Genomic DNA, 57,671 nt, shown 5'->3' with positions numbered 1-57,671 from the left:
CTGACCGCTATTTGGGAAGAACTCGGAAGATTGGGTGCTCCCACTTACGTTCTTTACCAGCTTCCAGGTATTGCTACTGTACTGAGACACGGTAACCAAGCTCAGATCGATAAGATCATGGCATTTCGTGGCACCGGTAAGCAGATGTGGAACTCGGCGATTACTGAGCCTAGTGCCGGTTCTGACGTGGGTAGCTTGCTTACCACTTATAAAAGAAAGGATGGCAAAATTTATCTGACTGGTAGTAAGTGCTTTATCACGAGTGCGGCAGGTACGCCTTACATCGTGGTGATGGCTAAAGATGCCGATTCAGAAAAGCCAATCTTCACCGAGTGGTTTGTCGATATGTCAAAACCTGGGATCAAGCTAGGCAAACTGCCAAAGCTTGGGCTAAAAATGGACAGCTGCTGTGAGTTGCAGTTTGACGAACTTGAACTCGAAGAGTCAGATATGTTTGGTGAGGAAGGCAATGGCTTCCTTCGTGTTAAGGAGGAGTTCGATTCTGAACGTTTCCTCGTTGCACTGACCAACTATGGTGCAGCGTACTGTGCATTCGAAGATGCGGCTAAATATGCCAATCAACGTGTGCAATTCGGTGAGGCTATTGGTCGATACCAGCTGATCCAAGAGAAGTTTGCTCATATGGCTATCAAGCTTAACAGCATGAAAAACATGGTTTATGAAGCAGCTTGGAAATGTGATAACGGCGTCATGACTTCGGGTGACTCGGCAATGTGCAAATTCTACTGCGCAAATGCGGGCTTTGAAGTCATCGATTCTGCCATGCAGGTTCTGGGTGGTTACGCTATTGCCGGTGAGCATCGTATCAGCCGTATGTGGCGTGACATTCGTGTCGACAGAGTGTCTGGCGGTTCAGATGAGATGCAAATTCTGACCTTAGGTCGTTCTGTGTTGAAGCAATATAAGTAACTGTCGCTGGGTTTAATCCGTACGGCAAGGCCTCCACAAACCATTGTGGAGGCCATTTAAATACTTGCCTAGTTCCTGAAAACGCGCATTTATCGTCATCACGTTTTCAAGGTTCAGTACGCCTTATCTTCAAATCCGTTTGAGTCTTTATTAGAGATTGCCGACGTATCGTCGTGCAGAGTCTTTGTTTGAATATAAAAGAGAAGGGTAATATGTCAAAGAAATTAACCACTCCTACGTTCGGCCCGCTAGCAGGGGTTCGAGTTGTATTTTCCGGTATTGAAATCGCAGGGCCTTTTGCAGGCCAGATGCTTGCCGAGTGGGGCGCTGAAGTCATTTGGATTGAGAATGTGGCTTATGCAGACACCATACGTGTACAGCCTAACTATCCAGAGCTGTCTCGTCGTAATCTACATGCCTTGTCTCTGAACATCTTTAAAGATGAAGGTCGGGATGCGTTTCTAAAATTGATGGAAACGACTGATATCTTCATTGAAGCGAGTAAAGGACCCGCCTTCGCTCGTCGCGGTATCACTGACGAAGTTTTGTGGCAGCATAACAAGAAATTGGTTGTTGCTCATCTGTCAGGTTTCGGCCAGTACGGCACCGATGAGTATACTAATCTTCCTGCTTACAACACGATTGCTCAGGCGTTCAGTGGCTACCTTATCCAGAACGGGGACAAGGACCAGCCTATGCCGGCTTTCCCTTATACGGCTGACTACTTCTCAGGCATGACTGCGACCACTTCAGCCTTGGCGGCCTTATACCGTGTTCGTGAAACCGGTGTCGGCGAAAGTATCGACATCGCCATGTATGAAGTGATGTTGCGTATGGGTCAGTACTTCATGATGGATCACTTCAACGGTGGTGAGATGTGCCCGCGTATGACCAAAGGTAAAGATCCTTATTATGCCGGTTGTGGTCTGTACACCTGTAAGGACGGCTACATCGTTATGGAGCTGGTCGGTGCAATGCAGATTGAAGAGATGTTCAAGGATATGAATATTTCTCATCTATTTGGCACAGAGGAGATCCCTGCAGGAACTCAGCTGATCCATCGCGTTGAATGTCCTTTCGGTCAGCAGGTTGAAGATAGTCTGGATGCCTATCTCGCGACTCGCACTATTGAAGAGGCGTTAGCAAGATTTGCCGAGCTGAAAGTCGCCAGCGCTAAAGTGTTGACGGTTCCTGAGCTCGAGACTAACCCACAGTATGTGGCGCGTGAGTCTATTACCGAGTGGCAAAACATTGATGGCAAGACCTGCAAAGGGCCAAACGTGATGCCTAAATTCAAGAATAATCCTGGTCAGATATGGCGCGGAATGCCGAAACACGGTATGGATACTGCGAATATCTTGAGTGATATTGGTTATTCGGATGAAGAAATTCAAAATTTAAGTGAAAAAGGCTTGGCCAAAGTCTCTGGTAGTAAGTGAGGCATTGATAATGGATATCGTTGGTAGCAAAACAATCAGATGCATGTGGGAAGAGCGTGCGCGTAAATATAGTGATAACACAGCATTAGTTTTTGAGGATGCTGCTGGCGATGTCCGAGAGTTTACTTATAGTGCACTGAATGACGAAATTAACAAGGCAGCAAACTTATTCCTTCAGTTAGGTATTAATAAGGGGGATAAAGTCGCTGTACAGTTATATAACAGCCCTCAATTTATATTCTGTTGGTTTGGGTTAGCAAAAATTGGCGCTGTTATCGTTCCTCTTAATACGCAATATGTATATGGAGAGTGTAATTACATCATTAATAAATGTGATGTAAAAGCGGTGGTTATTGAAGAGGAGTTTCTGCCTACTTTTAAAAGAATAGCGCAGGATGACGATAATTTAGTCACTAATATCTTAGTGGCAAGGTCGATAAGTACAGATATTTCGAATGCGATTAATTTCGATAAGCTTATGAGCCAACAATCTAGTCAGTTAGACAAGATGGTGCCATTAAGCAGTGATGATGTGGTCGAAATTTTATGTACCTCTGGCACAACCTCCAGGCCTAAGGGAGTGGAGATCACTCACTGTAATCTTCTGTTCGCGGGTTATTACACAGCCTGGCAAACAAACTTGAGATCTGATGACATCTATTTAACTATGATGCCCAGCTTTCATATCGACTTTCAGTGCAATGCGGCTATGGCTGCGTTTACTGTTGGTGCGCGTTTAGTCATGCTTGAGAAGTACAGTGCACGTAAGTTTTGGAAGCAGGTTTGCGATTATAAGGCCACTATCACCCACAGTATGCCGATGATAGTTCGGACTTTAATGTTGCAGCCGGTCATGCCCCATGAACGCGAGCATTGTCTTCGTGACATGTTGTTTTTTATGCATATTTCAGATCAGGAAAAGTCAGATTTCGAAAAACGATTCAAGATTGAGTTGTTTAATTCCTATGGTATGACTGAGACCTTAGTCGGTTTAATCGGTGACACGCCAGGTGAAGAACGTCACTGGCCGTCCATCGGCAGACCGGGTCTCTCCTATGACGCTAAGATCACCGATGCTAATGGCGATGAAGTTGCGCCAAATGTTGTTGGCGATCTGCGAGTCAAAGGGGTTCCCGGGAGAACCATACTCAAGGGGTACTATAAGGATCCAGAAGCGACAGCACAGGTCTTGACTGCTGACGGTTGGCTCTACACCGGAGATAAAGGATATGTCGATGAAAGGGGATTATTTTATTTTGTCGATAGAAAGACAAATATGATTAAACGCTCTGGAGAGAATATTTCAAGTAGTGAAATTGAAAAAGTTCTGATGTCTCATCCCTATATTCTCGATGCTGCGGTTATCGGTGTTCCGGATCATATCCGTGATGAAGCAGTAAAAGCCTTCGTTATTTTTAATGAGGGCGAGTCATTGAGTGTCGATAATATACTCAATTATTGTTCTGAAAATATGGCTAAGTTTAAAGTTCCATCTATTGTTGAAATAAGAAAGTTCTTCCCAAGAACGTGTACTTGTAAAGTAGACAAGAAACTTCTTGCATGACTTTGTTTTAATAATTCCAGCTAAATAAAGTGAATTATATCGAATTAATTAAACCCAATTAATTAAATCCAATAACTGAATTAATCTTTTAATGAGAGTCATCTTTGATGACTCCTAATGGAGTATTAGTATGAGCGAATCATTACACATCGTCCGAAATGGCAGTATTTTAGAAATTACCTTGGACAGACCCAAGGCGAATGCCATTGACGCCAAAACCAGTTTTGAGATGGGAGAAGCCTTCCTGGCATTTCGTGAAGACCCAGAACTGCGCGTCGCCATTATTACCGGTGCCGGTGCACGTTTCTTCTCTGCTGGTTGGGATCTGAAAGCCGCGGCCGAAGGTGAAGCACCAGATGCTGATTTTGGCCCAGGTGGATTTGCGGGTTTAACCGAGATTTTTGATCTAGACAAGCCTGTCATCGCAGCGGTAAATGGCTATGCATTCGGTGGTGGTTTTGAACTTGCGCTTGCGGCAGACATGATTGTTTGTTCTGAGAATGCCAGTTTTGCTTTGCCTGAAGCCAAACTCGGTATTGTGCCTGACAGCGGCGGAATGCTACGTCTGCCTAAATTGTTACCGCCTGCAATTGTCAATGAGTTGATGATGACTGGCCGTGGTATGGGCGCCGAAGAAGCACTTCGTTGGGGCGTCGTTAACCGCGTGGTTGAAAGCGATAAACTGATGGAGACCGCGCGTGAATTGGCTCTGCAAATAGCTCAGGGCGCACCTTTGGCCATTGCCGCAATTAAAGAAATATATCGCGAAACGGCTGAGCTATCAGTTGAAGAAGGCTATCGTCATATCCGCACCGCAACCTTGAAAAATTATCCGTCAGTATTGCGTTCAGAAGATGCGTCAGAGGGACCTCTCGCTTTTTCTGAGAAGCGTGACCCTGTTTGGAAAGGCCGATAATCTTTCGATTAATAGCCTTAAATAAATCGGTGGGATCAGGTGATCCCGATCCCACTGTTATTAGTTCAAATAGCCCGTCAGGCGTTGTGTTTCTTGGTTTGTAAAAGGAGTTTCGAATGGCGTTAAAATTAGAGATGCAGGGACAAATATACGGCCCCTTCATCAATGAATATACACAAAAAGATGTCATGTTGTTTGCACTGGGTTGTGGTGCTGGAAGTGACGGTAAAACAGATTTAGATTATGTGTATGAAAAGAATTTAAAAGTATTACCTATGTTTGCGGCAATACAAATTGTCGACGCCGAGGTGACAAAGACTATAGATTATGGTTTCCAGTGGGGTGGATCTCTGCATTGGGGATTTGATCTCCATATTCATCAGCCATTACCCACCTGTCCGGGGAAATTGAGCACTACAGTGTTGCTAAAAGGCCTGTTTGATCGAGGTGAAGGCCGTGGCTGCCTCGCTCAACATATCGGCGAAACCTTCGATGAAGCTGGTACAAAACTCTTTACTAACGAGAGCTGGGATTGTGCCCTCTATGACGGTGGCTTCGGTGGACCTAAGGCGCCCAGAGATATCGTTGAGATGCCTGAACGAGCACCTGATTTTGAAATTGAACAAGCAATTCCACTTAACCAGGCGCTTATTTACCGACTATCTGGTGACGATCATCCCCAACATGTCGACTGGGAGTATGCTCAGGAATTTGGTCACCCTAAGCCAAACCTGCATGGAGTGAGCACAGCTGGTGTTGCCTGTTGTCACATTATTCAGGCCATGTTTCCCGGCAAACCTGAACGTCTGACGCGTTTTAAAACCCGTCTCACCAAATCATTGTATCCGGGCAGCACAGTGAAAACCCAAATCTGGAGATGGGACGATAACTGTATTCACTTCAAAATGGTGGATGCCAACGATCCTGAGATGGTCTATCTGAACTTTGGCCTCGTAGAGTGGCAATAGTCGAGATAGAGCTACCGAGCGGAAAGTCGCTCGGTTCATGTTTTTCGGTGAGCGCAATGCTCCCAAGAATATCGATGGCACCTTTATATTCAGTGCTCACCACACTGTTATCGGGTCGGTATTAGAGACATTATCCGTTAATTTTTTGGGTCTATTGAGGCAGAGAGTTAACCGCTAATTTCTTACACAATGTAAGAGAGTCACTTGTATGGCCTGTTATGTTCTTGAAAGGCTTAAGTTGCTGATAAAATGGATAGTAAATAGAGCGAGTAATTGTAATGCCCTGTTATGAATTTGAAGGCTTAGTGCCAGTGGTAGATCCCAGTGCCTATGTCCACCCGACTGCAGTATTAATCGGTGATGTAATCGTCGGTGCAGATGTCTATATTGGGCCAACTGCATCGTTGCGTGGTGATTATGGTCGGCTGATTTTAGAGCAAGGTTCCAATCTGCAAGATGGCTGCATCATGCACGGTTATGCTGGTATGGATACCGTGGTTGAGCAGGACGGTCATATCGGTCATGGCGCCATTTTGCATGGTTGTGTGATTAAGCGAAATGCCCTCGTCGGCATGAACGCGGTGGTGATGGATGGTGCCGTGATTGGGTGTGACAGTATTGTTGGTGCAATGAGCTTTGTAAAAGGAAGTTTTCAAGGCGAACCGCGGCAACTGCTGGTTGGCTCGCCAGCTAAGGTCATTCGGCAGGTATCTGAGCAAGATTTGCATTGGAAAGGGCTCAATACCTTAGAGTATCAGCTATTAGCGGGTCGCTCGTCGAGATCGATGCAGGAGGTCGAGCCGTTGACTCAGGTTGAGGCTAATCGTCCACGTTTAATAGGATCTACCGAGGTACAGCCGAAAAGTTAGTGTCAATTTGGCTGGTTTTAACTCTGGCTTATTTGAGCAAGGTTATACGCTTATCGAAGCGTCACATTTTTTATGCTGCCTGAGGAGTGTTCTATTTCAACAGAGTCAGTTGATGATTTTCAATCCCCACATTGTTTGATTCTGTAGCTGTTAGTGATGGCCAGGCGGCATACCTTTTTATTGTTTAGGTAAGAATCTAGGCGACATGTAAATGTTACCAATGCGCGGACATGTCATTTGAATAAGATACTAATTTCAATTGAATACATTAGAGATAAGGAGAGGATTATGCCGCTCGACCCAAAAGTTGAACAGTTTTTGCAAAAGGTGCGTGACTCGGGTGCTCCAGCTTATGAGGATATGACGCCGGCACAGTCCAGACGTGACGATCTAACCGCATTAGCCACGGCAACACCAAGCCGTAAACCAGAAAGCGTTTCTGCGGTTGAACATCGCTTTATTCCGGGGCCAACGGCCGACCTACCCATTCGTATCTATCGTCCTGAAGGCGTTGAAGACACGGGAGAGTTGCAGCCTGGGCTTATCTTTATTCATGGCAGTGGTTGGGTTGTATCTAACATCGAAACCAATGATTCATTTAGTCGAGCGTTGGCTAATCGCACTGGGGCTGTTGTCATTGCCATTAATTACCAGAAGGCACCGGAGCACAAGTTTCCTATCCCTATGGATGATTGTTATGCCTCGACACAATGGGTTTTTGAGTATGCATCTCAACTTGGCTTGGATGCGAATAGAATTGGTATTTTAGGTGACAGTGCGGGCGGTAATCTTGCTGCTGCTGTGTGTTTACGTCTGCGTGATGAAAATGGACCTAAGCTGGCATATCAGGTATTGGTTTACCCAGCAGTGCAGTACGGGTGGCATACGCCTTCGGCTGTCGCCAATGCCGAAGGTTATTTGCTCCAGCAAGCCAGTATGAAATATTACTGGAATCACTATGTACGCAGCGAAACCGATGCCAAAAATCCCTATTGCTCGCCCCTCGATGCTGCCGACCACAGTGGGTTACCACCGACATTGATCTATACCGCCGAGTATGATCCCTTATGCGATGATGGCTGTCATTATGCACAAAAACTTCAGGCATGCGGTGTGCTGGTAAAACATAAGATGTATGGCGGCGTCATTCACGGTTTCATAAAAATGTTGGGTGTGTTTGATCAAGCCGATGAATTTCTCGATGAAGTCAGCCAAGATCTCAGTGTTATATTGGGATAGTCTAATTACCAGTATATTAGACTTTGTCTAATCTTCTCGAACAAGTGTATTTGATTAATGCCCTGTTTAATTCTACGGGGTATTTTCACGAACGATTGTTAACCAAATGAAAAATTTAAATATTGATGAATGTTTTATTTTAATAAAAACACCCAAGATGTATGCGTTATTTTGACAATAGTTGATGGTAAATATTTTGTTCAAGGTTAAGCTTTTGATTTATAGTGGCTTTATTCTTATTGTTTGATTTTTATTATCATTGTCGTTATATTTTAAAATTGCACTGAAATTTATTTTTATATTTAGTGTTCACGTTATAGGTAGTGTTTGTGATCCCAGTCTTATTATTAAAAAAACCCGTTCCATTTAACTATGGAGTAACACTTTATTGTGCGCGTCATTACATTTTTTAAGTAAAATCTTATGATAACCTCCTGTAAGGTTTTCGATATTTAGTTAATTATGAATAATAATATTCCGTTAAGAGCACTTCAGATTTTTGAGTCCTGCGCAAGATTAGAAAGTTGCTCTCTTGCTGCTAATGAATTGAGTATTACTCAAAGTGCTGTATCGCAGCAGATTAAACAGCTGGAAGACTACTTCTTAGAAAAGCTATTTTATCGGAATTCAGGAAAAATCAACTTAACTGAAGCAGGCCTTGAACTGAGGCAGAGACTGTCTCCGGTTTTCTATGACTTGAATAGTGTCTGTGCCAGTCTGGTTCCAACGATGTCTGGTGAGGTCAGGGTGCACTCCTATACTTCTCTCGCGGCCAGATGGCTGGTTCCAAATATGGAGAAGTTGAGAAGGGAATATCCTGAGTTGAATATTAACGTCGGCATGTTTCAAAATGACATCGAAATGAGCGATATGATTGCCGATATATTTATCGTAACTCGAGAGTCGCAAGATGGTTATGTGTTTAAGCCGCTTATTAAAGAGACGCTTATTGCATTTTGTAGTCCTGAATATCTTGAAAAGTCGAAAAAAATTACGTCGCAAAATTTACATGATCACTGTTTGTTATTTTCCAAACATAAAGATTATGGTCTGGACTGGGATAGCTGGTTCAGGGATAACGGTATCGAAATGAGTTCCGTTCAGAAGAAGTTAGTGTTTAATCATAATATGCTAGCGGTTCAAGCTGCGATATATGGAGAAGGTGTTGTACTGGGGGTTGAACAAACCTTGAAGGTTGAAATCGATTCGGGCAACCTGGTTAAATTAGATCTTCCTTCATGTTATTCAGGTTTTAATTATTCGATAGCCTATAAAGCATCGAAGCAGCGCGATGCAAGGATCATGAAAATCGTTGATTGGATCTGTGACAAATATCCTCGTGTGGGTAGTAGTAAGTAATACCGCGAAGCTTTGTTTTATACCAAACACTGTCCATCACTTGGACAGTGATAAATCTCGTACCTTTTTCTTCCACGCACCTGAAGAGCATCAATTTCTGTCACACCAGAAAGTCTCCATTAGCTATGTTTATGTTCCATAGCCGTTCTCAGCCTTATATCAAAGGTACTTTTGCCAATTTACCTCAATCATTTTGTGCATTCTCAATGTAGAAATATTACTTTTCTAATGCTAAAACGAGATAGGCCAAAACCCTTTGTAAAAGAAATACGGCTGCCGTGGAGTCATTTAGCGACTGTTATTTATTGTTTTTTTATGGCAATTGCTGCATTTATAAATATTACGTGTTGTCAGTTGATATCAATAGCTACAATTACTCGTAGGATAAATAAAACGATCAGGCCATATCATTTTCTTTAAATGATTTAGGCTATCAATGTCAGAGAAAAATGGGCGTTGCCGTTCAATAAATGTGTTCGAGACATCCCATCTAAATCTTCACTCCTCGTCGTGATTTATACAGCAAGTGTAGGCTGGGAATTTACTCATATGCATAGGCATTTTTTTGTTTGATTAATTACATTTTAGGCTAATATAGAGTATTCCAATCAGCTATCTTCCTGATACTATTGGCCAGCATGCCAAGATAAACGTTGTTTAGGCATTGGCACTCACGATTACACATTTCGATTGAGCATTACCAAGGGTTGTAAATGAAACCGACTGATCCGGCTCCTCAGCTAAAGTCACAGATACAAAAAAATTATAGTAGGGCAGTTTTTTACACTTACATCGGTGTAATTATCATGGCCTTGGTGACTGCTTGGTTCTTTTTTGAAAGACAAAAAACACAAGTGATGGAGCAACGTGAAGAGCTTGTTGAGCGTCATGTGCTACAAATCGATCTGTTGCTTGAATCGAGTATTAGAGCGGTAAAGAGTTTGCGTAATGTCGCCATTGACCATTTAAGGTTGGGTGAACTGGTGCGTAAAGACCGCTTACCCCAGTATGAAAAATTTAACGAAAGTGGTCAGTTTTTTACACTGGAACCGAGTTATGCCCACAGTGGTGAACCGTTTACCAGCATGGGGCGGATAACCGGTGCGGGTTCTCTTAACGGCCGCAGCGATAAGTTCTATCAAGAACTGGAAATGCTGTTTGAGTTATCGCTGTCATTCCCTGTTGCGACGCAAGCCGCGCCCAAAGCCTCATCCATCTATTACATCTCTAAACGTCGAATAATGTCCTATTATCCTTGGCCATCGGATGATCAACGTTTTCGCGATGAACTGCTCAATAAAAAACAGTTCCAGTTAGTCACCCCAGCGATGAATCCGCAGCGCAGTATTGCATGGAGTCCGGCCTATGTTGAGCCTGCTGAAAAGGGCTTGCTAACCACTCTAGGCGTGCCTATTTATCTCGAAGATGAGTTTATCGGATCAATCAACTTAGATATGACCTTATCTTCATTAGCCAAGCAGATCCGTCTCTATTTTAAAATGCCTGGTACAGTAATTTTACTGGATCAGGACAATAATATTTTGTCCCATAGCGATATCGATACCTCGGACTTTAGTCGGGTTTACCATATCAGCCAAAAGATCCCTTCTGAATTGCACTCCATCCCAGAGTCTGAACTGTTTGATGCCCATGAAGGTATTATCCGTAATGGCTATTACATTCACTCTGTAGCGTTAAATAATGCGCCTTGGCGACTACTGTATCTGCAAGATGTGGATGATCTGTTTAAAGATTCATGGGAAAAACTTGAACTGTCATTTGTGTTGGTGGTGATGGCGTTATCCATTTTGGTTACGATTGTGCATTGGCAGACACGTCGCTCGTTCGTTAACCCTGCCACTCGGCTACTCACACACTTAGAAGAGTGCTCGGCGGAGCCGATAAAGCCACCGGAGAAGATCACCGAAGGCTGGGCCCCCTGGTTCCAGCTCGTGAGTCGGATTTTTGAAGAAAACAAACAATATACCCGACATCTAGCAGAACAAAACCGGCGACTCGACAAGCAAGTTGCACAGCGTACAGAGCGACTCAAAGAGACCACTGAACGACGTGAGCAAGAGTATGCGTTATTGCGTTCCTTACTGGACTCGATCCCCGAAGCTATTGTGTTTAAAGATAAAGAGGGTCGTTATTTAGGTTGTAATAAATCTGCAGAGCGCATGCTTGGTTACACCGAAAATGAGATCATAGGCCAGTATGCTGATGCACTCATCCCGAGCGAGCAAGCGGTGCGTATTCGCGCCGAAGATAAACGCGTCCTCGCCAATCGCGTGCCACTGCGTTACCAAGAAAAAGTGGATCTGGCAGGTAAACCCGTACTGCTTGATACGTTAAAAATTCCCTTCTATAACCGCCGGGATGAGCTGTTAGGTTTGATTGCAGTATGGCGTGATGTTACCCGCGAGTATGAATCAGCTGAGCAGTTACGTTTGTCTGAAGAGCGTTATCATCTTGCGATGGACGCAGTAGAGGATGGCCTCTGGGATTGGTATCTAGATTCAGAGCAAATTATTTGTAATCCAGCGTATTACTCAATGCTCGGTTATAAGAGTAATGAATTTCCTGCGTTAGTCTCTACAATCGATGAACTTATTCACCCTGATGACCGTTTACGGGTAGAAGAACATCGTAATGAGTACCTGAGCAATCCCGTGGGCACTTATGATGTTGAATTTAGAATGCTCGGTAAAAATGGTGAGTACCATTGGCTGCTATCGCGTGGTCGAGTGGTCGAGTTTACTGCGACCAATCAACCCAAGCGTATGGTCGGAACCCATAAAGATATTACCCGCCATAAGCGCAATGAAGGCGCCATGCTTGAAGCTAAGCAAGACGCTGAAATGGCAAACCTTTATAAGAGTGAATTCTTGGCCAACATGAGCCACGAGATCCGTACACCGATGAATGCGATTATTGGTATGTTGCAGTTGGCGCAGCGCACATCGCTAACGGCTCAGCAGAAAGATTACCTCGAAAAAGCCGGTTTCTCAGCCCATTCATTGCTGCGGATCATCAACGACATTCTCGATTTTTCTAAGATTGAAGCCGGTAAGCTTGAACTAGAGCGGGTCGCATTCCCACTCGATAAGGTGCTCGACCATGCGTTGGATCTTAACGCGCTAAAAGCGCAAGAGAAGGGTGTCGAGCTACTGTTATATGCGCCGGTCACCGCGGGGTTAATTCTTGAGGGCGATCCACTGCGTCTGGGGCAAGTGTTGATTAACATGCTGTCTAACGCCGTTAAGTTCACCCAGTCAGGTGAAATTGAGCTTGGCTGTGAAGATGTCGGTGAGCGAGATCATCGCATTACGCTTAAATTCTGGGTACGTGATACCGGTATCGGGATTAGTAAAGAGCAGCAAGCCATTTTGTTTGACGCCTTTGCCCAAGCTGATGGTTCAACCACCCGTAAGTACGGGGGGACCGGACTAGGCTTATCTATTAGTAAGCACTTAGTGTCAATGATGGGTGGCACCATGCAAGTTGAAAGTGAGATGGGGGTAGGCAGTACCTTTAGTTTCACCATCAGCTTTGAGATTGCCGAAGAAGCGGAAGTGTTGCCATTTGTGGTGCCTGCAACCGTAGGCAGCTTGAAGACCTTAGTTATTGACGATAACCCGACAGCGTTGCAGATCTATTCAAGCGTGATGCGAGATTTTCACTTCTCTGTTGATACTGCCGCCAGTGGCCCTGAAGGGTTATATAAATTAAGCAAGAATCCGGTCGATTTACTGCTGCTTGATTGGATGATGCCCGAGATGGATGGTATTGAGGTGATTAAAGAGATCGACGCCATGGTGGCTGAAGGCAAGTTGGCTAAGCGACCTGTGATCATCATGATGACAGCCTATACGGCGGAGCCGATGCATAAGGATATTGAAGGTGCTAATGTGTTTGCATTGCTGCAAAAACCCTTTAAAGCGTCATCTTTGTTTGACGAAATAATCTCGGCATTCTCCGACGAACCAAGCCTAAATCCGCTACCAGAGGCGAGTGAAGAAGAATCAGACAAAGATGCTGGTTATATATTGTTAGTTGAAGATAACTTTATTAATCAGCAGGTTGCGACTGAACTACTCAAGAGTGCAGGTTATACGGTAGATGTGGCTGAAAATGGCCAAATCGCCTTAGAGATGATTGATGCGGCAAGCTACGATGCTGTTCTGATGGATATACAGATGCCAGTGATGGATGGTTTAACCGCCACCAAAGAACTGCGTAAACGTTATCCTGCATCAGAGCTGCCCGTTATCGCGATGACGGCCCACGCTATGTCTGGTGATAGAGAAAAGAGTTTATCAGCAGGGATGAATGCACATATCACTAAACCTATTGTGCTCAACGAGTTATTTGAAACCATCAGTTATTGGATTAATGAATGTGGTCGAAAATCATGATTAGCTTGATAATTTTTCATATAGGCTTGCTATAGTACAAGCCTATTTATTAAGCTAACAAATAATAAAGATTATTGTATTGATACAATAGCGAATAATAAGGCTCAAGGAGAGACCATGAAACCTTACAAACTTGCACTGGCAATCGCCCTAGCGACAATGCCACTGACCAGTGTGAATGCTGCTACTAATACCAACACGATCATTAAGAAAAGCCAAGCAGCCACAGGTTTCATTAATCTGTTTTATGAGAAAGCATCTGGCGATCTCTACATGGAAGCCAACAAACTCAACCAACCTTTTTTATTGCTCACCAGTTTACCGCATGGGGTTGGCTCCAATGATATCGGTCTTGATAGAGGGCAGTTAGGGCGTACCCGAATGGTACAGTTTGAACGCCATGGCCCTTACCTTATTCTTAAACAACTCAATACCGCTTACCGAGCTGACACTGATAATGCTGCCGAGCAACGTGCAGTAAAAGAGGCATTTGCTGAATCTGTTTTATGGCGCGGAAAATTGGTCACAGGTAAGCGTAATTTAGTCTCTATAAATGACTTAGTCGTTAACGATCTACATGGTATTAGCGATGTCTTAGAGCAGACTAAACAGGGTAGCTACCAATTAGACAAAACGAAGTCTTTGATTTTACCTGAAGGGGTTAAGTCATTTGAGCGTAATAGTGATGTGGATGTATTACTGACTTTTAACAGTGCCAAAGAGGGTAACTATGTTGCGCAGGTAACCCCTGATGCAAAACATATGTCAGTGCGTTTACGTTACTCGTTTATCGCTTTGCCTGAAGAGCAATATCAGGCGCGTTCTTATCACCCCATGAGCGGTTACTTATCTGATGATTATCTCGATTACGGCAGCCGTGTCGATCAAGATATTCGTCAACGTTTTCTGCTGCGCCACCGACTAGAGAAAGTAACCCCTGGTGCTGCGCCAAGTCAGGTTGTTAAACCTATTACTTATTACCTCGATCCTGGTGTGCCAGAGCCTATTCGCTCAGCACTCCTTGAGGGCGCAAGCTGGTGGGAAGATGCCTTTACTGAAGCTGGTTTTATCAATGGCTTTAAAGTTGAGTTATTGCCAGAAGATGCCGACCCACAAGATGTACGTTATAACGTTATTCAATGGGTGCATCGCGCTACGCGTGGCTGGTCTTACGGTTCAGCCGTGACCGACCCTCGCTCGGGTGAAATCATTAAAGGGCATGTCACACTGGGTAGCCAACGAGTACGACAAGACCATCTTATTGCACGAGGTCTTACTGCGGGCTGGGAAGATAGAGCCGCGGCTGATGATGCCGCCATGGCGTTGTCACTTGCAAGAATAAGACAGCTTGCGGCGCATGAAGTTGGCCACACGTTAGGGTTAGATCATAACTTTGCCGCATCGAGCAATAACAATGCCTCAGTGATGGATTATCCACATCCTATGGTCACGATTAACGGTGACAAGATTGATATTACTAAGCCTTATGATGAAGGTATTGGTGCTTGGGATAAATATACCGTTGCTTATGGTTACGCTGAATACTCAGATCCAGCGCAAGAGAAAGCAGCACTCAAGGATATGCGCGCAGAAGTTGAGCGCCAAGGGCTTAGATATATTGGTGAAGCCGATTCAAGAGGGGCGGGGGCCAGTAACGCTTACGCCAGCCTGTGGGACAACGGCAACGACCCAGTGGCTGAATTGACACGTTTAAGTGCTGTACGCGCTAAAGCGATACAAGACTTCTCTGCCACTGCACTATTAGCGGAGCAGCCAAAAGGTGAGCTTAGTGATGCTTTTGTGCCGATCTACCTATTAACGCGATTCCAAATCACAGCCGCCGCTAAGTTTATCGGGGGCACAGATTACACTTATGGTGACGGAGTGGACGGTAAATCATGGCACTACCTTGCCCCAGCACTGCAGCAGCAAGCATTGCAGGCCATTTTAGCGACCTTAGCGCCGAGTGAGTTAGCCATTTCTGAGTCTCTGCAGGAGATGCTAGTCCCTAAAGCGGGCAACTATAACAATACTCGAGAAAGCTTCCATTCGGGACTCGGTGTGGTCGCGGATCCTTTAGGAATGGCTGAAGTCTTAAGTCGGCATGCACTATCACAAATTTTTGTGCCAGAGCGAATCAATCGTATAAACCAAGCTTATCTTAACGATAAAGAGCAATGGTCGGTGTCAAAAGTGACCGATAAAGTGCTCGCTAAAACGGTTTTTGCCGATATGCCAACAGGCCCTGAATTAGGTGTGTGGATGCGAGTCAATGCGGTGACTGTTGATGTGTTATTAGCGGCATACCATGACGATAAAACACGACCTGAAGTGAAGGCTCAATTAGCCGAACGTTTAGGCTATATGGTTAAGCAGCTTAAACGCAAAGTAAAACGTGTCAGTGCCTACGAAGCTGCGCACTTTGCTTGGTTGCAACAAGGCATTGAAAAGGGCTTGAACGATCCTAAGCTTAAGCTTATTGCTCATCCTTTACCTATGCCACCAGGTTCACCTATTTAAGCGTAATAGCCTTGAAAATCATCAAAGCGCTTAGTGAATAACTAAGCGCTTTTTTATTGGGCGCGGGAGGCCTGATTGTCAGTCTTTAATAAAAATATAAATGGAAACTATTGGGCGGATCATCTGTCTACTACTGTGCATTCACGGATCTTAACGATTGAATTTCTAGCAAGGGTAAATGATTAAATGATTAAATGATTAAAGGGTTAACACATTGGGTATTACTCATCTCATTGGTTGGGCAGTTTCTGCTGAGCCCTGCGATGGCGTTGCCTGATATACTACATACCCTAGATAAAAGCGATATACAGATCCAACAACGTCTTGCTGATACTGGTAAAACATCTTTACTGATAAACTTTTCAAACATCGCTTCGTCGATTGAAACGCAATATGGTGAACATGGATTTTTGTCTGACAGTCGTTATATCTATGGTGCTAATTGCGACGATGTGTGCCAAGTTTTAGCGTCGGGTCATTGCACTACTCACGCACATTGTCCGATCGGTTTACATTTGTTTACTGATTTGTTTCCCATACAAGACAAGCTCGAAGGAAAGATTTCTGAGAGTCCTTGGCCGATAAAAACAGTTACTCTTCATATAGTTAATCCTCCTCCAATAACATAGTTGTCTAACATAGTTTTAATTTTTTGTATGTTATATGTATCAAATTGCAAAACTTGTCCTTTTTTTGTTCTCTAAAACAGGTAAATAACTTAGACTGTTTGTTAACGAAATAGGCAAATTAGATTGGAGTTGTATATGAAAATGTTAACCAGCGTAGCCTTATCTGTAATTGTTACTTTATTTTCTGCATCAGCAATGGCAGAACGACCAGATTTTTCTAAAACATCAGCTGCACGTGCTGATTACGATTTTTCTAAAAATATTGCCGCAGCAGCGCAACCCAATAATATTCAGCGTGGCTCGACTCGGCATGATTTTTCAAAGACGTTAGCGGCGACTAACGCTTATGATTTTTCGAAAAATGCAAAGTCAAAAATTATTCAGCATACTCAGCCGACAACGCAACATGATTTCTCTAAAACGAATGCCGCTAAAGAGTCATGCATGTAATCGCGACCGCGATTCTGCTTTGTTGAAATCAGCATTGTTAATAAAAAAGGGTTACTCAATGAGTAACCCTTTTTTGTTGGCAAATTTGGCTATATCGAACAGCTAGTCACTATCTTGGCGGCGGCCTAAACGGTAAGCATCTGCAATACCAATAATCCAAGTCACTATAAAACCAGCGGTAGCAAGGTTAATCCAAATCGCTTCATTGCCGACAGGCGCTTGAGTTACTGCGCTGTATATAGCATCAAGCTGTAATGGAATTTCTCCACTGAAGATCTGCTCCGATATTAACTGTGCTCGTTGATAGGCATGCCAGCATAAGTAGGATAAAGAGGCGATGGTCGTGACTAAAATGAGATTGCCTACCGCACGCTGCTTTAAATAAAAATGGCCTGCACCAGGAAAAATAAATGCCGATAACAAGGCTGCTTTTGTTGAGGTTTTCATGGTTATACCCATTCGGTTTAATAGGTGGTCTTAGAACTTTTCCTGGCCTTTTAAGAGGGTTCAGGCGTCTTTATTCTAGATCTATACGTCGTAACGCTTGCTGTAAAAATTCTATTTTTTCTGCTAATGCTGCTTTGTGAGTATGACGATCTTGGCTGGCATAATATTGGCTTTGAACGCCACTAAGCACCTGTACCAACCAGCCTCTTATCATCACATAATAACGCGAGTCGGTGCCGTAGTGAGTAATAATCTCTAATGAGTCGTTAGATGGATTTTCAAGTGCAGTATTTATCGCTTTTACCATTACGCCAATTGAATACTCTTCACTCTGTTGTTCCAACTGGGGTTTATCATCCAATGCTGTATTGGCTATCGCTTCGCTTGATAAGCAGGGGATAGATAGCAATGCTGCGGTGATTATCAGCTTGGAAGGTATTATTCTGAATATTAGCGGCTTCATAAGCAGACCATGATAGTAAGCAACAGCTGTTTACATTAACAGCCTCGTTGATCGATTACTCGTAAACTTTTGTTCATCAAACATCAGAAAGTATTCCGGCTTGGCCCATTTATGGGTCAAGCCGGAGCTGCCGGGAAGCATTTTTGTTGTACTAATTTAATTGATTTACGGGGTTAATTTAATGCGTTGTAACCTCCTTACTTCGCATTTTTATGTGGATAAGGAATGCGAAACATTAAGGTATAAGTGACGGGCAGTACGATGAGTGTCAATACTGACGCAAAGCCTAGTCCGAAGATGATGGTAATGGCCATTGAGCCAAAAAAGGCATCGGATAGCAGTGGCACCATCCCCAGCATAGTCGTTATCGCTGCCATCAACACAGGGCGTACGCGGCTGACCGACGAGTCTACAACTGCCTGATAGGCCTCTTTGCCTTCGCTGAGTTCGAGGTTGATTTGATCGACCAACACAATGCCATTTTTAATGATCATACCGGTAAGGCTCAATAAGCCCAGCAGTGCCATAAAGCTAAAAGGGGCATCAAAGATCAGTAAGCCCGATACCACCCCAATCAAAGCGAGAGGCACAGTAAACCAGATCACCAAAGGCTGGCGTACAGAGTTAAATAACAACACTGTGATTAAGAACATGGCCAAATAACCCATGGGTATTGAGCTGAATACCGACACTTGCGCTTCACCGGCTGTTTCAAATTCGCCGCCCCACTCTAATTCATAGCCACTGGGCAGTGGAATGGTTTCTATATCAGCTCTGATGTTTCTGAAAACGGAATCGGCGGTCTCGTCGGTTCCATTGATGGGGTCGGCATAGACAGCCAGCATACGTTTTCTATCTCGGCGCATAATCAGTGGGTTTTCCCACTCGGTAGTGAACTCCGAGACCACTTGATTTACAGGGACAAAGACGTTGTTTTCACTGCTCCAAACTTGCAGTTTCCACAAGCTGTCGGCGTCGAGTCGCTCTTCTGCAGGAGCTCTGGCAATGATCGGCAACAGGTGGCTATTTTCACGATAAACCCCCACCTGCTTGCCACTGAAGTTAACCAGCAAGGAGTTATCGAGATCTTGTTTACTGATCCCGGTTTCACGAGCTTGTGCTAAGGCCAGTTGCGGGCGGATTAAGGTCACCTGGTTACGCCAGTTATGCCTCACACCAACTGCCGTAGGCTCTGCCTCTAAAATGGCTTCGGCTTGGGTCGCGAGTTGGCGCAGCACTTTTGGATCTTCACCATAGAAGCGCGCCTCAATCTTAGCGGCTGGGCTAGGGCCATTTTCCATATACTTGAAGCGGTACTCCGCTTCTGGGTATTTAAGGCTTAACTCCTGTTCTAGGATGCGCATATACTGATTCAAGCGAGTAAGATCGGTCATCTCTATCAGCAGTTGACCGTAAGCGCTATAGCCTTTCTCTGGCGCATAGGAGAGCACAAATCGTTGTGCACCTTGACCGATAACACTGGTTAAGTTGACTAGACCGATATCATGGCGCTGTTGCTGTTGCATCAAGTCTTGTTCGATACGGCCGAGTAAGTGTTCGGTTGCCTTAATATCGGTGCCCTCTGGCATCCACACATCAACAAAGAACATTGGCGTGTTTGAGGCTGGGAAAAACACGTTTTTCACATGTCCGAAGCCCATGACTGAGGCTATCAGCGCTGTAATAACCAACAGTATGGTCACAGAGCGAAAGCGCATCGCCGTATTTAAGCTGCTACGGTATATCTGAAATACCCAACCCTTATAAGGATCATCGTTTTCATCATCGCTGACGACACCGTCTTTGAACATTAGATGACAGAAAAACGGCGTCAATGTCATCGCGGTGATCCAACTGATAAACAAAGAGATCAGTAAGACTTGAAATAAAGAGACGCAGAATTCACCCGTGGCAGTGTCAGATAAGCCGATGGGTGCGAAGGCGAGAATAGCAATCACCGTCGCGCCAAGCAGTGGCCATTGGCTTTGCTTGACGACTTGTTTCGCGGTTTCTAAGCGACTGTAACCCCGCTTAATGCCGATGAGAATGCCTTCGGTAACCACGATGGCGTTATCGACCAACATACCTAACGCAATGATCAATGCCCCGAGAGAGATGATCTGCAGCTCAATGTTGAGCACATTCATCATGATAAAGGTGCCTAATATGGTCAGTAACAATACCAAGCCCATTAGCAGACCAGCACGTACTCCCATAAATATCAGCAGCACACCGATCACGATGGCAATCGACTCTGCCAAATTGATTAAGAACCCACTGACCGTTTGGTCGACCATCTTGCTCTGGTCATAGACCTTAAAGAGTTCAAGACCGATAGGACGTTGGTTATCCAGTTCGCCCAATCTTTGGTTAATGGCCTCACCCACATCAACAACATTGACGCCGCTAGAAAATGCAATGCCCACCGATAACGCAGACTCACCGTTACCATGATAGAGCGTACTTGGCGTTTCATCGTTGGCTTTATAGATCTTAGCAATATCACCTAAATAGATGAGCTTAGTGCTGCCTGGTGCGCTAATCAGCAAGCGTTCCATCTGTTTAACGTGATTAAATTCGCCAGTAGGGTGTAAACGGATACGGTTATCGCCGACACGGATGCTGCCGGCATTGGACACCACATTTTGGCTATTGATCAGGCTATAAATATAGTCTTGGTCCAGACCGAGTGCATTGAGCTTCTGTGGTGAAATTTCGACCACCACCTGCTCAGTAATATCACCGGCAATATTGACCTTTTTAACCCCATCGACCAGTACTAGTTCACGCCTGAGAAAATCAGCATAATTTTGCAGTTCTCGGCTGGTGTAGCCATCGCCAGTGATGTTGAGCAAAATGCCATACACATCGCCAAAATCATCAATAACCGCAGGGGTCGCGACCCCGGGGGGTAACAAGGCTATGTTGTCATTCACCTTACGGCGAAGTTCATCCCATACTTGCGGCAGTTCATCTGCCCCGTAATGCTCTTCAATTTCCACTTCAATCTGAGATAAGCCCGCACTGTTGACCGACGTTATGTGCTTGACGGCATCGAGTTGCTGTATGGCATCTTCAAGGACTAAGGTGACCTCTTCCTCTACCTGCTCGGGTGAGGCGCCGGGGTAAGCGGTAACCACAAGTGCTTGTTTAAGAGTGAATTCCGGAAATTCGAGCTGACCTAAGCCAAGAAATGAAATACTGCCCCCCACGAGCAGTAATAGGGCGAACATCCAGCTAATGACTTTATGTTCGATTGAATATTGAGCAAAATTCACAGATTAAATCCTTGCAGGCGAAAGAGAAACATAAAAGCTAATTCCGGTGTCATCAGGGGTTATACGCCACGCTGCCAACGCAGTGGTTTAACGCTTTGTTCGGCTGATAGGTATTGCACTCCAGCAACCACAAGTTGATCGCCTAGGCTTAGTCCCTCTAAAATTTCAATGCCATGGGTAGTGACACGGCCGAGGGTGACAATTTTTGGCGTCACACTGCCAGTATCAGCATGGTAGAGCCAGATGATGTTCTCGCCATCTTGATCGCGCTTCATCACTGCACTTGCTGGCACCACGGTTTTGCTGAGTTCATTGCCCAGTGATAGGTCCAATGTTAGCTCGGCGCTCATACCAGGAAGGATGTTGATGTTCGTCGGATTGGGTAGGGTATAGACCACTTCATAGCTCTGGGTGCCAGGGGTGACTTGTGTCGCATGCTCTTTCAAGCTGACCTGATAGCTTTTATCCAATTGAGTGCTAAAACGCACCTGTGGCTGAAACTTGGCATTGGGATTAAATGCGATAGCTTTATTCGCCATTGATTCAGGCACCTGAATGACGACATCAATATGATGATTTTTCTGCAACACTAACACTGACTGATTGGCTTGGATCATCTGGTAATTGTCGATAGAAATTTTAGCCACTGTGCCGTCATAAGGTGCGAGTAAGCGGGTGTAACTTAACTGATCTCGGGCATTAGCAAGGGCAGCGGTGGCTGACTTTAATTGCGCCTTAGCAAGATCGTAATCGGCAGGTGAGATCAGCTGACGGCGAAGTAATTCGCCCTTACGTTTATAATCGGCGGTAGCCAACTCATGATCCGCTTCCCGATTAAGCAAAGTGTTGCGGGCATCTCTGTCATCTAATTGAGCCAGAGTCGCCCCCTTTTTTACCTGTAGACCTTCGACCAAATTAAAATCAATTAACTGACCAGAGACGCGAAAGCTCAAGTCGGCCTGCTTAGTCGCGGCCACTTTAGCAGGGAAAACACGAATAGAAGCGGCATTAATATCGGTGACTTCCAATAACTTCACGGGCCTTATTGATTGCGGTGCAGCTTCAGTTGATTCTGCGCTGCAGCCCGAGAATATGGCTGCGATCATAACAAGGATGAATGTTTGGGGGAGGTGCTTCATAAACCGAATTCCATAAGTGCGACAAATAGTATTAATGACGGCTAAGATAACAGTATCTAATTTTGAACAAAACGGGAATGAATGGGAGTGTGAGTTCCATAAAGTGAGACTATTTAACCTTGATTGTAAATGCTAATCGTGTGCATGATCTTTGCTGTTAAAGATGTTACTGATCAAATGTGCTTGTCGGCTGCGCTTTTACTTAAGTTATTTACTTGAGCTATTCGCCCAGCGTGACGCTGTACAGCCCCTGTAGAGTGTGCCGTGAATGTGCCGCGAATTTGTAGTGAGAGAGTATGAAAACTGAAGATATTGCCTTGTTTCATCGTATCGTAGAAACAGGCAGTTTAGTGGATGCGGCAGATCTGTTGAACCTGCCTAAATCGACCGTGAGTCGCCGCTTGCAGAGCTTAGAAGAGGATCTGCATGTGAAATTGTTTCATCGTCAGAGTCGCTCTATGACATTAACGGCGTCGGGGAGTCATTTCTACGATAAGACCTTATCTATTCTTGGCGAACTTGAGCAGACAATGGTGGAGCTGACTGATACGGAAGCCGAGATTGGAGGCCACTTACGCATTCTTATGTTCCCAGTGCCTGAGTTGCTCGATATTGCCAGTGGTATCTTCGAATTTATGGATCATAACCCTGAGCTTACCGTTGAGCTGATTGTGAGTACTGAACCGCAGGATATGATCCGTAATAATATCGATCTCGCTTTCATGATTGAAGACGCCTTTAACGAAAGTGAGATGGTGGCTCGGGAAGTGCTCACCGAAGAATTACATTTCGTCGCCAGTCCCGACTATTTGGCAAAGGCAGGCACACCCTTGCTTCCCGAAGATCTAGAGAAGCATAACTCCATTCTTTTCCGTTACCCTAACGGCCGAATTTTTAATGAAGTTCCCTTCGGCAATGATATGAAAATAGCCGTCAAAGGCAACCTGTGCCTAAATAGCCTTCAACTCTGTTTAGAAGCGAGCTTAGCCGGCCGTGGGATCGCCTTCCTCCCGATAGAAGTGACGCGTGATTATGTCGAACGTGGTGAACTCACCATGTTGTTTGAAGATGTAGCGCCCTATATAGGTAAGTGCTACTTGGTATATCCCTCAAGACGTTTTATTAGCTTAGCCAGTCAGCGATTTATCGATCATATGATGGCGGCACTCAAGCGTTGTAATTCAGGTAAGGGTTGTGGCAGGGAAGAGAGATTACGCGGTGCTATCAAGTCCTGGATTTAAGACCGTTTGAAGATGTAGAGTACATGATATAGGCAAGTGCTATCGGGTATATCCCTCAAGACGTTTTATTAGCTTAGCCAGTCAGCGATTTATCGATCATATGATGGCGGCACTCGAGCGTTGTAATTCAGGTAAGGGCTGCGGCAGGGAAGAGAGATTACGCGGCGCTATCTAACCCACGCGCATACTTAACCAGGGGTTTCAGTCAGGCGTGACTATCAGCCCCAATGGTGCCAGTAATTGCTCCTGTTGCCATTGATTAATGATCACGCCCTCAAGCCCAACGTTGCGCGGATCTAAACCGTCGAGTTCAATTCGGGTGAGGTTACACCCTTTAAGCTCAAAGGTGCCCCATTGCTCTGGGGAGAACTCGCCGCCACTTAAGTCGCTGCCTTTCATCGACGCGCCAGTGAGGTTAGCCCCGCGCCAGCGATTATCAAATAGCTCACACTCTTCCAGCAATGCACTGTTTAAGTCGGCATAAGCCAAGTTACAAGCGGTGATATAGGCAGAGCAAAAATAGCTTTTAGGGGTAATGTAATTGGCAAAGCTAGCCCGACTAAAGTCGCTCCCCTGCAAGTTACACTCGCGCATCTCAATACCGTAACAGCGGGCACCCTTAAACAGGGTCATGCTCAAATTACAGTGTTTAAAGCTGGCGCTGGTTAACGTCGCGTAGCTAAAATCACAGCCCTCATCTTCGCCTTGTCGTACAAATTTACAATGGCTAAAACGCGCATCGGTTAGGTCGGCATGGTTAAAGCGGCAGTGGTGGAATTCACAATGCTCAAAATGGGCATCTTGCAGATCTTGGTCGCTAAAATCTTCATCGCTAAAAATCTGTTTTGATGCCAGCATCGGGTGTCCTTTAGTGTGCTATTGGAGCGAGTTCAGGTTCTGAAATTCGACGTGCCAGAATATAGCAAGCCAGTCCCATCAACGCATTGGTGATCGGTAGCGCGAGCAGCAAGCCCTTTACGCCGCCCAGATAAGAGCCCAGAGCTGCCAATGGCAGCATGATTAAAAACAAACGGCAGATATTTAATACCAGTGAACTCATGGGTCTATGGTAGGCATTGAGCGTGGTCGCCACCAAGATAACAACGCCGAGAGGGCCGTAAGCGGCAGGTAATACCAAAATATAAAAACTCAACCACTCAATCACTTGTGGGTCGCTACTGAACAATTGTGCTAAAGGCTCGGCTAAAAAGAATAGCGGCAGATAAAGTAGGGTTTGAAACAACAATACAAACTTGAGTGAAAGCAGCAATGCATCACGGGCACGAGCGGTTTGCCCTGCGCCTAAGTTCTGCGCCACAAATGGCACCAGGCTTGACGACAACGCCATGACCACAATCAACATCACCGACTCTAATCGAGTGCCCGCGCCAAAGGCGGCGACGGCGCTATGGTCGATACGTGCCAGCATCGCCATGATAATGGCATTTGTGACTGGGTTTAATAGGTTCATTAAGGTTGCAGGCTGGGCAATATGCGCCAGTTGCTTCCAATTACACTTAAGTCTGGCGAGATTAAACTCAGCAAACTCGACTAAGTGACGCTTAAAAATCAGTAGATGAGTCGATAACGACAGCGCCACTATCCAAGAGACCACCGTGGCAATGGCAGCGCCTTGAATTTCTAAGCGTGGGAAAGGCCCAATACCGAAAATAAGCAGCGGATCCAGAATCAGGTTTATCAGCGCCGCCAACATCATTATTTTAGCCGGCGAGTGGGTATCCCCCGTCGCGCGTAGGCCTTGGTTACCCACCATCAACAACACCAATAATGGCGCACCGAGATACCAGGTAAACATATAGTCATGGATCAGCGGTAAGCTGTTTTGGTTAGCGCCGAGCAAGCTAAATAACGGACTAATACACAAGCTGCCAAGCAGCGAGATAACCGCGGTTACCAAGAAGGTTAACAATAGCGCGTCATGCAAAAAAATCTTGGCTTTATCGGCGTGGCCACTGCCTATAAGGCGGCCTAAGTTGGTGGAAACTCCTGCGCCAATGCCAATAGCGATACTGGCGATGATTAAGGTTACAGGAAAAGTAAAGCTGATTGCCGCTAGGGATTCGGTGCCTAACTGGCTGATAAAAAAAGTGTCAATGAGGCTGAACCCGAGAATGGTTAGAATACCAATCAGGTTTGGGAGGCTCATATTTAGCAGTACACGACCAATTGGCTGTGTTAGCAGCCCGTGTCTGTCTTTCATAGGGAAGTGTTGCCTAGTCTATGCTTGGACGGCGAATTCTATCAGGATTGCCGCAATATTTATAAAACAGAGTTAAAATAAACAGATTTATTTTATAAATGGGGCTTGGAACTGTCGACCTTTACCCCCATATCTCGAACATCAAGCGAGATTTTTGTTTTCACAGAGGTGAAAACAACCAATATCGTTACAATCTTTAATAGTCAGCAATAAGCGCTGGCGACCAAAATACTAGGAGCATCCATCGATGAATATTCGCCCATTACATGATCGTGTCATTGTTAAACGTTCAGAAGTTGAATCAAAGTCAGCTGGTGGCATCGTACTAACAGGTAGTGCTGCTGAGCAATCATCACGCGGTGAAGTTCTTGCTGTAGGTAATGGCCGCATTCTTGAAAATGGTTCAGTTCAGCCACTTGACGTAAAAGTGGGTGACATGGTTATCTTCAACGAAGGTTACGGCGTTAAGAAAGAAAAAATTGATGGTGAAGAAGTGCTGATCCTTTCAGAATCTGATCTAATGGCTGTTGTGAGTTAAACCACTTCGTTTAAACATTTTTCAATGCTGATGTGTTGCTCGAGCTTAGAGGACACATCGGTAATTTAAACAGAATTTAAAGGACAATTAAAAATGGCTGTTAAAGACGTATTATTTGGTAACGATGCACGCGTAAAAATGCTTGCAGGCGTTAACGTACTAGCAAACGCAGTAAAAGTAACTTTAGGCCCAAAAGGTCGTAACGTAGTACTAGACAAGAGCTTCGGTGCTCCACTTATCACTAAAGATGGTGTGTCAGTCGCTAAAGAGATCGAACTTGCTGACAAGTTCGAAAACATGGGCGCTCAAATGGTGAAAGAAGTTGCTTCTAAAGCCAATGACGCTGCGGGTGACGGTACTACTACTGCTACCGTGCTTGCTCAAGCTATCGTGACAGAAGGCCTAAAAGCCGTTGCTGCTGGCATGAACCCAATGGATCTTAAGCGCGGTATCGACAAAGCGGTTATCGCTGCAGTTGCTGAACTTAAGACACTGTCACAAGAGTGTTCAGAATCTAAAGCTATCGCACAAGTGGCGACTATCTCAGCTAACTCTGACGAATCAATTGGTGACATCATCGCAACAGCGATGGAGCGTGTTGGTAAAGAAGGCGTTATCACTGTTGAAGAAGGCCAAGCGTTAGAGAACGAATTAGATGTTGTTGAAGGTATGCAGTTTGACCGTGGTTACCTATCACCATACTTCATCAACAACCCAGAAATGGGCAGTATTGAACTAGAAACGCCATTCATCTTGTTGGTTGATAAGAAAATATCAAACATCCGTGAATTGCTTCCTATCCTTGAAGGTCTAGCTAAAACAGGTAAGCCACTGCTTATCGTTGCTGAAGACGTTGAAGGCGAAGCGCTAGCCACATTAGTGGTAAACAACATGCGCGGTATCGTTAAAGTCGCTGCTGTTAAAGCCCCAGGTTTTGGCGATCGTCGTAAAGCAATGCTACAAGATATCGCTATCCTAACTGGCGGTACTGTTATTGCTGAAGAGATTGGTCTAGAGCTTGAAAAAGCGACTCTAGAAGATTTGGGTACTGCAAAGCGCGTTATCATCACTAAAGATGACACCACTATCATTGATGGTAACGGTGAAGAAGTTCAAATTAAAGCACGCGTTGCACAAATCAAAATCCAAGCTGAAGAATCAACTTCAGACTACGATAAAGAAAAACTTCAAGAGCGTATGGCTAAACTTGCAGGCGGCGTAGCCGTAATCAAGGTTGGCGCAGCCACTGAAGTTGAAATGAAAGAGAAGAAAGCACGTGTAGAAGATGCACTACACGCAACTCGCGCAGCCGTTGAAGAAGGTGTTGTTGCTGGTGGTGGTGTTGCACTTGTACGTGTAGCAAGCAAAATTGGTGAAGTTGAAGTGCTTAACGAAGACCAGAAGCACGGTGTGATTATCGCACTACGCGCTATGGAAGCACCGCTTCGTCAAATCGCGACTAACGCGGGTGAAGAAGGTTCAGTTGTTGCTAACAACGTGAAGATCGGCACTGGTAACTATGGTTACAACGCGGGTAACGACACTTACGGCGACATGCTAGAGATGGGTATCCTTGACCCAACTAAAGTGACCCGTTGTGCACTACAGTTCGCTGCATCTATTGCAGGCCTAATGATCACTACTGAAGCTATGGTGTGTGATGCGCCACAAGAATCAGCTGGTGCACCTGATATGGGTGGTATGGGCGGTATGGGTGGAATGGGCGGCATGATGTAATTTTACTGGTCTAAATTGATTCTTACTGCGTTGCCATTCGCTCGCGTAAGAAAGACTACGCGTCGCTCAAGGCGCCTTGTTATAATCAATTTATCCTACGTAAAATACGTTGTCGGTCTATAGCTCAAAAGCTAAAGCCAAATAAAGAAAACCGATACTTAAAAGTATCGGTTTTTTTATGTCTGCAGATTAGTTTAAAGCTGTGGCGCTTCGCCCATTCTGTTGTAAAGAGCAGAGCCAAGGGGTAAAGCGCTTGTCCCCGCTCCATTGCATTTGCTAAGAGTTCATAAGAGTCAATCCCTCAGCACCCCGGCGAAATTTCTGAGAAGCGAAAATTTCCAACGGGGAAGATTGGACTCTGTGAGTGGCGAGGTTTGGAATTGGGTTAATCGATTTTAGAGAAAAAGGGAAAAACATAGGTTTACTCTGACCCAAACTTTTAAAAGGTTACCCTCTTATCATCCCTGATGAGCTTAAGATGCTGAGACTATAATTGGCTTAGTGTTTGCCTTGAGCAAATGCGTTTATTTTAACAAGTTTATCCAGCATAGACTTGTCATGAGTAAATAAATGCAATAATATTGCGCGCAATTGAATTGTTCGAAATATATATTCAATCCGACTGCAGTAAAGGATCACAGGCTGTTCAATGAATGCCTGTAGTAAAACAGATTTTAAATCTGGCTCATCTTTTAAGCTTTAACAATAAGGAACACCATGAAAGCAGAATTAATTAATGGCCAACGTGCGATGATTTTGTTCATTACACTGATTTGCAGTACAGCGAGCACTGCCGCGACAACGCCTGAATCTGAACCTGCCGTTGTAAATGTTGATGAAACAAGTTTTAGCTGCATACGCGACATGACGCCAGTGCGCCACTTTTACGTAGATAATCTGTTGGGAGACATTAACGGGACTCTGGCCGCCGCTAATTCACCTGAGGGAGCGATATATCCGACAGGATCTGTGGTGCAACTGGTACCAACCGAAGTTATGGTCAAGCGTGAGCCTGGCACTTTTCCGGCAACCAGTGACTGGGAGTTTTTTGAGTTAGAAGTTGATGAAAGTGGTTCTAAAATTGCAAAGCGTGGTTTTGTTGATGTAGTGAATCGCTTCGATGGCAACTGCTTCACTTGTCATGTGCCCGCTAAAGAGAAGTGGGACTTTATTTGTGAGTCGGGACACGGTTGTGAACCGATCCCAATCGACCATAAAATGACTGGTGCATTGCAGCGCTCAGATCCGCGTTGCGGCGAAACTGCACTGGAGTCTGGTGATACCATGGCACTTATAAAGCTTAAGGTTATGCTCAGTATTGGCCTGACCAAGAAGTGGCTAGAAGATCTGTTTTAAGCTAATCAAAATAGGGCGGGTCAGAGTAAACTTTCCTTCAGTATCTCGTTAAAAGGACTGGATCAGACTCTCTCCGCGCTATTTATTGCAGAACCTACTTATTTAATGTCCCAGTTTAGGGGAATGGACCATTCTTATTCGATGCCATATTAATCGCCATATTGACTGATTTTCAGTGAATATATTATCTTTTGAGATGACGCTTTGGGTAATGCATTGATTTATAGCTCTTATATTTCTGGCATAACTTTTGCTGTTAACGATGTGTTAAATAAAAATTGTTAACTTTTAAGGTACGCCAAGGGGATAGGAATGAGCGAAGCTGCAATAATCAGAACAATAGCGGTAGATGGTAAAAGTCATAATTCAACGAATAGGCACTGGCTTGGTCATAGTGCGAAATTATGGTTTGCAGTGACTGTCATGGGGCAATGGATTTTTGCTGCCTATGTGGCCATTTTTTATGGTGGGGCAACCTTTTCCGGAGATCTTGCAGAGTGGAATAAGGTGATGCCACACGGTTATATTGCAGGTGACACCATAGGTAACTTAGCGGTAGGAATGCATCTGTTTTTAGCCTTGGTGGTGCTCATTGGTGGGCCGTTACAGCTTATTCCCCAAATAAGATCTTATGCGCCTAAGTTTCATCGCGTTAACGGACGGGTCTATATTCTAACCGCTTTTATATTAAGTCTGGGTGGTTTATTTATGGTGTGGAGTCGCGGCGTTGCAGGCGGTGAGATTGGTAAGTACAGCATCAGTTTAAACGCCATTTTAATCATGGTATTTGCAGGGCTGGCGGTATATAACGCGATTAAGCGAGATATTAAAACCCATAGACGTTGGGCAATAAGGTTGTTTATCGTTATGGGAGGGGTATGGTTTTTTCGTATTGGACTGATGCTATGGTTAATGGTCCATCAGGCACCTGTAGGGTTTGATCCTAAGACATTCGAAGGGCCATTCTTAAGCTTTTTGGGCTTTGCTCAGTACCTGCTTCCGCTTGCTGTCGCTCAACTGTATTTTGCTGCATCAGACAGTAAAAATCCAAAGTATAAGATGGTGATGTCTTTAAGCTTAGTTGTACTCTCTCTTGGTATGGCCTGCGGTATTTTCGCTGCTTCAATGGGAATGTGGTTACCACGAATCTAATCGAAAAATGTTGGCAATGAGATGATTTTCACATCGACGAAATGGAGGCAGAGTCTGACTACCCCTTTATTTAATCTTTTGTGTAACTAATGGGTTTTCTGAAGTAATAAAAAACCGGCCTCAAACATTGGGTTAAGGCCGGTCATGATATTACTGTGTGTTACTGGTTTTCTCTATATATCGCCGTTATCGGTATAACGCGTATTCGCTTTTCAGCCCTTTAATCAGACTAACGCACATTAGTAACAGCACAAAGGTGAAGGGTAATGCAGTAGCAACGACGCCGGACTGTAATGCCTGCAGCGCTTCTTTACCGCCAACCCAAAGCATGACTGCTGCAATAGCGCCCTCTACAGTTGCCCAGAAGACGCGCTGAGGGATCGGTGCATCTATCTTGCCGCCAGCGGTAATGCTGTCGATCACCAGTGAACCTGAATCCGATGAGGTCACGAAGAAGATCAATATCAGCACAACCGAAAGAATCGAAATGGCAGAGCCGTATGGTAGAGCATCGTATACATGGAACAGAGAGAGTGAAATATCAGTCAAGCCATTAGCACCCAGCTCACCCACCTTATTGGCGACTTGATCGAGCGCAATACCGCCGAAGACAGCCATCCAAATGATGGTCATCGATGTTGGAATAAAAATCACGGCAAACAGGAATTCACGTACTGTGCGGCCTTTAGAGATTCGGGCAATAAACATACCGACAAAAGGTGACCATGAAATCCACCATGCCCAGTAGAATACGGTCCAACCATGCATCCATGTTGTGTCTTCCCGACCATGCGGATTGCTCAGGCCAATGACATTGTTCACATAGGCCATTAATGTGTCTGGAATCGACGCCATTACAATATCAAAGCTGACGTAAGTAACGAATATCAGCAAGGCTAATGCAAATAGCATATTGATATTACTCAGCACTTTAACGCCGCCATCGATGCCACGAATAACAGAGCCAATAGCAATTAAAGTCACTAAGATAACGACTGCCAGTTGCATACCGATACCGCCATCAGTACCAAATACATGGTTGATACCACTGGTGGCTTGCATTGCCCCCAATCCCAGCGAAGTCGCCAAACCAAACAAGGTCGACAGTACTGCCATAACATCGACGACATGTCCTAGCCAGCCCCAGGCTCTGTCACCAAAGATCGGGTAGAACACAGAACGAAGCGACAGCGGCAATCCCTTGTTATAGGTGAAAAATGCCAGCGCGAGCGCGACAATCGCATAGATTGACCAGCCGTGAATACCCCAATGGAAGATAGTTGCCCCCATGGCCAATGTTTTAGCTTCAGGGGTTAATGGTTCTACATTAAATGGCGTGCCCCACCAGTCAGTAAAGTAAGCGGTAGGTTCAGCAACACCCCAGAACAACAGTCCGATACCCATACCTGCGGCAAACAGCATCGCCAGCCATGAAACTCTGGAGTGCTCTGACTTGGCCTCTTTGCCGCCAATACGGATTTTACCGAGCGGCGACAGCATTAGTGCCAAAGAGAAAAGGACGAAAAAGTTGGTTGACCACATGAAGAGAACATCAAAGTTTTCAATGATGCTGCTTTTCAGGGTATTTAGCATTTCTTTTGAAGTGCTTGGATCAACGATGAGGAGTGTGGAAAGGAAGATAAGAATAAGGCCTGCGCTGATCCCGAATACGCGGTTATGTATATCGAAACCCCATTTTTGGACGTTGTCCTGACCAACCTGATAGTCCGTTGTTTCAATACTGTATTTATTTAATGTGTTATCCGAATTGATGCTCAAATGTTTTGCTCTTGTAATACTTTTAATCGAAAAGTAAAAACGAAATGGTCTTTAAAAATAAAGTAATTAGACCACGAAATAAAATAACGCGGGGGATAATAACAACTCCAGTACTAAATCTCAAATACCACCTGATTAATGGCGTTTTTATTGCTATTCCAATAGTCGGCGAACATGTATATATAGTTCGTGTTCTAAGTATTTGTCTGATGGGAACCGTTAGGGATTGAGGGCTTTATCTCTATCCCATAGATAATGGAATGGAACTTAACGTTGGATGACGTAGCTTAGATTATCCAAGTGTGCGATAAGCTAGACATACAATATCAATAGGCTATTAATAGGCGGATTCGGCTGCTTCTGAATGGTCATTCGCAAGCGCTTGTCGTTGCTCTAGTCACTCTTTTATGTCTTCTTTTAGCTTATGAACAAACGGGGTTTGATTCCGCTCCTTTAAATGCTAATTACACCACTGTCTTTCACTGAGGGTGCCATCATTGTTGCCGTCCATTTTAATGTTGGGGCAATATTGGTGATAAAACTTTGCTTGCTGACAAATGACTTGGTCTTTTAAGCCATCGATTACAGTGGCTGGGGATAAATATTTTCGTGAGAATGTGTAGATGGCGAGTTTAAATAATGAAATAGCATTACAATGGTTAAACAAGACAAGATTGGACTCAATAGTCACTTGAACACATAAGCTTGTTAATATTTAGGGCGATAAGAGAGAACTCATGGCCCTTTTTTTGAGATACACATTAGTGAGGGTTTAGCGTGTCTAAACAAGATTATTACAGCGTGCTAGGTGTTTCAAAGGCCTCCTCAAATCAAGAGATAAAAAAAGCCTATAAAAAGCTAGCGATGAAGTACCATCCCGATAAAAATCCTGATGATTCTGTGTCAGAAACAAATTTTAAAAATGCTAAAGAAGCCTATGAAGTACTGACTGATGCTGACAAGCGCCAGAAATATGATGATTTTGGTCATGATGCGTATGTAAACAATGGCCAGGATGGACAACGTTATAGCCAAGGCGGGTTTAACGATATGTTTGGTGCCGGGTTTAGTCAGCGAGAACGTGGCTTTGGTGGTCACAGCTTTGATGCAAATGATTTTGAAAGTATGTTTTCTCAATCAAGAGGGCGAAGCCGAACTCAAAAAGGGCAAGATAAAGAGTTTGTGTTCACTGTAGACTTTGTTGATGCAGTGCAAGGTGCTGAAAAAGTCGTTGAACTACCGGTTAATGGCGAAAATAAAAAAATAAAAGTTAAGATCCCTGCGGGTATTAAAGACGGTGAGAAAATACGCTTCACCGGCAAGGGGAGTGCAGGAATACATGGTGGAGCTGCTGGTGATCTATTTCTAACGATCGCCACCCGCGCTCATGCTTTTCTTGAACGTGAAGAGAACGATCTTATTTACACCAAGGCTGTCGATATGGTGACGGTGGCACTGGGTGGCGAGATTGAAGTCAACGTATTGGATAAGCGCTTTAAGCTTAAAGTGCCCGCTGGGACTCAACATGGTCGAAAGTTCAAGATAAAGGGTAAAGGTGTTACGGATCGTAAAGGAGAAACCGGTGATTTGTTTGTGCAAATTAAGGTGGAAATTCCGCAGGATCTCACTGAAGAACAACGTTCATTACTGGAACAGTTCAACGCTTTAAGAGAAAGTTAATACGCTTTAAGCAGTGTTGCAGAGCAAGCCTGCAGCACTGGCCTCAACTTTAATCTCTATATGTACTCAGTGTACGTTTATCGTGAGCCTAGCTTATTTTGGTGCAAAATGAGCTAGGCAGACAATTTCTATAGGTTACTTAGAGGCCGCTTCGGCTTCCTCTTTCTGTGCTTTCAGCAGGGTGGTTATCTGTGCACTGAGCATCATCATTCTATTATCGATCTCTTTGCGTTTCTCATCAGCGCCCGCTGATTTATCACCCGCAAGTGCTTGTCGCTCCTGTTGTAACTCTTTTATCTCTTCTTTAAGTTTATCGATTTTTTTCTCTATATCGGTACGCGTATCTAGTTCTTCACTTTTTTGTTCTTGCGCTTTTGTGGTGGCAGAGTTTTTGTTCATGGCCATGCCAAGTTCAGTCGACAGCTTTTTTTGCGCTGCATCTGAAATAGACACTGTATCTGATCCAGCAACTGGGGAGGTCGATATTGCTTGTGGAGCGATATCAGATCTTACCTTGATCTCTGCTTGTTTCATGTTTTGAGTGACCGAAGATGCTGATCCTATACCTAAGCCGGAAACGTTCATTGCTATTCCTTGCATAATAATACCAGTTGCATTAAGTATTTCGTCAATTCAGAAGCGCTCACGCTTTTCGTTTCAAAGCGCATTGACGAGAGAATGGTTATTCCCTTGTGAGCCAATGCAATGCGGAAGTGGAATGCGTGAGTGCTTCACGTCGGGTGGGTTTCAAAGCGCTGTATGCTGCGTCGAAAACACTCGAGATAGAATCACTATTAGCTTCATGTTTCCGGCTTGCCTTCAGCGCTTTGAATTCCAACTGAATGAACAGGTACTTAATGCAATTGGTATAAGATAATTGTTTATCGGCTTTTTGGGTAAAGGCTTTAGTACTAATTAATGGGCGAATTGCAGCGTAAAGAGTTTGGCTACTCAATACTTGCAGCGGGTTAACCTATAGTTTTTGCTTAATGCTGATGAAAATAAATCTGTAACTTCGAATGAAAGAGGGGGGAAGCAGGATGACATGGCTCATCCTGCTTACTTGTTTGCGGGCAATGAAAGTTTATTCGCTGGCTAAGGACTTAAAGATTTGTCCATCTTTCATCACGAAAGTCACGTTTTCCATTAAGCTGATATTCTTTAGCGGATCCCCCTCTACGGCGATGATATCTGCTAAAAATCCTACTTTTATTTGTCCCAAGTTGTTTTGTTTAAGCAAAGCGGCACTGTTAATCGTTGCTGCTTGTAAAGCTTGGGCTGGGGTCATACCAAATTTAACCATACGTGAGAACTGATTGCCGTTATCACCATGAGGGTAGATAGCAGCATCTGAGCCAAACACCATATTTGCACCTGCTTTGACCGCTTTTCTAAAGCTGTCACGCTGCGCTTGTGATACCAGCTTTTCTTTGTTGATGTTCTCTTCTGGCACACCGTTGGCGGCGCCAAAGGCGAGGGTATATTCAGTATTGTAGATATCACAAGATAGGTAAGTACCCGCTTCTATCGCCATGTCGATCGCTTCATCATCCATAAAGCTGCAATGCTCGACGCTGTCGATACCAGCTCTGATTGATGCCTTAATGCCACTGGTTCCGTGGGCGTGGGCTGCAATGACGAGTCCACGCATATGGGCTTCATCAACGGCAGACTTTATCTCTTCATAGGTTAACTGTTGAACTCCCACCTTGGTTCCTTTAGAAAAGACTCCGCCAGTGGCACATACTTTAATGGCATTGGCGCCGTACTTTATATTTTCTCGGACTTTAGCGCGTACAGCCCAAGGTCCGTCGGCGACCCCTTGTGCCTTGGCCTTCTTTTCTGGAGATGAGAAGTTATCGTCACAATGTCCGCCGGTAATACTAATAGCATGGCCTACAGCCCAAATTCTCGGTCCAGGAATTTCACCAGCGTTGATGCCGTCGCGGGTAGCGATCACTGCGTAGCCTGAAGCGCCTAGGTCTCGCACTGTCGTAAAGCCTGCCATTAGGGTTTTTTCGGCATTCTTTACCGCTTTAACGGTTTGACGTGGAATGGAATAATTCTGGGCTGCTAGAAAGTTATCCTCTGCATCACCCGATAGGTGCACATGCATATCCATGACGCCTGGGAGTAGGGTTTTTCCACTTAGGTCGACGAGTTTATAATCATTATTAGTCGGGATTTTTGATTGTTTGGTGACTTGGCTTATCTGGTTGTCGCTAATCACTATAGCAACGTCTTTAATGGTTTTACCTGCTGCAACATCGACGTAAGCATCTGCTATTAACAGCGTATCTTGTGCGAGAGTCGGCAAGCTCAGGGTCATTGCTATTGCCGCTGCTAAGGATAACTGCAAAGAGGATTTTAATTTTTGTTTGGTTAAGGTCATGAACTCTTTATTCTTATTTACCATCTTTGTGGCCTTCCCTTTATTGTTTTTAGCTGGAATGAGCTTGAAAACTATCATACGATAAATGTTAACCTTGTGTTAACACTAGTTGCGGTTGATTTGAAAAAAGGGGGAGAGCAATCAATTTTTCTAAGCTTGATTGATTTAGCTCAGTAGCTTCCATAGGTCAAAATGAAAACCAGCCTAAGGGGTTGGCCAACTCGATTATGAGGTTGAGATAACTCAGTCTGTCGCTAGCGTTTTTAATATACGTTTCAGTTTTGTTTATTACAATTGATTGCTTTGTCATGTATTTCAACAGTTAAAAGAGAGAATAGTTAGCATGGATACACAAAATTCACACTCGACTCGGCGTAAGCCTTTGGTTTTTATTGGGGTCATTGCATCAATCGTGGTAGTGGTTTGGTTGTTGTTGATGGTAATGCCAAAAGGTTTTAAAACCACCCACGAACAAATAGGTACAGGCTTACCTGCATTGGTGTTTGTCTATGATCCTAACCTGACACTGAGTCATAGCCAGACCACACAAATGAATGAGGCTCGTATGCATCTGGGCGATAATGCGTTGTTTCTTCTCGCCAGTATTGGCACGCCAGAGGGCGATCAATTTATCGCAAAATATCGAGCGGGTTCAGCTGAACTATTCCTTTTTGATCCTGCTGGAAAGCTAGTTAAAAGGCAGTTTGCTGTGAAAAATGCTAATGATCTCATACTGTGGCTACAGGGCTGATAATGGAAGCCTGAGTAAGATTTACTCAGGCTCATCTTTATCACGATAGCCAAACGTTACCATCTGCTGGCTAAACCCGCGTAATGAAAGAGGGTGCTGAGTAAGCTTTATCCCACGGTATTGCACAGCTTGCCGCTTTTCTCTCAACAATAACCAATGTATCCACAATAGATTAATCTCTTAGCTAAATAATAGTTATTGAAGTATTAAATAGTGCTTGGAAAGTTAAGTGGCTATGTTTAATAAAAAACCGAAGAGTGATTACTCTTCGGTCAATTTAAGGTCTCTAACTGTGTTTATAGCACTGCTTTCAATTAAAGGCTTGGCACATCCACTTTAAGTGTGGCTAAGTGGTTAGAGAGGTTGGCAGGGACCGTATTGTCTTGGCGTCCACCTAAATGCAAGGCAAAAAATTGTTCCATTGCGACAATATAAGCAAGCTTATTATCTCTTTTTTGAAAACCATGGCCTTCATCTTTTGCCAAGATGTACTCAACAGGCAAGCCTCTTTTGTTCATTGCTTTAGCAATATTATCGGACTCAACTTGAGTGACTCGAGGATCATTTGCTCCCTGAACCAACATCAATGGCGCCTTAATGTTATCGACAAAGTTTATGGGTGAACGAGACTGCATATCTTTACGATCCATCTCGATTTCTGGGTCGCCTACCGCACTATAAAATTGCCCAAGATAGGGACGGAAATGTGGCGGGAATGACTCCATTAATGTGATTAAGCTTGAGGGGCCAACGTAAGAGATAACAGCTTTATAGAGATCGGGTGTGAATGTGGCACCTGCTAGCGCAGCGTAGCCACCGTATGAAGCGCCCATGATCCCTAAACGTTGTTTGTCAGCAATCCCTTGGTCGATGAGATAGTTAGCACCGTCAGTAAGATCATCTTGCATGCTGCCAGTGCCCCAGTTTTTATTGCCAAGATTGAGAAAACGTTTACCAAACCCTGTAGATGCTCGGAAATTCGGCTGTAATACAGCATAACCTCGGTTAGCCAATAGTTGAGCAATTGGATTAAAGTAACCTGAACTCAAGGTCCAATAATCTCGTGCCCATGGACCACCATGGGGCAAGATAATCGTTGGAAGGTTTTTGTTTTGCCCTTTTGGGAGAGTCAAATAGGCTTGTATTTTTACACCGTCTCTTGCTACGTAGAAAATGGACTGACGTTTTGCTAATAGCGCGGGATCGATCGCTGGTTGCTGCTTGAGCAATAGACTGATTTTTCCAGTATTTGCATTGTAGCGATAGTCATTACCCATATCGATATCACTGGCGACATGCAGCTGCCATAAACCAGACTCTTCATTGCGTTCTGCTATGGTTATTTCTACATCCTGTGCAAAATATGCGTTAATATTTTCCCAATGTTGAGCAAATGATTGGCTTAATGGATAGGTGCGCAGGCGGCCGCCGTAGTAGCTAACCGCAATCGGTTTGCCACTGTCGTCAAACAAGACGTCTTCGACGTCAGATTCATTTTCTGGATCGGTATGCAGCGTCGTCAATTTCCCAGTGGCTATGTCTAAACTGAGCAACTCTTGTTTGTCTCGTCCCTGTATATTGGCGCGAATATAGGCGACGTTGCTATCTTCATCAAACTGCAGTAAATCAATATCTTCACCAAACTCAGTCGTTATTAACACTTTCCATTGGGTATCGACCTTGGCATACAGACTAGTGGTGTTATCTGGATTGCTGCTGACACCTAAAACAGGGATCCCCTGTTTGTTGGTCTGTATATTATTGAAACCATACGTGTTTGAAAAAACATTACTTATTGAACCGTTTGTTACATCTAAACGGTAAACATCAAGTTGTTGAGGATTATCCTGGTTTGATAGCAGCACTAAGTTGTTGGGGGTTTCTTTGGGCTGCTCAATAATCTGATATGTGACTTCATTATTGTGAGTCAGCGCGGTTGTGGTTGCTTTGGGGGTATCGTGAGTTAAATCGAGTGTTAGCATGTAGATTTGGGTATTTTCGTTACCGCCATTATCACTTAAAAAGAATATGCTATTTCCTGAAGTTGACCACCTAAACTCATTGATTGGCTCTTTGGAATCAGTAATTGCAACGGCCTCTTCAAGTTTGGCGCCTGCTGGTAGCAAGTAAATATTTTTGACTCCTTGATACTCCTTTAGAAACGCCATCCATTGACCATCGTTAGAGGTGTTGAGGTGAGTGATGTTCTGCTCACTAAAGAAGGATTCAAGCGGAATGAGTGGACTTTGCTGTTGCACTGTTTCTACAGACGACACTTTAGGTGTTTGGGAGCACCCAGTGACAAATAAGCTGCAAGCGAGTGCAGTAGCTAAAAGACTGGGTAAGACTTTATTGGTGATCATATTTTTATCCTTTACGACAACGCTATGGCTGACAGCAATGCTAATCTTTCATTATCCTGAATGCTAATTAGCCTATTACATAAAATAATTATTGTAAAACGATAATTAAATATTATTTTGCAATCAAATGTTGTTGTCTTATATAATTGGCAGGTCATTTAAGTTGAGGTCTACAAAAGGTTATGAATTCCAATATGCAGAAGCTGATGCAGATCAGTGGTTTTTTTAGAATCGCAGTTATTTTTGGTGCCGTGTCTATATTGATTTACCTTGGCTATGGCTATTTTATTCAAGGAGATATTCGCTTTTCAACTAGTATGCTGTTTACCGAGTTATGGTGGGATGAGCGGGCGAGTAGACAGGTGTTATTAGCGATTCAGGCGCCGCTATTTATCATGTTTTTAGTTGGGGTGTATTGGCTGCAAAAATTGCTAGGTTTTTATCATCAAGGTCATTTTTTTGGACACAATGCCATGCGCTGTTATTTGTGGTTGATATGGATAAAGCTGGCTGATTTTGCACTTGAAATCGTTCAACATCTGCTGACGGGTTATTACCATAAATCTTTCTTCGATAAAACTCACATCGAGTTACCGTTAGATTTTGGCAATATTACGACAATCTTACTGATGTTGATTATTGTCTATTTGCTTAAAGCCGCTAGAGAAATCGAAGCTGAAAACAAAGAGTTTATTTAAGCCATGGAAATTATAGTTAATTTAGATGTAATGATGGCGGTACGAAAGGTGAGTTCTAAAGAGCTCGCTAAAGCGATAGGTATCACTGAAGCCAATCTCTCTCTACTAAAAAGAGGCAAGGTCAAAGGGGTTAGGTTTGAAACATTGGCGAGCATCTGTAATTATCTGAAGTGCCAGCCTGGTGATATTTTAGAGTTTCGTACGGTTCCAGAGTAGTTCTGTTTTGTCGAAGCTATTGAGATAATAGGGCTCTCTTTTTAGAGGAAGAGAGCCCAGAGTCAACTTTGTTCTATGTCATCGCAGAGCATGCCATTTTTCCCCAAGCAACAACTCACATATCTGTATTGGAATAACCCCTAAGCTAAAAAAGTAATGGTTGAAAATAGCGGTAGTGGTAGAATGCGCTCGGCAAGTCGATTGACTGCCTGAAAGGTCGTTATGCGGTTCGAATGAAACCAAAGTAAAAGTAGCAAAAGTAAGGGGGAAAAGTGCAAGCTGGCCTTACCTAATCTCTTTTGCAAACAGCATTGCGTCCGCCTTATGCCCATAATTCTTCATTATTGATTCGAGTACTTATGAAACGGATTTTACTGCTAACCTTATTTGCCTTTTCCAATGTGGCTGTCGCTGTTGAACCTCTGTTTGAAACTCCTGAGAACATGGAACCGACCTGGGTCGATAACATTTTGTCCGTTTTTGGTGCCGACGGTGAGTTCGATGACAGCAAACCCATTGATATGAGTTATCTACCAACCGCGTATTACACACCCGAGAAGAAGTTTGGTGTTGGTCTGTTGATGGTCGGTTTGTATAAAACTGACGGTGCATCGAATGAAGAGCAACCGTCGTCGTTAGTATTAAATTCATTTGTTTCAATGAACAACTCTTACGGCGTTGAAGTTGAAAACATGACTTTTTTCAATGGTGGCAAACAGCGTTTATTACTCGGGCTAGAGCTACATAATGAAGCGTCAGTTTATTATGGCCAAGGTATTGATGACGGCAATGTCGACGCGAATCATCATGAATTTGAAGAGCAGTTATACAGTTTCAAACCTCGCTGGATGACAGAAGTCGCCGATAATTATTTTCTAGGGGTTGGGGCTGACTTCACTTATGCCAGTGCTGACAAATTAGAGTTAGTCGAAACTGGCGTACCAGTAGATGCAGACACTCTTTTACCGAGTAATTTTAGCTCGGGTATTGTCGTTACCAGTATCTATGATTCACGAGATTATCGCTTAAATGCGACTAAGGGTTGGTTGTTCCAAATCGATGCAGGTCTTTACCAGAACAGTGAATATTCGACGTTTTCAACCTATAACCTTGAGCTAGCAAACTACATTGATTTGAGTTCAACATCGCTACTTAGCTCTGCGCCAGGGCTGATTGCATGGCAAGTGCAAGGGCAGTTCACCGAGGGCGATGTACCTTGGAACATGTTGCCAGATTTAGGCGGTTCAAGTGCAATGCGTGGTTATATTAAAGGGCGCTACCGCGACAAGCAGATGATGATGGGCCAAGTTGAATATCGTTTACCGATTTTCCAGCGTTATGGCATGGTTTTTTGGGGCGGTGTGGGTAGCGTAGCATCAAAGGTGAGCGATCTTAACGAGGAGCTAATGACCTCTTATGGCACAGGCTTCCGCTTTAAAATCAAAGACAATATCAATTTGCGTCTTGATATTGGTGTCGGCGAGAACGAAACTAACTTCTACCTCAATGTGAACGAAGTCTTTTGATTTTGACTAGAGTAGTTTCATTGACGATGAACACGTGTTATTTGGGGCTAGCGTTAACGCTTGCCCTCGTTAATAACGTGTTCGCTAGTCAGTCAAAGATGGATCAACAAGTCCCTGTAAAAGAACAGTGTAACCGTAGTTCAGATTACGATATTTACCTCAGTGGTATTCATACTGGAACAATGGCCCGAACCGAGACTTGGTTGGGTAACACTGCGGTGGTAACCTCAAAAAGTGAAGCCAGTATTTTAGGCATTGGCACTCAATATCAACAGCGGGCTGAGTTGTCTTGGTCCAATAAAACTAATGAGTGGATAACCGACAAGTTTCATCAAAAAGTGAGCGGGTTTAGGGCGAGAGACATGCAGGTTTCTTTTAGCCATAACGGCCGTCAATCTCGGGTCGATATTGATGGTGATATCACCAACTATACCTCTGCTCATCTACCTTTGCGGGACGTGGACACTTTAGCGATTCAAATTCGTCAGTACTTGCTCCAAGGCCGCACACAATTTGCATTAATCAGACAAGCTTCAGATGCAATAGAGCCTTATCAACTTTATGTTGAAGACCCGCAAACCGTAAACATCGCACCTTGGGGCGAGTTAACCTTAATCCCGGTTAAGCAGTCTGGTGCCGAAGAGGTGACTTACTACTTTGCGCCAACGATGGATTATCAATTAATTAAAGCCCGTTATCACGGCATCATAATTGAAGGGCTTATCGAACTTAATCACTACAGTTCATCTTGCGAGTAGCTCCTCTGAGCCTGTCACTGTCGGGTCACAGCAAGCGTTTATTAAACCCCTCCCAATGCACCTTCGGGTTCTAGATATATAGGCCGAATAGGCCAGAATATTTCGTCAGTTACTTTTTGCTCCCCTATAAATCCTCTGCATTACATCAAACAAAACTCACATCCTAATAATTTATCCTAGAATACATATATTAGCCGTTGATAAAAACAAACTAATCTAATCAAATCAACAACAGGATGTGCATGGGTAACGTTGGACTATCACAAAGTAAATACTCTACACGGGTCATTCTTGTAGGATTTGCAATCATGGTTCTGTTGATGATGCTATTCGTTTTCATGGCGGTAGATGAAAACAAAGAGCTTGCTGAACTCAATCATAAAATGTACCAGCATCCCTTTTCTGTCAGTATCGCGGTATTAGAAGCCAATGGCGATATCCTTGCTATGCACCGTTATATGAAGGATGCGGTGTTAGCTAGAAACAAAGATGAATTAGACGCAGCCATCTCGCAAGTCGATCAACATGAACAAGAAGTGTATCGACATTTCGAATTAATCAAACAACGTTTTCTTGGGGATAAAGAACAGATTAATGTCGCCTATAAATCCTTTGTTGAATGGAAATCTATACGTGACGAAGTGCTTGCTTTGAAACGTAATAACCAACATCAACTCGCTGCAAGTATTACCACTGGGAAAGAAGCGCTGCATGTTAAAAAGCTGAACCGAAACATGACTTTCCTAATCGACTTTGCGCGTAATAAGGCACTTGAGTTCAAGGGAAGTAGTCAACGCTCTTATGATTTGAGCAGGACATCTTTATATTCTTTGCTCATTTTTACAATATTATCCAGTATTATCACCGTGTTTTTTGTCATCTTTCTGGTCAGAAAAGCAGAATATTCTCGCAATGAAAGTGAAGAACGCTTTGAAGCTATTTTCAACAACGCTGAAGTTTCTATTTGGAGTGAAGACTTTTCTACGGTTGTCATAGCACTAGAAGATTTGAGACAGAAAGGGATCGTTGACCTAAGAACATATTTGTATGCGAATATAGATTTAGCTTGGGATTTTGTGGCGATGGTTAAAGTAAATTCTGTTAATAATGCAACCTTAAAACTCTTTGGTGCAAAAAACCAAGCAGAATTTATTAGCAAAATTGACCAAACTTTTGGTACAAATGCGATTGATGTCTTTATTGATGAAATGTGTGCCATCTGGACGAAACAAGAAACTTTTCTATCTGAGGCTAATTTTCAGACATTAGATGGCAAAGAAATTAAAGCACTTATTTCATTTCAAACACCATCGTCGACAAATAATTTCCGTAATGTTCCAGTGAGTATTGTTGATATTTCTGAACATAAGAGATTCGAGGAAAAACTGAAACTGTCATCTCGGGTTTTTAGTGACACTCATGAAGGCATAATCATCACCGACGCTGATAAAATGATTGTCGACGTTAACCCTGCTTTTTCAAACATTACTGGCTACAGTCGTGAAGAGGTCATAGGTCAAAATCCTAATATGTTAAGTTCGGGTAGACATCAGCCTGAATTTTATACCAAAATGTGGCAAAAAATCACCGAGCAGGGCTATTGGCAGGGAGAAGTTTGGAATCGTAGGAAGAGTGGAGAGGTTTACGTGGAATTGCTCACCACTTCCTCACTGAAAGATGCTGATGACCGCATCGTTAACTATCTAGGTATGTTCACTGATATAACACACAGTAAACGCCAGCAAGAGAGTATGCGTCGAATGGCTCATTACGATGCCCTGACAGGACTCCCTAACCGAACACTACTACTCGATCGTTTTAATCAAGCCATTGCTCACTCAAAACGTTCAGGCACATTACTTGCCGTTTGCTTCCTAGATCTAGATGACTTCAAGCCGGTTAATGACCTTTTTGGCCATGATATGGGTGACAAACTATTGATTGAAGTCGCCCATCGCCTTGAATTAGCATTAAGAACCGAAGACACTGTTTCGCGTCTCGGTGGTGATGAATTCTCTATGCTCCTAGGCGATATAAAATCCACATCTCAATGTTATGAGATACTCGATAGAATTATTCACTCGGTCAGTGCGAGCTATTTTATTGACGAACGCTACATCAACATCAGTGCCTCCATTGGGGTCAGCTTATCGCCATTAGATGGTGTGGAGCTAGATACCCTGCTACGTCAAGCTGACCAAGCGATGTATCAAGCGAAACAAGAAGGGAAAAAAAATTACCAGTTCTTTGATTTAGAGCAAGCTCAAGAAGTAACCCTGCGGCATGTAAAATCACAAGAAATACAGCAGGCTTTAATCAACAATGAACTGTGTCTATATTACCAACCGAAAGTGGATATGGCCTCAGGTAAAATAATTGGAGTTGAAGCGTTAATTCGTTGGCAACATCCAGACAAAGGACTTATTCCTCCAATGGCGTTTTTACCCCTTATTGAAGGGACTGAAATAGAGATCCAAGTTGGTGACTGGGTAATTGATCAAGCCATGGTTCAGCTTGAGCGATTAAATAACCAAGGCATTAATCTAGAAATGAGTGTGAATGTTTCTTCGATGCAGTTCTTAAATAAAGGCTTTTTTGACAGTCTTAATGAAGCGCTTAATCGTCATCATAATATCGACTCTCGTAACTTCAAGTTGGAAGTTTTAGAAAGTAGCACCTTAGGAAATGTTGAGCGGATCAGTCATATTATTCGCGCTTGTCGTAATGATTTAGGCGTAAGAATTGCGCTGGATGATTTTGGCACTGGTTACTCATCACTGTCCCATCTTTGTCAGCTTCCTGCTGACACAATCAAGATTGACCAAAGTTTTGTTCGAGATGTATTAATAGATCAAAATGATTTCTCTATCATTGACGGTGTGATTGGGCTCACTAAGTCATTTAACCGACACGTTATTGCAGAAGGTGTCGAAACGACAGAGCATGGGCTGATGTTACTTTTGATGGGCTGTCACTATGCACAAGGTTATGCGATATCAAAACCTATGCAGGCAAGTAAACTTGCTGACTGGATTAAAGAGTACAAACCCAACCAAGCTTGGATAGAAAGCAGTCAAGAGGAAATGACGCTGCAAGTCAGGAGAGTAAAACAACTGGAATTGATACTCAAACACTGGCTTAAAAACATAGAAAATTTGATGCAAGAGAATTCAAAGGGTCAAACAGATATCGGTAATATGGATTGTCATTTTGATAAATGGGTTAGACGATTAAGAGAAGATAAATTATTCGATGGCTCATGGATTAATGAACTGGAACAGACCTATAACGTTATGCACACTGTAGCGCGGGACATTATAAGGAGTTATCAGGCTGGTACTTGTACCTCTAAAAGAGATGAATTAAGCAAGCTACATATTGAATTTGATAAAATATTATCGATGCTCGGCAAGTATAAGCAACCAAGGGATATGAGCTCTTTAGCAGGCGTCACATATCTGCATAGGCCCTTGAGCCGATAATTTTTTTGAACATGATCCAGCCATAATAATTAACTCACTATGGCTGTTTATCGTGTTTTACTTTTCAGTAAATTCCGCTTGAATCCTTTCTAACTCTTGCTGTTCTCTAAGTTTAGCTTTGACAATGGCTTCTTGTTGAAGCGTTGCTTGTCTTTCCTTAAAGCTGAATTTCTCTTCTTTAGTCAGAAACTTAAAGGCTTTATTATTGGCAAGTACGTAAGCAACGACGTCTTCGCCCTTTACTCTGCGCTCATCGACTCGTTGTGAAAAACGGTCGTTATCTCGGACTTTACGCTCTTCAGCATTTAATTTACTCATATCTTGTATCCTCATTAGTTAATCACAGTAGCGTTTCACTACGCTCAGTCAAACAAATGAGTTGTGTTGCACATTCATAAAGCTGATAGGGGGATTTTAGCATAATATGCACTACAAGCCCTATGGTATCTACCTTTAAGCAGGTTTTAAGCTGTTAGAAGTTAGATCATAATCAATAATAAAACCAAGGCACTGCTCCACAGACAAAGTGTAAACAAAGGTGCCAATCCCCTTTGTTTACACTTTTTTCATTAAAGGGCCGCAGCGTTGGCTTTCGCAAAGACAGCCGTGCTTTTTGTCTGCTTCATAACGCAAGTTTTTGTACCGGGGCAAACTTCTCCAGTTCACTCACTCTTTAGTTAATTAGGACGTTGCGTTCGTCTCTTAATATTTCTAGTTTTATGATAAATAAACAGACAGTGATTATTTATCTCAGGCTATATTCTTGCGTGTTTCTTGCGTGTTTCTTGTGCGGAATGAGGGGTAGTTGACGGTTTTGATTAGCTTTTTTATAGACTTTGTTGGAATTTTGTTTCAGCTTCGATGACTTTAGTTAGTAAACAGGTTATAACTTTTACAACATAGAGAAATTCAAAATTTTGGGAAAATGATGAGTCCATGGTTTACTAATGTTCAACTCGGCTTCGACATGGCAACAAGTTTGACGATTGTCGGTGCAGCCATTACTTGGGCTGTTCGTCAAAAAAAGCAAACAGAAGCAGAAAAAGTCAGAGGCATCAATCAACAAGTGAGATCGACAAGCCTACAGAAGGTTCAGCATGTGCTGATTGAGATGGAAGATCAATTTTCTATATTGATAGACGAATCTCAAAAGTTCGAAAATATGATTGATAACCGTGTTAAAAAAGTTGATGGCGAGTTTGATTACTCTCGTTTAAATTCAGCCATTAAAACTGACAGTGACTTTCTTACAAATGCGATTGATAGATTAGGCAATATACGTGAAGAGATTGGTCGTTTTTATGAGTCAATTCAAGTTAGGCGTTATAGCTTGATCCCCTTGCTTGATGCTATTGATGAAGGTGATAAGTATATTGGTGTCTTCCAGAAAAACATCGATGAGGTCGGTGAGGCATATAATCGGGTCTCTTCTGGCAATGTACGACTGTTAAAAGAGTTAGAAAATGTCGTTAACTTGATTAATGCAGAATATGGTGATGAGCTTAAAGATCTAAGTGATGAACAACGTCACGCGTTAATCAAGCAAACATCTTCAAATGACACCCTCATGAGACCTATCAAATCTATCGTTTTTGACGAGGATTATTTTGACTGGGTGCAAAGATTTGTTCCTGAAGGCAAAGAACAAGACTTTTTAGAAAAAGTGGTTAGACCGAGTCAAATTGAAGATCAGGATTTGTGTGCTTCGGTAATCATCAACTTCATCTTGTCACTGTACCGAAAAAATCATGAGTTGATCTCTCAAGTGTTAAGCACAGCTTCATACACTGTTATGCAAGCAAGGATGGAATGCAAAGACATCTTGATTTCATTAAGTGCGATTTCGCATAAGCTGGTCATGGATAATAATCCTGAATCATTAAACTCAGTGATTAAGAAGTATGAATCTAAAGAGTATTTTGGTCGAGAGACTAAGATTCGTTAGTTAATCATTAAGTGTAGAACGGTCTGCATTCGAGTGTGTTACCCACTAATAAACCTCAGTTACTCGTCAAGAGTACTGGGGTTTTTTAATGCCTATCCCATCGATAGCTAGAAGATAGTGTCACTCACTTTAACAATGAAAGAAAATCCCTTGTTGATGATGGACTATTTGGCTGCGATTGACGCTATGGCTTTGCTTATCAGCGATGAACACCTAAACGAGTCCTTATAGCAATTCAGTTTGGCGCTTGGTTAGCGACGACAAACCATCATTATAAATCGCGCCAAAGAGAGCGATTAATAGTTGACTAAATTACTCGGGAATTATAACATGCTTTAAAAATACACCTTTAATAAGTTATGGAGTTTATATGTCAGTATCATTCAAAAAAATATTTGGGTTGAATAAATCAGAGAGTCAGGCTTCTGTACTAACACCGACCAAGACAGTCGAAAAAGCGGCAAAAGTTGACGCGACTAATGCTGCCGTAAAAGCTGAAAATGCAAAACATGGTGACAATGGTGTGTGTTGTGGTTCTTGCTCTAAGTGAGTTTTAAACTCAAACCGATAGCGACTGGAAAGTAAGTAAAGATAGATACTCATTGAGGCTAAAATGGCGCTCGTTGAGTTTACAAGGACACTTCCGGTTGCTAAATATTTACTGCGTTTTTTGTCAAGAGAATACAAAAAGTCGGGCACTTATATTCTACAATAATTAGATGTGTATTCCCTATATACTGAGAGTAACCGCGTTAATGTATGAGTCTCGTTAGTGGAGTTAATTATGATTCTAAAACATGTTCTACCAACATAGCCTTAAATATTTATCTCATAAGGTTAGTCTTAAAAACACTCTACATCTGTTCTATAAACATCCATTCTTTTGGCCTATCTATATATCCAAATCACTTTAAATTATTCGATTCAAACACTGCAGCCACACTTATTTTTAATGCATTAATTACATTTTATAACCTAGTTTGATTCGGCTGATGCCTTTGCGAACTGGCTGATGGGGTACTGTTTGCTTCGCAGTCCTTTAATATTGAGCTTACAACAGGTTAAGTTACTTTTATGTGTGCTCATCGTTACGTGGGCACTGCTGCGTGCTGTTGATCGCTTCACGGTTTGGAATTGATTCCAAGCGTATGATTTCACTTGTTATTGTGCTTTCACTATGAAAGTGAAAGTTTTTACTGCAAAGTCTTTAGACAAGGAAATAAGGTAGCCATGAAAGCTATTGGATTTAAAAATACCCTTACCATTGCCATTATGCTATTGGTTTCTAGTTGTTTATTAGTGGCTAATTGGATTTCATATCACGAGCTGAAACAAGATACTATTCTCTCTGTTCAAACCAGATCTCAGGAAATTACTAGTTATGAAGCCAGTTCGATTTCGAAATGGTTTAACAGCAAAGCTACGGCGATAGCGGCAATGGCTGCCGAATATCATAATGGGCAGTTTCAGCAGCAGTACGTTGGTATGGCGCGTTTGGGGAAACGTGCGAGTAGCTTGTATTCGGTGTTTTGGGGTTTTGATGATGGCAGCTCATACGCCAGTGTGGCTGATAATGCCATTTGGCAAAATGGTGTGGCAGATCCTCTCCAATATGACCCGCGCCCGCGTGGTTGGTACCAACTTGCTAAAGCTAACAATGGCGCAGTGCTGACTGACATTTATACCGATATGGTGACTGAGCAACCTGTTATTTCGATAGTAAAAGATATCGGTGATGGGGTGTTGTCGGCTGATATCGGTTTGGAAATTTTAGCTGAAACGGTTAAAGACGTGGACTTCCCAGGGGCTGTCGCGGTGATTATCGACGATAAAGGTAAAGTACTGGCGTCTTCTACTAATCGCTTTGAAGTTGGAAACACGCTAAGAGAGTCTGGCTTAGGTCAACTTATGCAGGGGATCGTGTCTAACGACTCCTTTAGCGGTGAATATCAATATAGTGGCACTAAGCAGTTATTGTTTAGCGAAGCCATTCCGTTGCTAGGAGCCAAACAATGGTATCTCTTTATCAGCGTGGATGAAAATATTGCTTATGCTGGATTGAATGATGCGCTGCAAAGTTCACTCTGGATGTCGGTAATTATGTTGCTGCTGAGCATAGGATTAGTGTTTGCGGTATTAAATTGGTTGTATCGACCTATTCTAAGCCTCAAGCAGATGGTTTTAGATCTTTCTCAGGGACAAGCTGATCTCACTCGCCGCCTGCCTGTAACGAGTAATGATGATTTGGGGGAGATTGCCAGCGGTATTAATCGGTTTGTGGCTAACCTTCAAGGTCTAGTGAAAGAGGTGTCGTTTGGCTCTAAAGATATTGGCGACAGTATTGCCAAGCTACATCAACAAACTGAGGACAATGCGGGGGTGCTAAAGCAACATGTTTTGGAAACGGAACAAGTTGTCACCGCAGTCGAAGAGATGAGTGCAACCGCAATGGATGTGGCCACGAATACCTCTCAGGCATCTAATGCGGCGCTTGTTACGAGTGAGCAGGTGAGTAACACTAATAGCATAGTCTCTGAGACCAGACTTACGGTCGAACGCCTGATTCAAGATGTAGAAGATACCGAAGTTAATATTGGTCATGTAGCACAAGATGCTATTAGCATCACTAAAGTGTTGCAGGTGATAGGCGGTATTGCTGAGCAGACAAATTTACTAGCGCTTAACGCAGCAATTGAAGCGGCTAGAGCAGGTGATCAAGGCCGAGGTTTTGCGGTTGTAGCAGATGAGGTACGCGCTTTAGCTGCTCGTACTCAAGTCAGTACTACCGAAATAGAACAAACTCTCGATAAGCTGCAACAAGGTGTTCATAATGCGGTTGATGCAATGAAGCAAACTAAAATAACTTGTGAACAAGCGAGTCAAGCCACAATTGATGTGAGTGATAACCTTGAAAAAGTAGTGTTATCCATTGCAGAAGTTAACGACTTAAATACGCAAATTGCCACCGCTGCCGAGGAACAAAGTGCGGTATCTGAAGAGGTGAGCCGTAATATGAACGCGATTCGCGATATCGTCGTAGTACTCGACGACAATGGTAAATCGACCGAGAGTGAAACTCATAAACTAACAACCGCTAATGATAAACTTATTGATGTGGTGAACAAGTTCACCATTGAATAACAACAGATAACGAATTAAGCCTCGTTATTGTGATTGGCATATGTTTACACCTCCTACTTAGCTTTAATGAATAGCTAAGTAGGAGGTGGCAATACTTGGAGTGCTAGGCATTAATCAATTAGTATTCTTTAATTAATAAAACGTCGTTTTTACTCTGGTTGTTACCGTGTTATTGATTAACAATGCTTGGCTTCCATCAATGCGATGTAATCTTGCATCTCTTGACCTGGTGATACGGCAAAGTGTTGCGCTAACCCTGCCAGATTTATAATTCGGTCGACTCGGAAATTACGAAAGTCATTTCGCAGCTCACACCATGCCAGCAGAGTCCAAGTGCCTTTCCAGAAATAGATGGCCAGCGGGCGTACCTCCCTTTGACTTATATCCTCTTTGGCATCGCGGTAATCCATCAATAGATACTCTCTTAATCGAGATGCTTTTCGTAGCTGATCGAGAAACTGAAGCTCATCGGTATCGATGTAAAAGTCAGGTGCGAACATCAAAGATTGGTACTCTTGCAGCCGTGCAGGCAATACCGCTTCGACTTTTATCATTGCTTGTTTAGCGGCGCTGGCCAGCTCTTTTCCACCCCAGGCTTGCACCATACGCATGCCGACCTGAATCGCCTCAAGCTCAGCTTCATTAAACATTAATGGCGGCACATTCACCTCTTGCCGCAGAAGATAACCTACGCCAGCTTCCCCCTCGATTGGAATGCCATTTAAGCAGAGGTCTTGTACATCACGGTAAACGGTTCGAGTTGATACCTCTAGCCTTTCGGCCAGCTCTTTGGCCGTGGTTAAGCGGCGATGGCGTAGGATCTGAACTAACTGAAATAATCTATCGGCGCGGCGCATGTTATACCAACTCCATTCAATATGTGCTTAATCATGCTGACAAACAACAGAGCCAAATTCAATCTTAGATTAAACTTGGCTCTTATTATTCGTTTGGCAAAGTAGGGTTAGTCTCAGGGCTTAATGCCGATATAGATCTCAACCCCATTGTTATCTAAATACATTTCATAATCAGTGAGGTAACTGCGTTGATATTCACATTTTTCGGAGGCGAAATAGCGCCATACTTCGCCCCAGAGGTTGACCACACATTGGGGCATTTCTCCTTGCGCACTAAACTTAAGGTACTCGCCTGCAATTAACGTAAGATCACAAATCTGATCTTGCGTAGCAGTGGTTCCAGCTAGCACTGAAAACTCCCCCTCCATATCCGATTGATAATCGTAATAGACACCATACATTAGCTGAGTATTGCTGTGTGTTTGCATCCGCTCAGTAAAGTAACGCTGCCAAAGAGGGCCTATTTTTTGAGTGCTAACATGTTGTTCGGCAAGATTACTTGTCCTTGTGATTAAGCCAACAAGTTCGACAGCGGCTTGCGTTACCCGCTCAGGTGAAACGACATCCTTGGTGATATTACTCATGTTCTCTCCGTTGAATATGGATTTCAAGCGCAGTGCCTTAGCCCGCGACTTTGTTTTACTTTTGTTGGGACCAAAGGCCAACGGTATTGCCTTCACAGTCTTGAAATAGCGCAATGAATCCGCACTCACCGTCTTTTATTGGCATTACTGGCAGCAACACTTTAACCCTTGCCTGGGCTATTTTATCCACCAGTCCAGTGAGCTGTTGACTCAGATGAAGGTAAAGCACACTACCATGGGCTGACGGCTGCATCATCTCATGTTTCACTAACCCGATGCTGGCGGCGTCTTTATCTTCTGTTTCTAGCACGGCCATTTCCATATCATTCATCACTTCACGTCTGAAACTGACGCCGAAATGCTGAGTGTAAAATGCGACGGCTCTATCCATATCGGTAACGGGGATCTCGCCCCAAACTAAGGCTGCTTTATGTAACATGATGAACTCCTTGTATGAGCTGAGAGAGCATTCGAGATGAAGGTCTTGGCTCAGCGACACAGCAAGGATATAGCAGGGTTACTGACAGCGTGATGTCAGTAGAGATTCGACATGGTTAATATACTGGGGATCGCCTGAGCTTGAATCTGTTTCAAGTATCGCTACAGCAGATAGCGGTTTTTCTGGGTTTTTAGAGGGGATTATCGCGGAAGAGTGTCATTGAAAAATTGAGTCGCTCACATCCGTGTGAGCGAGATACGTTTAAACGTTACTCTTTGTCGTATATTGCTTCGCGTAATTTAGCTTGTTCATCCCACTGAGGCAGTACTGTCTCAATAAAATGGGCCTTTTCGGCGTTTAGCTTGTCCATGTTTAAGCCAATAGTCGCTTGTGCTTTTGCTTTGGTTGAGATATCTGGAATAGCGACGGGTTGTTTAACTCCTTTGCTACTCAATAATCTGGCAAGCTTAATACGGGCGTTAGCCGCTCTGTCGATAGCAGTGCCTAAAACTCTGAGTGCTTCATCAGGGTTATGCATGGCTATACCGTGTGAAGCGGTAGCGTGATCCCAGCGCCATTGTGCGTGACGTATATCTTGCTGAATCGAATGAACTTCTTCATCAGTAGCGCCCGCCGCAAGCGCTGCTGCAGTTTCATAGTGAGCATGCACTAATTGCGTCTCAGCATTCATCTTCAGCTCATCAATCTTCGCCTTTCGCTGAGCGACAATATCTTGTAACTGCGCTTTAGTTTGATCATGGCAACTTGCGCAGGTCTGTTCGAAACGATCGAATGGATTGCCTACTCTATGATCGGTATATTTACGTCCTTCTTTATTGACCACTTTTGGCATATGGCAATCAATACAGGTAACGTTGTTTTGACCATGTATCCCCTGACTCCAAGTCTCGTAGTCTGGATGTTGTGCCTTGAGCATTGGTGTTTTCGAGAGTTGATGGGTCCAATCAGTAAACTCTATTGAGTCAAAGTAGGCTTCAACTTGGTCCGTTTTTACGCCGTTATCCCAAGGGAATTTAGCGCTTTTGTTTTTGCCTTCGAAGTAGTATTCGACATGACATTGTCCACAGACCATAGCTTGTTTATCTTTTCGTCCAGCGGTTTCCCAAGTTAAGCCAATGCTTTTCATGGCTCGCTCTGCAAAAGGTCTAGCCATACGTAACTTTGACGAACCAGGTTCGTGGCAATCTTGGCAACCGATAGTATTGACGACTTCAGGGCCACCTTTACTCCACTGACCTTCGAAGAATCCATCTTCTCCCTGCTCAGTGATCATTCTTGGTACATCGGGTCCCTTACAGCTCCAACATGCCATTGGCATCATGTCTGGATGCTCTGCATCAGGTGTACCGGTTCTGAGCGTTTCTCTGAGATCGGTAACGGCGTACTGATGGCCGCGGGCGCGGGTATAATCTCTTGAAAAGGCATAACCTGCCCATAAGACTGCAAGATTTGGGTCTTCAGCTACTTCATCTGGTTTGTCACTGTAATCAGTGGTTTTTTTCCAGCTTTGGTACTGTTTTGGATACTTCTTAGCATACTGCTCACTACGCGGATCGAGATCTTTAGCTTGAGCATAGGCAAAAGATGAAGATACCAGGGCCACTGATATGAGTAAACTTATTGGCGTTAGCCTTAAAGTTATTGATTTCATTTACTTTGATTTCCTGTTTATTGATTAAATGGAGAACAGGAATAGGTGGGGTATATTCAAGTAACAACAAGTAACAATAAAGATTCGACAGTGAATGTTAAAACCAATCGAAAGGTAAGAATAGTTTACTGTTTTTAATGATGTGTTAAGTAATTCTTAATTGATGTGTTGCTTAACTACTGATCTTTCATTTGGGTATCGATGTGATGATGGCGATAAGAAAGGTGAACTCAACATAGTTCGCTAATGCGGTGGTGATTATTGACCTTCCGTTCTTAATGGAAAAATAATCATAAATAGCAGAGATAAAAAAAATGCCAGTCGGTGGGAGGACTGGCATTTTAGGTCGAAGACAATAGGTTACTTAACTACATTCGTGATTAACGTAGCTCAGCAGGCCATTCTTTTTTAACACGCTCTTCAACGAACTTGTCTTTAGCTGTTTTCATAGCTTCTAAATTAAGACCAGCAAGAGGTTGTACTTTTGCTTTAGTATCGTACTGAGTAGCGTCGTACGTATACTCTGGTGCGTACTTAGTTAGCAAGGTATCAGCTTCAATGATAGCCGCACCTAGAATCGCATTAGCTTTAGTCAGTAAGCGTTTAGCTTCTTCAGGGTTATGCGCAGCGATACCGTGAGATGCGGTTGCACTGTCCCAGAACCATTGTGCGTTACGCACTTGACCCAATAAGCTGTTCATCTCAGTAGCCAGTTCGTTTCCTGCAGCAAGTGCGCCTTCATAGGCCGCTTTAGCTTCGCCAATAGTTTTGCCAGCGTCTAGACCTTCAATGCCATTTGCAGCCCAAATTGCTTGTGCTTTGAAATGTACTTCGGTTAGACGAGGGTCGGTACCGTTTGCTTCAAAACGCAATTTATCGATTTCAGCTTTACGATCAGCAATGATAGTGTCTATATCTAAATAGTCGGCATTATGACAAGCAGTACAATTTGCGGGTAGCTTGTCTGCGTCAAATGTGACTTTATGGTTTGAGTACTCTTGGCCTTCAGAGTTAGTCGATTTAGGCATATGGCAGGTATTACAGCTAAACTCTAAATGGTTTGGTCCTTTGTGTTTAGCGCGGTCTGACATGTTTTCAAACTCAGGGTGTTGCGCTTTTAGCGACGGTGCACCAGAGATGGCATTAGTCCAATCTTTAAAGTCGATGTTGTCGTAGTAAGCTAGCTGAGCTTCTGCTGCGTAACCTTTATAAAGATTATCAGTCCCTTGGTAGTCAGTAACATTTGCGTAATCGGTGTCAACAGCGGGTACCCAATGATCCCACGGGTAACGTACTTTCTTAGAATCGCCGCCGTCGAAGTAGTATTCTACGTGGCACTGAGCACAAGTTTGACCAGCTTGAACAGTGTGGTCTTGAGCCGCAAAGGTAAGCTCAACTTTGTCCATTGCACGTTCTGTGTATGGACGGCTTAGGCGCAGTGTATTTTCGCCTAATTCATGACAGTCGGCGCAGCCAATGACGTTAGTCATCTCTTTGCCCCAAACAGACCAGCCGTTATCAGCAAATTTCCCTTCGCCAACCTCGTCATACATACGGGCTACGTCAGGAGATTTACAAGACCAGCAACTTGCTTTCATCGCTTCACCAACAACGACGCCGTCGTGACCTACCAGTGGAGCGCCAGTACGAAGAGTTTTGATAATGTCCGTTAGTGCAAACTGGTGACCGCGAGCGCGGTTGTAGTCTTTAGCAAAACCGTAACCCGCCCATGCACTCACTAGGTTTGGATTTATTTCCAATATATCAGTTGGTACGCCTGATACTGGGTTAGTTTCTTCAGTTTCTAGCCAAGTAGTATGCTGATCAGGGAAGGTTTCTTTCCAGTTGTCGCTATTGTAGAAATCAGTCGCTACTGGTGGCACTACGACTGGTGGTACGACGACTGGCGGTACGACGACAGGTGGAACAGTGACACAAGTATTAGTGTTTGTATCTAAAATGGTACCATCAGAACAGGTCTTAGCTGAATCGTCATCACTATTACAACCGGATAATGCAGTCATTACTGCTACAGCGATAGCAAGCTTTTGTAATCTCATCATAACTCCTTTAAATAACTATATTTGTTATTTTACTTTTGATTATTTACTTATTTAGATTTATCTTATGCGTTAAAATGTTTATTTTTATTTGTACTATAGATTTGTCTAATTTGTTTTCTATATTAATTAAACTCATCTAGTCTTATTAATATGGAACGGGTGCATTATTAACATGAGGGATGTTGTTGCTACACATTTTATTAACAACAACGTGAGTGTGATCAATAAATTTACAAAAGTGAGTTGTTAACAAAATAAGAAAAATCTAACAAATACCTAGTTAGAGGTACGACTTAGTGGGTACTTAACTGTAGTGTTTATCAGCGATCCAGTTGTAAGTGCTTGTTCTAATTTAGTGAATGACGTTTTTCTGCGTTAGGGTAAAATCTTCTTGTTTGTAATGTAAATGTTTCATTTTTGGTGGCGCTTTAGCTGGGGTAACTTAAATAATT

Annotated in this window: 43 protein-coding genes (1 of these 43 running past the window's edge); 27 read left to right on the top strand and 16 right to left on the bottom strand. The window is 43.5% G+C overall.

Translation table 11 applies throughout. The features are described 5' to 3' along the window. From caiA to CXF86_RS09735, 12 genes are all read left to right on the top strand, one after another. Nucleotides 1–930, top strand: the 3' portion of a protein-coding gene (caiA, locus tag CXF86_RS09790) for a crotonobetainyl-CoA dehydrogenase (RefSeq protein WP_101089889.1). Its footprint begins 207 nt before the window's first position; 930 of the gene's 1,137 nt are visible here — the last part of the coding sequence; its start codon lies off the left edge, out of view; its stop codon occupies nt 928–930. 212 nt (nt 931–1,142) lie between these two features. Continuing rightward, complete coding sequence (gene caiB / locus CXF86_RS09785; protein WP_102038861.1) at nt 1,143–2,369, top strand: L-carnitine CoA-transferase; 1,227 nt, start codon at nt 1,143–1,145, stop codon at nt 2,367–2,369. A 10-nt stretch (nt 2,370–2,379) separates the two neighbouring features. Beyond that, complete coding sequence (gene caiC / locus CXF86_RS09780; protein ID WP_102038860.1) at nt 2,380–3,933, top strand: crotonobetaine/carnitine-CoA ligase; 1,554 nt, start codon at nt 2,380–2,382, stop codon at nt 3,931–3,933. A 130-nt stretch (nt 3,934–4,063) separates the two neighbouring features. Next, complete coding sequence (gene caiD, locus CXF86_RS09775) at nt 4,064–4,849, top strand: crotonobetainyl-CoA hydratase (RefSeq protein ID WP_101089892.1); 786 nt, start codon at nt 4,064–4,066, stop codon at nt 4,847–4,849. Nucleotides 4,850–4,965: 116 nt separating this feature from the next. After that, nucleotides 4,966–5,817, top strand: coding sequence for a MaoC/PaaZ C-terminal domain-containing protein (locus tag CXF86_RS09770; protein WP_101089893.1), 852 nt, complete (start codon nt 4,966–4,968; stop codon nt 5,815–5,817). 278 nt (nt 5,818–6,095) lie between these two features. Beyond that, nucleotides 6,096–6,686 carry a carnitine operon protein CaiE gene (caiE, locus tag CXF86_RS09765; RefSeq protein WP_102038859.1) on the top strand — a complete coding sequence of 197 codons (591 nt, stop codon included), beginning with the start codon at nt 6,096–6,098 and terminating at the stop codon, nt 6,684–6,686. Between the two features lie 288 nt (nt 6,687–6,974). Then, a complete protein-coding gene (locus CXF86_RS09760) occupies nt 6,975–7,925 on the top strand; it encodes an alpha/beta hydrolase (RefSeq protein ID WP_102038858.1) in 951 nt (316 codons plus the stop codon). 462 nt (nt 7,926–8,387) lie between these two features. Beyond that, the gene (locus tag CXF86_RS09755; protein ID WP_101093465.1) at nt 8,388–9,284 is read left to right on the top strand and encodes a LysR substrate-binding domain-containing protein; all 897 of its coding nucleotides are present in this window, start codon (nt 8,388–8,390) and stop codon (nt 9,282–9,284) included. Between the two features lie 713 nt (nt 9,285–9,997). Then, nucleotides 9,998–13,702: a response regulator gene (locus CXF86_RS09750; RefSeq protein ID WP_102038857.1), complete on the top strand. Its 3,705-nt coding sequence runs from the start codon at nt 9,998–10,000 to the stop codon at nt 13,700–13,702. 117 nt (nt 13,703–13,819) lie between these two features. After that, nucleotides 13,820–16,222 carry a zinc-dependent metalloprotease gene (locus CXF86_RS09745; protein ID WP_102038856.1) on the top strand — a complete coding sequence of 801 codons (2,403 nt, stop codon included), beginning with the start codon at nt 13,820–13,822 and terminating at the stop codon, nt 16,220–16,222. A 194-nt stretch (nt 16,223–16,416) separates the two neighbouring features. Continuing rightward, the gene (locus CXF86_RS09740; RefSeq protein WP_101093468.1) at nt 16,417–16,851 is read left to right on the top strand and encodes a hypothetical protein; all 435 of its coding nucleotides are present in this window, start codon (nt 16,417–16,419) and stop codon (nt 16,849–16,851) included. 135 nt (nt 16,852–16,986) lie between these two features. Next, on the top strand, nt 16,987–17,301 hold the full coding sequence (locus CXF86_RS09735) for a hypothetical protein (RefSeq protein WP_101093469.1): 315 nt from the start codon (nt 16,987–16,989) through the stop codon (nt 17,299–17,301). 102 nt (nt 17,302–17,403) lie between these two features. Here CXF86_RS09735 and CXF86_RS09730 read toward each other — a convergent pair whose 3' ends face one another. The 4 genes from CXF86_RS09730 to CXF86_RS09715 all read right to left on the bottom strand — a co-directional run bounded on the left by CXF86_RS09730 (nt 17,404) and on the right by CXF86_RS09715 (nt 22,628). Beyond that, nucleotides 17,404–17,748, bottom strand: coding sequence for a DUF6677 family protein (locus CXF86_RS09730; RefSeq protein WP_101093470.1), 345 nt, complete (start codon nt 17,746–17,748; stop codon nt 17,404–17,406). A 70-nt stretch (nt 17,749–17,818) separates the two neighbouring features. Beyond that, complete coding sequence (locus CXF86_RS09725; protein WP_101093471.1) at nt 17,819–18,211, bottom strand: hypothetical protein; 393 nt, start codon at nt 18,209–18,211, stop codon at nt 17,819–17,821. 197 nt (nt 18,212–18,408) lie between these two features. After that, nucleotides 18,409–21,489, bottom strand: coding sequence for an efflux RND transporter permease subunit (locus tag CXF86_RS09720; RefSeq protein WP_102038855.1), 3,081 nt, complete (start codon nt 21,487–21,489; stop codon nt 18,409–18,411). 59 nt (nt 21,490–21,548) lie between these two features. Continuing rightward, on the bottom strand, nt 21,549–22,628 hold the full coding sequence (locus tag CXF86_RS09715) for an efflux RND transporter periplasmic adaptor subunit (protein ID WP_102038854.1): 1,080 nt from the start codon (nt 22,626–22,628) through the stop codon (nt 21,549–21,551). Between the two features lie 296 nt (nt 22,629–22,924). Here CXF86_RS09715 and CXF86_RS09710 point away from each other — a divergent pair, with 296 nt between their 5' ends. Then, nucleotides 22,925–23,869, top strand: coding sequence for a LysR family transcriptional regulator (locus tag CXF86_RS09710; RefSeq protein ID WP_101093474.1), 945 nt, complete (start codon nt 22,925–22,927; stop codon nt 23,867–23,869). 201 nt (nt 23,870–24,070) lie between these two features. Here the strand turns inward: CXF86_RS09710 and CXF86_RS09700 are convergent, their stop codons facing one another. Together CXF86_RS09700 and CXF86_RS09695 are read right to left on the bottom strand one after the other, a co-directional pair. Then, entirely contained in the window at nt 24,071–24,727 is a 657-nt protein-coding gene (locus CXF86_RS09700; protein WP_101093475.1) for a Qnr family pentapeptide repeat protein, read from the bottom strand. A 10-nt stretch (nt 24,728–24,737) separates the two neighbouring features. Beyond that, on the bottom strand, nt 24,738–26,090 hold the full coding sequence (locus CXF86_RS09695) for an MATE family efflux transporter (protein ID WP_101093476.1): 1,353 nt from the start codon (nt 26,088–26,090) through the stop codon (nt 24,738–24,740). 247 nt (nt 26,091–26,337) lie between these two features. On the opposite strand from CXF86_RS09695, the gene CXF86_RS09690 reads away from it, so the two are divergent. From CXF86_RS09690 to CXF86_RS09675, 4 genes are all read left to right on the top strand, one after another. After that, a complete protein-coding gene (locus CXF86_RS09690) occupies nt 26,338–26,628 on the top strand; it encodes a co-chaperone GroES (protein ID WP_101093477.1) in 291 nt (96 codons plus the stop codon). Between the two features lie 93 nt (nt 26,629–26,721). Then, on the top strand, nt 26,722–28,365 hold the full coding sequence (groL, locus tag CXF86_RS09685) for a chaperonin GroEL (RefSeq protein ID WP_101093478.1): 1,644 nt from the start codon (nt 26,722–26,724) through the stop codon (nt 28,363–28,365). 717 nt (nt 28,366–29,082) lie between these two features. Beyond that, nucleotides 29,083–29,721, top strand: coding sequence for a hypothetical protein (locus CXF86_RS09680; RefSeq protein ID WP_102038853.1), 639 nt, complete (start codon nt 29,083–29,085; stop codon nt 29,719–29,721). A gap of 312 nt (nt 29,722–30,033) precedes the next feature. After that, nucleotides 30,034–30,873: a DUF2306 domain-containing protein gene (locus tag CXF86_RS09675; RefSeq protein WP_219621769.1), complete on the top strand. Its 840-nt coding sequence runs from the start codon at nt 30,034–30,036 to the stop codon at nt 30,871–30,873. A 186-nt stretch (nt 30,874–31,059) separates the two neighbouring features. Here CXF86_RS09675 and CXF86_RS09670 read toward each other — a convergent pair whose 3' ends face one another. Next, nucleotides 31,060–32,652 carry a BCCT family transporter gene (locus tag CXF86_RS09670; RefSeq protein WP_101093483.1) on the bottom strand — a complete coding sequence of 531 codons (1,593 nt, stop codon included), beginning with the start codon at nt 32,650–32,652 and terminating at the stop codon, nt 31,060–31,062. Between the two features lie 777 nt (nt 32,653–33,429). Between CXF86_RS09670 and CXF86_RS09665 the strand changes: the two genes are divergently transcribed. After that, nucleotides 33,430–34,332, top strand: coding sequence for a DnaJ C-terminal domain-containing protein (locus tag CXF86_RS09665; RefSeq protein WP_102038852.1), 903 nt, complete (start codon nt 33,430–33,432; stop codon nt 34,330–34,332). A 135-nt stretch (nt 34,333–34,467) separates the two neighbouring features. Here CXF86_RS09665 and CXF86_RS09660 read toward each other — a convergent pair whose 3' ends face one another. Together CXF86_RS09660 and CXF86_RS09655 are read right to left on the bottom strand one after the other, a co-directional pair. Next, the gene (locus tag CXF86_RS09660; protein ID WP_102038851.1) at nt 34,468–34,917 is read right to left on the bottom strand and encodes a hypothetical protein; all 450 of its coding nucleotides are present in this window, start codon (nt 34,915–34,917) and stop codon (nt 34,468–34,470) included. A gap of 499 nt (nt 34,918–35,416) precedes the next feature. Next, nucleotides 35,417–36,661 (bottom strand): Xaa-Pro dipeptidase, encoded by a 1,245-nt coding sequence (locus tag CXF86_RS09655; RefSeq protein WP_257982731.1) that lies wholly within the window; start codon nt 36,659–36,661, stop codon nt 35,417–35,419. Between the two features lie 406 nt (nt 36,662–37,067). On the opposite strand from CXF86_RS09655, the gene CXF86_RS09650 reads away from it, so the two are divergent. Further along, nucleotides 37,068–37,475 carry a hypothetical protein gene (locus CXF86_RS09650; RefSeq protein WP_102038850.1) on the top strand — a complete coding sequence of 136 codons (408 nt, stop codon included), beginning with the start codon at nt 37,068–37,070 and terminating at the stop codon, nt 37,473–37,475. A 314-nt stretch (nt 37,476–37,789) separates the two neighbouring features. Here the strand turns inward: CXF86_RS09650 and CXF86_RS09645 are convergent, their stop codons facing one another. Continuing rightward, nucleotides 37,790–39,838: a S9 family peptidase gene (locus CXF86_RS09645; protein ID WP_102038849.1), complete on the bottom strand. Its 2,049-nt coding sequence runs from the start codon at nt 39,836–39,838 to the stop codon at nt 37,790–37,792. A 194-nt stretch (nt 39,839–40,032) separates the two neighbouring features. Between CXF86_RS09645 and CXF86_RS09640 the strand changes: the two genes are divergently transcribed. From CXF86_RS09640 to CXF86_RS09620, 5 genes are all read left to right on the top strand, one after another. Continuing rightward, on the top strand, nt 40,033–40,536 hold the full coding sequence (locus CXF86_RS09640; protein ID WP_232775167.1) for a DUF2975 domain-containing protein: 504 nt from the start codon (nt 40,033–40,035) through the stop codon (nt 40,534–40,536). A gap of 3 nt (nt 40,537–40,539) precedes the next feature. Beyond that, nucleotides 40,540–40,752, top strand: coding sequence for a helix-turn-helix domain-containing protein (locus CXF86_RS09635; RefSeq protein WP_101093490.1), 213 nt, complete (start codon nt 40,540–40,542; stop codon nt 40,750–40,752). Between the two features lie 359 nt (nt 40,753–41,111). Beyond that, nucleotides 41,112–42,278, top strand: a complete 1,167-nt coding sequence (locus CXF86_RS09630; RefSeq protein ID WP_101093491.1) for a BamA/TamA family outer membrane protein — start codon at nt 41,112–41,114, stop codon at nt 42,276–42,278. Between the two features lie 26 nt (nt 42,279–42,304). Next, nucleotides 42,305–43,036, top strand: a complete 732-nt coding sequence (locus CXF86_RS09625) for a hypothetical protein (protein ID WP_374702334.1) — start codon at nt 42,305–42,307, stop codon at nt 43,034–43,036. A gap of 242 nt (nt 43,037–43,278) precedes the next feature. Then, nucleotides 43,279–46,518 carry an EAL domain-containing protein gene (locus CXF86_RS09620; RefSeq protein ID WP_180961042.1) on the top strand — a complete coding sequence of 1,080 codons (3,240 nt, stop codon included), beginning with the start codon at nt 43,279–43,281 and terminating at the stop codon, nt 46,516–46,518. A 57-nt stretch (nt 46,519–46,575) separates the two neighbouring features. Here the strand turns inward: CXF86_RS09620 and CXF86_RS09615 are convergent, their stop codons facing one another. After that, nucleotides 46,576–46,836: a DNA polymerase III subunit epsilon gene (locus CXF86_RS09615; protein WP_101093493.1), complete on the bottom strand. Its 261-nt coding sequence runs from the start codon at nt 46,834–46,836 to the stop codon at nt 46,576–46,578. Between the two features lie 610 nt (nt 46,837–47,446). Here CXF86_RS09615 and CXF86_RS09610 point away from each other — a divergent pair. From CXF86_RS09610 to CXF86_RS09600, 3 genes are all read left to right on the top strand, one after another. Then, nucleotides 47,447–48,463, top strand: coding sequence for a hypothetical protein (locus CXF86_RS09610; protein ID WP_101093494.1), 1,017 nt, complete (start codon nt 47,447–47,449; stop codon nt 48,461–48,463). Nucleotides 48,464–48,833: 370 nt separating this feature from the next. Next, nucleotides 48,834–49,013, top strand: coding sequence for a CCGSCS motif protein (locus CXF86_RS09605; protein WP_101093495.1), 180 nt, complete (start codon nt 48,834–48,836; stop codon nt 49,011–49,013). Between the two features lie 680 nt (nt 49,014–49,693). Next, nucleotides 49,694–51,604, top strand: coding sequence for a methyl-accepting chemotaxis protein (locus CXF86_RS09600; protein ID WP_102038847.1), 1,911 nt, complete (start codon nt 49,694–49,696; stop codon nt 51,602–51,604). A gap of 176 nt (nt 51,605–51,780) precedes the next feature. Here the strand turns inward: CXF86_RS09600 and CXF86_RS09595 are convergent, their stop codons facing one another. The 5 genes from CXF86_RS09595 to CXF86_RS09575 all read right to left on the bottom strand — a co-directional run bounded on the left by CXF86_RS09595 (nt 51,781) and on the right by CXF86_RS09575 (nt 57,216). Continuing rightward, nucleotides 51,781–52,461: a helix-turn-helix transcriptional regulator gene (locus tag CXF86_RS09595; RefSeq protein ID WP_101093497.1), complete on the bottom strand. Its 681-nt coding sequence runs from the start codon at nt 52,459–52,461 to the stop codon at nt 51,781–51,783. A gap of 113 nt (nt 52,462–52,574) precedes the next feature. Beyond that, complete coding sequence (locus CXF86_RS09590) at nt 52,575–53,045, bottom strand: GyrI-like domain-containing protein (protein WP_101093498.1); 471 nt, start codon at nt 53,043–53,045, stop codon at nt 52,575–52,577. A 55-nt stretch (nt 53,046–53,100) separates the two neighbouring features. Beyond that, a complete protein-coding gene (locus tag CXF86_RS09585) occupies nt 53,101–53,484 on the bottom strand; it encodes a VOC family protein (protein ID WP_102038846.1) in 384 nt (127 codons plus the stop codon). A 268-nt stretch (nt 53,485–53,752) separates the two neighbouring features. After that, entirely contained in the window at nt 53,753–55,147 is a 1,395-nt protein-coding gene (gene nrfA / locus CXF86_RS09580) for an ammonia-forming cytochrome c nitrite reductase (RefSeq protein ID WP_219622726.1), read from the bottom strand. A 389-nt stretch (nt 55,148–55,536) separates the two neighbouring features. After that, nucleotides 55,537–57,216 carry an ammonia-forming cytochrome c nitrite reductase subunit c552 gene (locus CXF86_RS09575; RefSeq protein ID WP_101093501.1) on the bottom strand — a complete coding sequence of 560 codons (1,680 nt, stop codon included), beginning with the start codon at nt 57,214–57,216 and terminating at the stop codon, nt 55,537–55,539. Nucleotides 57,217–57,671: the final 455 nt, after the last annotated feature.

This window comes from Shewanella sp. GutCb (assembly GCF_002836135.1).
In the GTDB taxonomy this organism is placed as follows: domain Bacteria; phylum Pseudomonadota; class Gammaproteobacteria; order Enterobacterales; family Shewanellaceae; genus Shewanella.
Note: the sequence above shows the minus strand (reverse complement) of the source record. Positions and strands in the feature narration are given on the sequence as shown.

Bases quoted from the DNA above. Each gene is read 5' to 3' on its own strand.
- caiB (WP_102038861.1), top strand. From the start codon at position 1,143: ATGTCAAAGAAATTAACCACTCCTACGTTCGGCCCGCTAGCAGGGGTT.
- caiC (WP_102038860.1), top strand. From the start codon at position 2,380: ATGGATATCGTTGGTAGCAAAACAATCAGATGCATGTGGGAAGAGCGT.
- caiD (WP_101089892.1), top strand. From the start codon at position 4,064: ATGAGCGAATCATTACACATCGTCCGAAATGGCAGTATTTTAGAAATT.
- CXF86_RS09770 (WP_101089893.1), top strand. From the start codon at position 4,966: ATGGCGTTAAAATTAGAGATGCAGGGACAAATATACGGCCCCTTCATC.
- caiE (WP_102038859.1), top strand. From the start codon at position 6,096: ATGCCCTGTTATGAATTTGAAGGCTTAGTGCCAGTGGTAGATCCCAGT.
- CXF86_RS09760 (WP_102038858.1), top strand. From the start codon at position 6,975: ATGCCGCTCGACCCAAAAGTTGAACAGTTTTTGCAAAAGGTGCGTGAC.
- CXF86_RS09755 (WP_101093465.1), top strand. From the start codon at position 8,388: ATGAATAATAATATTCCGTTAAGAGCACTTCAGATTTTTGAGTCCTGC.
- CXF86_RS09750 (WP_102038857.1), top strand. From the start codon at position 9,998: ATGAAACCGACTGATCCGGCTCCTCAGCTAAAGTCACAGATACAAAAA.
- CXF86_RS09745 (WP_102038856.1), top strand. From the start codon at position 13,820: ATGAAACCTTACAAACTTGCACTGGCAATCGCCCTAGCGACAATGCCA.
- CXF86_RS09740 (WP_101093468.1), top strand. From the start codon at position 16,417: ATGATTAAAGGGTTAACACATTGGGTATTACTCATCTCATTGGTTGGG.
- CXF86_RS09735 (WP_101093469.1), top strand. From the start codon at position 16,987: ATGAAAATGTTAACCAGCGTAGCCTTATCTGTAATTGTTACTTTATTT.
- CXF86_RS09730 (WP_101093470.1), bottom strand. From the start codon at position 17,748: ATGAAAACCTCAACAAAAGCAGCCTTGTTATCGGCATTTATTTTTCCT.
- CXF86_RS09725 (WP_101093471.1), bottom strand. From the start codon at position 18,211: ATGAAGCCGCTAATATTCAGAATAATACCTTCCAAGCTGATAATCACC.
- CXF86_RS09715 (WP_102038854.1), bottom strand. From the start codon at position 22,628: ATGAAGCACCTCCCCCAAACATTCATCCTTGTTATGATCGCAGCCATA.
- CXF86_RS09710 (WP_101093474.1), top strand. From the start codon at position 22,925: ATGAAAACTGAAGATATTGCCTTGTTTCATCGTATCGTAGAAACAGGC.
- CXF86_RS09700 (WP_101093475.1), bottom strand. From the start codon at position 24,727: ATGCTGGCATCAAAACAGATTTTTAGCGATGAAGATTTTAGCGACCAA.
- CXF86_RS09695 (WP_101093476.1), bottom strand. From the start codon at position 26,090: ATGAAAGACAGACACGGGCTGCTAACACAGCCAATTGGTCGTGTACTG.
- CXF86_RS09690 (WP_101093477.1), top strand. From the start codon at position 26,338: ATGAATATTCGCCCATTACATGATCGTGTCATTGTTAAACGTTCAGAA.
- groL (WP_101093478.1), top strand. From the start codon at position 26,722: ATGGCTGTTAAAGACGTATTATTTGGTAACGATGCACGCGTAAAAATG.
- CXF86_RS09680 (WP_102038853.1), top strand. From the start codon at position 29,083: ATGAAAGCAGAATTAATTAATGGCCAACGTGCGATGATTTTGTTCATT.
- CXF86_RS09675 (WP_219621769.1), top strand. From the start codon at position 30,034: ATGAGCGAAGCTGCAATAATCAGAACAATAGCGGTAGATGGTAAAAGT.
- CXF86_RS09660 (WP_102038851.1), bottom strand. From the start codon at position 34,917: ATGAACGTTTCCGGCTTAGGTATAGGATCAGCATCTTCGGTCACTCAA.
- CXF86_RS09655 (WP_257982731.1), bottom strand. From the start codon at position 36,661: ATGACCCTGAGCTTGCCGACTCTCGCACAAGATACGCTGTTAATAGCA.
- CXF86_RS09650 (WP_102038850.1), top strand. From the start codon at position 37,068: ATGGATACACAAAATTCACACTCGACTCGGCGTAAGCCTTTGGTTTTT.
- CXF86_RS09645 (WP_102038849.1), bottom strand. From the start codon at position 39,838: ATGATCACCAATAAAGTCTTACCCAGTCTTTTAGCTACTGCACTCGCT.
- CXF86_RS09640 (WP_232775167.1), top strand. From the start codon at position 40,033: ATGCAGAAGCTGATGCAGATCAGTGGTTTTTTTAGAATCGCAGTTATT.
- CXF86_RS09635 (WP_101093490.1), top strand. From the start codon at position 40,540: ATGGAAATTATAGTTAATTTAGATGTAATGATGGCGGTACGAAAGGTG.
- CXF86_RS09630 (WP_101093491.1), top strand. From the start codon at position 41,112: ATGAAACGGATTTTACTGCTAACCTTATTTGCCTTTTCCAATGTGGCT.
- CXF86_RS09625 (WP_374702334.1), top strand. From the start codon at position 42,305: ATGAACACGTGTTATTTGGGGCTAGCGTTAACGCTTGCCCTCGTTAAT.
- CXF86_RS09620 (WP_180961042.1), top strand. From the start codon at position 43,279: ATGGGTAACGTTGGACTATCACAAAGTAAATACTCTACACGGGTCATT.
- CXF86_RS09615 (WP_101093493.1), bottom strand. From the start codon at position 46,836: ATGAGTAAATTAAATGCTGAAGAGCGTAAAGTCCGAGATAACGACCGT.
- CXF86_RS09610 (WP_101093494.1), top strand. From the start codon at position 47,447: ATGAGTCCATGGTTTACTAATGTTCAACTCGGCTTCGACATGGCAACA.
- CXF86_RS09605 (WP_101093495.1), top strand. From the start codon at position 48,834: ATGTCAGTATCATTCAAAAAAATATTTGGGTTGAATAAATCAGAGAGT.
- CXF86_RS09600 (WP_102038847.1), top strand. From the start codon at position 49,694: ATGAAAGCTATTGGATTTAAAAATACCCTTACCATTGCCATTATGCTA.
- CXF86_RS09595 (WP_101093497.1), bottom strand. From the start codon at position 52,461: ATGCGCCGCGCCGATAGATTATTTCAGTTAGTTCAGATCCTACGCCAT.
- CXF86_RS09590 (WP_101093498.1), bottom strand. From the start codon at position 53,045: ATGAGTAATATCACCAAGGATGTCGTTTCACCTGAGCGGGTAACGCAA.
- CXF86_RS09585 (WP_102038846.1), bottom strand. From the start codon at position 53,484: ATGTTACATAAAGCAGCCTTAGTTTGGGGCGAGATCCCCGTTACCGAT.
- CXF86_RS09575 (WP_101093501.1), bottom strand. From the start codon at position 57,216: ATGAGATTACAAAAGCTTGCTATCGCTGTAGCAGTAATGACTGCATTA.